The organism is Herbaspirillum sp. SJZ107 (assembly GCF_006715485.1).
Taxonomy (GTDB): domain Bacteria; phylum Pseudomonadota; class Gammaproteobacteria; order Burkholderiales; family Burkholderiaceae_D; genus Telluria.
Map to the genome: position 1 here is coordinate 1593553 of NZ_VFNH01000001.1, position 54925 is coordinate 1648477.

Sequence of the window (54925 nt, forward strand, 5' to 3'; positions counted from 1 at the left end):
GGGCGTCAACCCAGAAGCTTAAATAAAGCAGGTCTGGCGGACTGTGCGCCCCTCAACTTTATTTGGAAAGTATGACGCCATTGGCCGTGACTCGGCCGACGATGTAGAACGTACGTGACGGTAACGTGCCACGCTCGACAAGATAGACGCCGTGTACGCTTTGGAAATAACCACTCTGGCCTAAGCCCTCAAAATTGAAGGCAATGCAGAGATAAGATCTAGGACCTTCGCGTATCAAACCCCAGGTGGCCAAATCCGCATCGAAACTGGCTGGCATCGCCTTTGACAGGCGTCTGACGTTTCGTAATGAAATGTGTTCGGTGTTATAGATAAGGCCAAACACATCGGGTGGGTCACCTTTCCAGGTGCCGAGGATCTCCCCGTTATATTTGAAAGTTTGTTCAGTGCGCTTCTTATTGTCGTCTTTGTTGATGTTGTAGGTGTCGGTCGTTATTTCGGTGTAGTGAGTCTTCGGTGAAGTGCTTTCACTCTTGATGCAGCTCGAAATCGCATCCATGCTTGGCCGTGCATGCGTATCGGCTCCTATGATCCAAAGCGCTATTGCAAACGGCAATGACTTCATTTGTATTCCTTTGCCCGATTAATTTTGACGTACTCCGGGTTCAGCTTCCAGAAGATGGTGCCACCATAAGCTGCGGTGGATACATAGACGTGATCGTATCTCCCGATCTCGTTAACCGTTGTGCTGATGACCTTGCCTTTGCTCTTCTTTGTAATCGTTTCGGTTACGATTGTCAGTTTACTGGATTCGGAAATCGAATAAACGTTGTGATTTTTATTTGCAAAACGGATTCCGTGCCTGACCTTGGCGTGCTTTTTGTAATTCGATTTTATATCTGCGCCGTCCCAGAAATATGCACCATTGGACGCATCTTGTCCGCCTGCAAGCGCATTGTTGGCTGCGGAGATGGCTGCCGACATGCCCGGGTCACTCATTATCTCTTTTACGCTCGCTTTCATCAGCTTCTTGTACCGGACGTTTCCGTCCGCTACTACAAACGAGAAGGAAGGTTCGGAACTTGCAAACCTCATGATGTCGCTGTAACCCCGCGCATCGCGCTGCCGTACGAGGACGCTGGCGAGGGCATTCATCTCTTCTGCGATATCTTGAGTGGAAGCTTCGCCGTATGCCATGGCTGCCAGCGTTCGGGTCTGCTTGTCGATCGTGGCTGTGTCGTTCATGTGCGCGAAACGCTGTCGTTTTCAATCCAGGTAACCAGTCGAACGTGTCTATTGCCGTCGACGACTATGGTTGCGCCGTCCAAATAAGCGCCAGCTTTCGTATGCAGTTGATCGTCAATGTGCAGGTCATAACGATAGCCGTCCACTGGATTGCCGTCGCTGTCCCTAACTGAGTAGTAGCGCTCGCTTTGAATCTCGGCATCCGTGTTGTCATCCCCAGGATCGTTGCTGACGTGCCGGTTTTCTGCATCGGAGTCTTCCGCTCGGTCAACAGTACTTATGTTTGCGGAGGGCGAAGCCATTTTGGTATTGCTGGATCCTGAACCCCATTCGACAGTATCAGTAAACTGGCTGGCGATCAGGATGGCGCCGCAAGCTGTTTTCATCCCTGCAATGGCGACGCCCTTCCCATAGAATGTGGTCGTCAGGACGCCCTCAACGATCGGGAAAGTGCCGCGGCATTTCGGGCATAAGGTTTTGTGGCCGACAAATGCAATCGGCTTACCCATGCAGATATCTGTTTGCGAGCCTTCCAGTACGGTTCCGCCGTGACTGGTTTTGTCTCCCATCCGAATGATTTCGCCAGCCATATATATGCCTCGCTGCGCAAATTGACATACGACAGATGTTTTCGAGAATCTAATAACAGCTTGCCGAGTCGGGAGTGTCGCGGGTTTGCGTTTTCTCAAGCTATCGGCGCTTGCGACAAGGTCCGGATGGTCGCTGTAGCGTGAATGGCATGTCGCCAATCCGCCTTGCGTATGTTCGAGTAACGGCAGGATCTGCTTTCAAGCTCGCGTCGATTTGCCTGCGAGGATGCTTGCGTTGCAATCTGGTCACGATTCGTTTTCTGTATAGTTGATTTTGCTTAATACCCTAAGGATCAGCCGATTCGAGTGCTCTTGATCTGGATACATTGTCCATACAACCACTACCCTGAGGCTCCTGATGAAACGTTTTGCCATGACTATCGCCGCGGCCGTCTCCTGCAACCTTGCCTTGGCCGCGGAACCGGCTGCTTACATCAGCACAAGCGTAGGCTCTGCCGAGCAGAAGCTGGCTCTCGATGGCATCGGCGTCTCCAAAAGCGACACTGCTTTCCAGATCGCCGGCGGCTATCGCATCGCGCCGCATACCGGCCTGGAGATCGGCTATACCAATATGGGTAAAGCCGAAATCTCGTCGGACGCTGCGCGGGCTTCTTCCTCGCCGCAATCGGTCCATTTGGCCGTCACCGGGATGTGGAACGGGAGCCCGGCATTCGCCGTAACCGGCAAACTGGGTGCTGCCCATACCCGCACCAGGGTCGCGGCCAGCGAGGCCGGGTACTCGGTGTCGGAAAGCGAAACGCACACCAGCCTGACCTTCGGCATCGGTGCGAGTTACAAATTCGATACGGACATCGCGGCGATCCTCGAGTACCAGAACTTCGGTAAGATCGTCAAGGCCGATGGTGCCGACCTGAAGGGGCATGTGGTACTGGTGGGCATACGTTACAGTTACTAGACCTGTGACCCGTTGGCGCGACCGGCGTTTGCGCTGCAACAGGCCGCGCCCGACCGTGCCCCGGATGCGGGAACTGTCGCGATTATCGATGAGTCCAAACGATGCACAAGCACACGCGGACGAGAGGTACGGCGATGGGAACGCGACTGGGTGACCTGGTGGAGCGCTTCGGCGGACAGCTTGCGGGCAGCCCTGATGTCGAGGTCACGGCGGTCGCGTCGCTGGAGCGCGCCGGTGCCTCGGACATCAGTTTCCTGAGCAACAGCAAGCGCCGGGCGCAGGCGCTGCATAGCCGGGCCGCCGCCCTGATCCTGTCGCCGTCCGACGATGACGCCGTGGCTGCCGGTTACGCGGGCGCCCGCATCGTCACCGCCAATCCCCACGCGTATTTTGCGCACGCAGCGCAATACCTCGTGAGGGCAAGCGAAGCGCCGGCGGCGGGCGGCATCCATCCCACGGCGGTGGTCCACGGCACGGCACGCGTCGACCCGACGGCTTGCCTCGGCCCGCATGTCACGGTGGAGGCCGGCGCCGTGATCGGTGCGCACGCCGTCATCGATGCCGGCTGCTACATCGGCCGCGACGCCGTCATCGGCGAACACACGCACCTGTTCGCCAACGTCACCTTCCACGCCCGCTGCGTCATCGGCGCACGCGGCATTATCCACTCCGGCGCCGTGATCGGCGGCGACGGCTTCGGCTTCGCCATGGACGACGGCGTCTATATAAAAATCCCGCAAGTCGGCCGCGTGCTCATCGGCGACGAAGTGGACATCGGCTCCAACACCACGGTCGACCGCGGCGCGCTCGACGACACCGTCATCGAGGACGGCGTCAAGCTCGACAACCAGATCCAGATCGGCCACAACTGCCGCATCGGCGCCCATACCGCCATGGCCGGCTGCGTCGGCGTCGCCGGCAGCGCGATCATCGGCAGGCATTGCACCTTCGGCGGCGCGGCCATGGTCAACGGCCACATCGACATCTGCGATCACGTCGACATCACCGCCGGCACTCTGGTCGCGCATTCGATCAGGGAGCCGGGCCGCTACACCGGCTATTACCCGATCACGCGCAATGCCGAGTGGGAGCGCAACGCCGCTCTGCTGCGCAACCTGCCGGCCATGCGCGAAAAAGTCCGTGCGTTGGAACGTGCGCTCAAGGCGCTCGCCAGAGGCGGCGACTGATCAGGCCTCAGAGCGAGACGCCGATCGTCAGCGTGACCACGTAGCCGTTCACCGGGTCGTCGGTGACCGAGGCGATCTGCAGCGAAGTGCCGTCGCTGAACACGTTGTCGGTGGCGTAGCTGATGCTCGACAGGTTGCGTGAACTGCTGGCGTAGGCGGTCGTCGAATATGCTTCGTTGAGCGTCGCCATCGGGAAGGTGAATTGCGAGGTCTTGACGCGGTTGGCGGCGCTGGTGGCCTTGGCCAGGCTGGGGTAGACCTCGAAGTGGATATGCGGCATGCGGCCGGCGTAGCAGCCGGGGAAGATCGTGGTGAAAGTGACGATGCCGCTGCTGTCCGCTTCCTGCACGCCGCGCAGGTAGTTTTCCTTGGTGAGGCCGGTGGCATACATCGAATAATTGCCGTCGCGGTCGCAATGCCAGAGGTAGACGGCGGCGCCGGCGGCGCTGGCGCAGCTGTTGCCGACGTTGACGATCTGCAGCTTCAGTGTGGTCGGGATGCCGGCAGCGGTAGCGCTGCCGGGCGATACGCTGGTGCGTATGTCGCCCCGCACGATGCCGGACAGCGTCAGTGCGTTGGCGATGCCGCTGCCGTTGCTGTTGGTGCCGTCGCCAGGGTAGGGGCCGCCGGTCTCTTCCGGGATGACGCTGCAGGTGCCGTTGCTGCCGGTGCCGGTGGTCGTGCCGGTGCTGCCGGTGCCGGTCGTCGTCGATGCCGTGGCGGCGGTGTCGCTGCCGCCTCCACCGCAGCCGATCAGGGGCAGGGCGGCGGCGCCGGCAAACAGCCAGCGCAGCGACTGGCGGCGGTCGGACTGGGTGGCGAGCATGCGCTCGAGGTCGTCGGCAAGGGTGGTGTGTTCGTGGTCCATGGTTCTGTCTTTCATCGCGCGTGGGGCCGGCCGGGGTTGTCAATACTGCTTGCCGGGTCGACGACATTGTCTGTTGCCCATGCGTAAAGCGCAGTCAACGGCGGTAAATCGATGTAAAGACGAATCCGGAGCGTGCTGCTGCAGCGGCGAAAAAAAAGCGCCCCCGAAGGAGCGCTCTTTTCAGCTTGACCGCGTCAAGACCATGCCAGCTTACTGGATCTTGGCCTTCTTCATCAGGTCGTCGCGGAAGGCGGCAACTTTACGCTGCTGCACGGCTTCTGCCACTTGCTGCTTGACTTCTTCCAGCGGCGGGATCGGGGTCGCGCGGCTTTCTTCCAGGCGGATCACGTGGTAACCGAACTGGCTCTTGACCGGGGTCTGGGTGACTTCGCCTTTTTTCAGCGAGGTCATGGCTTTCGAGAACTCAGGCACGAAGTTCTCCGGGCTGGCCCAGCCGAGGTCGCCGCCATTGGCTGCCGAACCCGGGTCTTTCGATTGCTTGGCCAGGTCTTCGAACTTGGCGCCGCCCTTCAGCTTGGCGATGATCTGGTTGGCTTCGGCTTCGGTCGCGACCAGGATGTGGCGCGCGTGGTATTCCTGGCGGCCGCCCTGTTCAGCCTTGGCCTTGTCGTACTCGGCCTTGATCTGGGCGTCGGTGACCGGGTTCTTCTTGATGTAGTCCGCCAGCATTGCGTTGATGATGATGCTTTGACGGGCGTTGTCGATCTGGTTCTTGACCTCCGGGCGGGTACCGACGCCCTGCTTGTCGGCTTCCTGGATCAGGACTTCGCGGCCGATCAGGTCCTTCTTGATCGCATCGCGCAGTTGCGGCGAGTCGGTCGCTTTGCCTTGGGCGACGACTTGCTTGACCAGCTGGTCGACCTTGGACGCCGGGATCGGTTTGCCATTGACGGTCGCAACGTTTTGCGCGAACGACGGCAGGGCTACCATCGCGGTCATGACTAACAACAGGCGGGCTGGCTTCACAATCATTTATTCGATCCTATTTGTTCCCGGCAGCGCAAGGCCACCGATGTTCAACATAATGTCGCGATGCGACGCAAACCGGCGGTCGGTGCCGCCGGGATACCAACATCTTACTGTACCTTCGCCTTCTTGACCATTTCCTCTTGGAAGGCTGCCAGCTTTTGCTGCGACAGCGAGTCCTGGATCTGCGGTTTGACTTCATCCAGCGTCGGCAGTTTCGCTTGGCGGATGTCGTCCAGCTTGATCACGTGGTAGCCGACCTGGGTCTTGACCGGCTTCTCGGTGACCTGGCCTTTTTGCAGGCCGGTGAGGCCGGCAGCGAATTCCGGCGGGAAGGACGACGGGCTGGCCCAGTCGAGGTCGCCACCGTTGTTGGCGGAGCCGGTGTCTTTCGATTGCTTGGCCAGGTCTTCGAACTTGGCGCCGCCCTTGATCTTGGCGATCACGGCGTTGGCGTCGGCTTCGTTGTCCAGCAGGATGTGGCGCACGTGGTATTCCTTGTCGCCGCTGGTCTTGACGAAGCGGTCGTACTCGGCCTTGACTTCAGCATCGGTCACCGGATGCTTGGTGATGTAGTCGCGGGCCAGGGCGTTGATGACGATGGTCTGGCGCGCGCTTTCCAGGGCTTGCTTGACTTCCGGGTTCTTGTCGTAGCCTTGCTTGACGGCTTCCTGCATCATCACTTCGCGGGCGATCAGCTGCTGCTTGACGGCTTCGCGCAGCTGCGGCGAATCCTGGCCCTGGCCCTGGGCCACGACCTGTTTCACGGCCTGGTCGGCGCGCGAGGACGGGATTGCCTTGCCGTTGACGACGGCGAGGTTCTGGGCGGATGCTGGCAGGTTTGCAAAGGATGCGGCGATAGCGATCAAGGCTAACAGCAGCCGTGCTGGCTTAAAAGTCATGTTGTTTCCTGTGAGGGGGTTGCTTGGACGAGATTGGATTAGTTTTTGTAATACGCAGCAGATTTTCAAACAGATTACTTAAGATTCCCTGAAAGCTCCGGCCGTCAGGACAGCTCGGATGGCGCATGGGCGGTGATCGCCAGCGCGTGAATGTCGGTATGCATCATACCTTGCACGGCATCATATACCAGCCGATGGCGCATGACCAGTCTGAGGCCCTCGAAGCGTTCAGAAACGATCTTGACGCTGAAATGGCCCCCGCCGGACGCCGCGCCGGCATGGCCGGCGTGCAGGTGGGAGTCGTCGCCGACTTCGAGTACGGTCGGGGCCAGCGCATCGGCCAGCAGCATGTGGATACGTTCGACTCGGGTCTGACTCATGCTGCATCCTCCGGTTCCTGCATGTGTTTGGACAGCATCAGGGTCTGGATGACGACGAAGGCGAAGAACAGGCCGGTGGCGCCGAACATCTTGAAGTTGACCCAGGCCGGGGTATTGCCCTTGAAGACCACGAAGGCCATGACCCAGTTCAGCACGCCCATGGCCGCCATGAAGGCGATCCAGGCGTAGCCGAGGCGCTCCCACACGGCGTCGGGCAGTTTGATCTGGCTTTCCATGCCCTTGCGCATCAGGTTCTTGCCGAAGCCCACCTGGGCCACCAGCAGGGCCAGCGCGAAGGCCCAATACAGGATCGTCGGTTTCCACTTCATGAAGTTCTCGTCATGGAAGTAGATGGTGGCGCCGCCCATGACCGCGATCACGGCCAGCGACAGCCACAGCATGCCGTCGACCTTGCGGCCGCGCACGATCAGGTAGCCGATCTGCAGCACGGTGGCGACGATGCCGACTGCGGTGGCCAGCATGATCGGTGCTTGTTCGGCCGTGATGTTGCCGCCGGCGATCAGGCCGCCCATGTACTGGAGGGCGAGCGCGTGCGCCGCCTCCTGGTGGCTGAGGCCGAGCCGGTAGGCAATGAAGAACAGGATGACCGGGAACAGGTCGAACAGGAATTTCATGTTACGCAGGGTCTTTCAGGTCAGGCGGGTTCGAAGCGCATCGCTGCGGAGTTGATGCAATAGCGCAGGCCGGTCGGCGGCGGGCCGTCCTCGAAGACGTGGCCCAGGTGCGCATCGCACACTGCGCAAATGATTTCGGTGCGCACCATGCCGTGCGAACGGTCGACCTTCTCGATCACGTTGGCCGGGTCCAGGGCCTTGAAGTAGCTCGGCCAGCCGCAGCCGGATTCGAACTTGGCATCGGATTCGAACAGCGGGGTATCGCAGCAGACGCAATGGTAGATGCCGTGCTTGTGATGGTCCCAGAACTTGCCGGTGAAGGCGCGCTCGGTGGCCGCGTGGCGGGTCACCTGGTATTCCATCGGATCCAGCTTGGCACGCCATTCGGCGTCGGTTTTCGTTACTTTTTCGGTCATCGAGGTCTCACTCATATAGATATAGAGAGTTCAGGAAGAGCAGCTCACCTCAAGGTGGGCTGCCCAATCCGGCGGCAGCGCCGCATAGGATTCGTTCTCGGGCTGCTCGTCGAACGGACGCTCGAGCACCGCGAGCAGGCGCGCCACTTCGCTGAAGTCGCCATTCTGCGCCTTTTCGATCGCAACCTGGGCTAGATAGTTGCGCAATATGTATTTCGGGTTGACGCGGTTCATGGCCTCGCTTCGATTTGCATCCACGCTCCCTTCCTGGCGCAAGCGTTCGCGGTAGAGCACGGCCCAGGCATCGAAGCCGGGACGGTCGAGGAACAAATCGCGCAGCGGGGCATCGGCTGCTTCGCGCTCCGCATCGGCCACGTCCAGGCGCAGGCCGGCCAGGCGGCGGAAGAACAGCGTGAAGTCGACGTGGTTCTCCTGCATCAGCTTGAACATGTGGTCGAACAGCACGCGGTCCTCGGCCTGGGTCGTCGCCAGGCCCAGCTTGGCGTGCAGCAGTTCGTCGAACTTGTCGCCATAGGCGTCGACGTAGACTTCGAGCGCGGCCTGGGCCGCCTCGGTATCGCCGATCAGCGGCAGCAGGGCGTTGGCCAGCGCATAGCAGTTCCAGTGGCCGACCGGCACCTGGTTGGCGTACGAATAGCGGCCGCCCTGGTCGGTGTGGTTGCAGATGTGGTCGACGTCGAAGGCTTCCATGAAGCCGAACGGGCCGTAATCGAGGGTCACGCCCAGGATCGACATGTTGTCGGTGTTCATGACGCCATGCATGAAGCCGACCGCCTGCCAGTGCGCGATCATGCGCGCGGTGCGTTTGGTGGCTTCGCCCAGCAGGGCCAGGTACGGGTTCTCGGCGGCGGCCAGTTCCGGATAGAAGTCGCGGATCACGTAGTCGGCCAGGATGCGCAGCTCGTCGTGCTTGTTACGGTAGTGCCAGTGCTCAAAGGAACCGAAGCGCACGAAGCTGGATGCCATGCGGGTCACCACGGCGGCGGTCTCGACGGTTTCGCGCATGATGCGCTGGTTGGAGCCGGTCACCATCAGGGCGCGCGTGGTCGGCACGCCCAGGGCAGCCATGGCTTCCGAGCACAGGAATTCGCGGATCGAGGAACGCAGTACGGCGCGGCCGTCGCCCATGCGCGAGTAGGGCGTCATGCCGGCGCCCTTCAACTGCAGTTCCATCGGCCCCGAGGGGGTGGCCAGCTGGCCCAGCAGGATGGCACGGCCGTCGCCCAGCTGGCCGGCCCAGTGGCCGAACTGGTGGCCGGAGTACACGGCGGACAGCGGCTTGGCGCGTGGCGGTACCGCGTTGCCGGTAAATACGGCAACGAAATCGTCGTGCGCCAGGTCGGCGGGGTCGAGCCCGACCAGGGCGGCAGCCTTGGCGCTGGCCGCGACGAAGTACGGCGCGGGCATCGGCGTCGGCATCAGCCGCGTGTAGAACGCGGGTGGCAATTCAGCGAAGGAATTGTCGAGTGGCAGGTCGTCAGCAGTAATGGTCGTTCCAGTCAGTGGCATTGCAGGAATGTCGCGATTCTACCGTAAGCGCGCCGATTCTATGGGTCCGCTTGCAGGTCGGCCAAAGCGCGTTACATTCGGTAACGGCTTAGCGGCAAGCCCTTGCGGCAATGCAGCATCGAAAACCGTTGACGATTTTCGCACGACCGGTCGAAACTGAGCCGTAAACATCATTAGAGGAGATCCGCCGTCATGCACAGCCCGCTTCACACGCCACTCATGGGCCAGATGATGCACCAATCGCTCACCATCTCGAGCATCCTGCAATTTGCCGCGCGCCACTACGGCGCCAGCGAGATCGTGTCGCGCCGCGTCGAAGCCGGCCTGCAGGCGGGGTTGCAGGATGCGCTGCACCGGTACACCTACCGCGATTGCGAATTGCGCGCACGCAAGCTGGCGCAGGCGCTGGCCAGGCTGGGCGTCGAAGGCGGGCAGCGGGTCGGTACGCTGGCCTGGAACGGCTACCGCCATCTCGAGCTCTACTACGGCGCGTCTGGGTCCGGCGCCGTGCTGCACACGATCAATCCGCGCCTGCATCCCGAGCAGATCGCCTACATCGTCAACCACGCGGAAGACCAGGTGCTGTGCTTCGACCTGACCTTCCTGCCGCTGGTCGAGGCGATCGCCGCCGCCTGCCCGACGGTGCGCGCCTTCGTGCTGATGAGCGACCGCGCCCACATGCCGGCCGGCACGCGCATCCCGGACCTGCTGTGCTACGAAGACCTGCTCGATGCGGAGGACGGCGATTACGCCTGGCCGGAGCTCGACGAGAACGCGGCCGCCTCGCTGTGCTACACCTCGGGCACGACCGGCAACCCCAAGGGCGCGCTGTACTCGCACCGGTCGACCGTGCTGCACGCCTACGCATCGGCCCTGCCGAACGTACTGAACGTGGGCGCCATCGATACCGTGCTGCCGGTGGTGCCGATGTTCCACGTGAATGCGTGGGGCTTGCCGTATTCGGTGCTGCTGTCCGGCGCCAAGCTGGTGCTGCCGGGCGCCCAGCTCGACGGCAAGTCGCTGTACGACCTGTTCGAGGGCGAGGGCGTGACCTTCTCGGCCGGCGTGCCGACGGTCTGGCTGGGCCTGATCAATTATGCGATCCAGAACGACCTGACCTTCTCGACCTTCCGGCGCACCGTGATCGGCGGCTCGGCCTGCCCACCGGCGATGATGGACACCCTGATCGACCGCTTCGGCGTGCAGGTCATCCACGGCTGGGGCATGACGGAAATGTCGCCGCTCGGCACCACCGGCGGCCTGCTGGCGAAGCACCGCGCGCTGCCGGTCGAGCGCCAGCGCGCCATCCTGCAGAAGCAGGGCCATGCGATCTACGGCGTGGACATGAAGATCGTCGACGATCTAGGTGCCGAACTGCCCTGGGATGGCCAGGCATCCGGCCACCTGCTGGTCAAGGGACCGTGGATCATTGCCAGCTATTTCAGGGACGAGGGCGGCGATCCGCTGGTGGACGGCTGGTTCCCGACCGGCGACGTGGCGACCATCGACCCCGACGGCTTCATGCAGATCACCGACCGCAGCAAGGACGTGATCAAGTCCGGCGGCGAGTGGATCGGCTCGATCGACATCGAGAACATCGCGATGGCGCACCCGGCGGTGCTGCAGGCGGCCTGCATTGCCATGGCCCACCCGAAATGGGACGAGCGGCCGCTGCTGCTGGTGGTGCGCCGGCCGGGCCAGGAGGTCGGCCGCGAAGAGATGCTGAAGTGGTTCGAGGGCAGGATCGCGAAGTTCTGGATGCCGGACGACGTCGTGTTCGTCGAGGCGCTGCCGATCGGCGGGACCGGCAAGGTCCAGAAGAACAAATTGCGCGAGCAGTTCAAGGACCACCGCGCCGCCCAGGGCGTGGCCGGCCCGGGACAGGCTCGGTTATAGTGCCCGCATTGCCGTATCACTGACACGAGAGACACATGAGCGCAGACTACCAGCTCCGCAACCGCGTTGCCGTCATCACCCTGAACAACCCGCCGGTCAACGGCCTCGGCCTCGAGACCCGCACTGCCGCCGTGGCCGCCCTGCAGCGTGCCCAGGCCGACGACGCGGTGCAAGCCATCGTCATCACCGGCGCCGGTACCGCCTTCTCGGGCGGCGCCGACATCCGCGAGTTCAATTCGCCCAAGGCCCTGACCGAGCCGACGCTGCACACCCTGATCCGCGTGGTCGAGGCATCGAGCAAGCCGGTGGTCGCGGCCATCCACAGCGTGTGCATGGGCGCCGGGCTGGAGCTGGCGCTGGGCGCAAATTACCGGGTGGCGCTGCCCGGTGCGCAGATCGCGCTGCCCGAAGTGAAACTGGGCCTGCTGCCGGGCGCCGGCGGCACCCAGCGCCTGCCGCGCGTGCTGGGTCTGGAGCCGGCCTTGGACATGATCGTCTCCGGTACGCCGGTAGCGTCGGAAAAACTGGCCGGCACGCTGCTGTTCGACGACCTGCTGCCGGCCGGCAGCGACGTGGTGGAAGGGGCAGTCGCCTTTGCCGAACGCGTCGCCGCCGTGCGTCCGCTGCCGCGCGTGCGCGACAACGCGATCGAGCAAGCCGGCCTGGACGCTTTCCTGGAAGCGGCACGCGCCAGGGTACAGGCCGCCGCCGGCCCGTTCCCGGCGCCGCTGGCCTGCCTGGAGGCGGTGGTGGCGTCCGCCACCATGCCCTTCGAGGAAGGGCTGGCCTACGAGCGCGATCGTTTCATGGCGCTCGCGGAGACCGTCGAGTCGAAGGCGCTGCGCCACGCCTTCTTTGCCGAGCGCGCCGCCGCCAAGGTCCCGGACGTGCCGGCCGACACGCCGGTGCGCCCGATCGCATCCGCGGCGGTGGTCGGCGCCGGCACCATGGGCGCCGGCATCGCCATGAATTTCGCCAATGCCGGCATCCCGGTGACCATCCTCGATACCGAGCAGGCCGCGCTCGACAAGGGCCTGGCGACGATCCGCAGGAACTACGAAAGCAGCGTCAAGAAGGGCAAGCTCGGCCAGGACCAGTTCGACCGGCGCATCGGCCTGATCCGCACCACGCTTGCGTATGAGGACATCGCCGCGGCCGACATCGTGGTCGAAGCGGTGTTCGAAGACCTGGCGGTCAAGGAAACCGTGTTCCGCCGGCTCGACGCCGTCATGAAACCGGGCGCGATCCTGGCCACGAACACCTCGACGCTGGACCTGAACCGGATCGCGGCCTTCACGACACGGCCGCAGGACGTGATCGGGCTGCACTTCTTCAGCCCGGCCAACGTGATGAAGCTGCTGGAAATCGTGCGCGGCGCGCACACCGGCAAGGACGTGCTGGCCACCGCGCTGGCGCTGTCGAAAAAGCTCAAGAAGACCGGCGTGGTGGCGGGCGTGTGCGACGGGTTCATCGGCAACCGCATGGTCGAGCAATACATCCGCCAGGCCGGCTTCCTGCTGGACGAGGGCGCGCTGCCGCACCAGGTCGACCGCGCCGCCGAAGCCTTCGGCTTTGCCATGGGCCCGTTCCGCATGAGCGACCTGGCCGGCAACGACATCGGCTGGTACATCCGCAAGCGGCGCCAGGTCGAGATGCCCGACGTCAAGTATTCGAAGACCGCCGACCTGCTGTGCGAGCAGGGCCGCTTCGGCCAGAAGACCGGCGCCGGCTGGTACGACTACGTGGCCGGCGAGCGCGCGCCGCTGCCGTCGCCGCTGGTCGAGGACATGATCACCGGGCACGTGGCCGGCCTGACCATCGAGCGCCGCATCGTCGGCGACGAGGAAATCGTCGAGCGCCTGGTGTACGCGCTGGTGAACGAGGGTGCAAAGATACTGGAAGAGGGCATCGCGCTGCGCGCCTCCGACATCGACATGGTCTACCTGTCCGGCTACGGCTTCCCGCTGCACCGCGGCGGGCCGATGTTCTATGCGGACACGGTCGGCTTGCCGGCGGTGCTGGCGGCGATGGAGGAATTCGCGCGCGGCTACCACGGCGACGCCTGGACGCCGGCGCCGCTGCTGGTGCGGCTGGCGGCCGAGGGCAGGGGTTTCAACACTTAGTGTCGTCGCTTAATCCCGAGATGCGGGTAGGGTGACGCTCGTGCTAGGCTCGTTACACTTTCGTTAACGAGCCGACATGAAGAACGCCCTGCTGATCGCCACCGCCTGCCTGCTGGGACTGCTGTCCACGACCGGCGCTTCGCTGCCTTATCCGATCCTGCCGCCGCTCTTCGTCCATGGGACGGCGGACGGCCTGACCAATTTCCTCGGGCTACCGCCCAAGCTGCTGTTTTCGGTGGCGCTGATGGTGAACCCGATCGGGCTGCTGATCGGCACCGCGGTGCTGGGCTCGCTGTCGGACCGTTTCGGACGCCGGCCGCTGCTGCTGGGAACGGCGGCCGGCGCCGCGCTCGGCCACGTGCTGACTGCCTGGGCCCTGGCCAGCCATTCGTATCCGCTGTTCCTGCTGGCGCGCTTCGGCACCGGCTTGCTCGAAGGGCAGAGTTCGATCGTGCGGGCGATGCTGGCCGACCGCCTGCAGGGGCCGCTGCGCAACCACGCGCTATCCTGGCTGAACGGGGCGCTGCACCTCGGCTGGCTGTTCGGGCCGCTGCTGGCCGGCTTCACCGTGGGCTGGGGCGTCACGGTACCGTTTTATATCGCCGCCGGCGCGCTGCTGCTGGGCGCGTGCCTGGTGACGATCGCGCTGCCGCGCCAGCCGAGCAGCCACGGCCCGTCGTGGTGGCAGGTGGCGCGCGAACGCCACGCCTTCAACCTGCTGCGCCATCCCGGCCTGCGCACGCTGTTCGGCGTGCAGCTGGCCTACACCTGCGGCGTCACGGCCTTCTACGAGTTCTATCCGCTGTGGCTGGTCGAGGTCGGCCATTACGACACCCGGTCGATCGCCCTGGTCAACGTCGGCATGTGCGGCATCATGACCGGCGCCGCGCTGTTCGCCGGCCGCCAGAGCCGCACCGATCCGCTGCAGCGCGCCGGCCTGCTGGCCGTGGTGGTGGCGCTGGCGATCGCCTCGCTCGGCGCCGGCAACCTGTGGATCGGCATGGTCGGCATCATGGCCTTCGGGCTGCCGCACGCGTTCTACAATGCCGTGATCCAGGTATGGGCCGCCGACCGCTTCGGCGGCCATGGCCAGGGTGCGGTCATGGGGCTGCTGTCGACCACCTTCTGCCTGGCGAACATCCTGATGGCGGCGGCCGGTGCCGTGCTGACCCTGTTCGATACGCGCCTGGTGCTGCTGTTCGGCGCCGCCATGACGGCGTGGGCGGCGACCCGCATGCGGGCATGGAGCCGCCAGTCGGCGCCGGCCGAGCGCTGCGCCGAAACCATTACGGACGCTTGAGCACTTACTTGAACTCGTAACGCATCCAAAACTGCGCAATCATGACGGTGAGCGCGCAGGCCGCCAAGACGATCGGGAACACGAGCAGGCTTCGCTGGCGGAAGCGGTACATGGCCAGCGCAGTGCGCGTGCGCTTGAGCGCCGCCACATGGCGGAGCATGAGTTCACTGCCGGGGCCAGGCTTTCGTTCGAAGACGTCTTTGCGTTCTGTCTCGTCGAATTTTCTGATTGCAGCTATTTTGCGCTCGAGTGCGCCTGTTCGCTCGTTGGTGTGCGACGCCCGCGACAACTTCCATTCCGCGTTGATGACTTCGTAGTCGATGATCGCCTGCATCGTCTCTTTCCAGACGTCTTCCCGGATGTATTTGAAAGCGTCGACGTCCCGTAGCGTTGCGTACTCGGAAGCGACGCGAGACTCGAGTTCGGCCGCCACCTGTTGCGGCGGCGTGACGGCTCGCTCTGGATGTTTGAATGCGAAGGTGGAGGGGCTGAGGCGCCCAGGGTCCAGCCACACCTGATGGAAACGCTCCAGTCCCGCTAATGTTGCACTGGCCGTTTTGGCGTGCCGTTCCAGCTCGGCCTGGATGCTGGTAACGGAACGCACGGTGGCAAAACGCCATACTTGCCGCTCGGACCACCATTGCATGTACAGGTGGATGGCCAGGTAAATCAAGGCAACGCCAAGCGGGATGACCATGAGGCGCCAGTCCACCGACTCGAGCTTCGCCCCCGCGAGTTCGACTTCGATCCCATCCTTGGTCAGTAGCGAAACGGCCAGCAAAGCCACGCTCAGCACGGTCAGTGTCATGGACTTGGCGTCGAGATCGGACGATGGCCGTGATGCCTCGACCACGCGCGTTGCCATTTCATCGACGTCGAGGCGGGTTACCGTCGTCATGGGCTCACATTGGATTGTGCTGATCGGGCCTTGGCTCATCAGATACCTCATTCTAGGTTGAATTATTTTCATTATGACATTTTATTAACCAATAGTCACTAAACCGGGAAATCTGCTTGGGACGTATGCGTGCTGTGCGTGCGGGTGGCGTGAGGCAGTAAAAAGGCCACCATTCCTGGCGGCCCGGTCGTTGGCGAAGAAGGTGCAAGTGGTTTAATCCGCCGCGTAGATATTGTTGTCCTTGGTCTCGCGCACGAACAGCGCCCCGATCACGACGCACAGCACCGCGATGATGATCGGATACCAGAGGCCATAATAAATATTGCCGTTGGACGCCACCAGCGCGAACGAGATCGTCGGCAGCAGGCCGCCGAACCAGCCGTTGCCGATGTGGTAGGGCAGCGACATCGAGGTATAGCGGATGCGGGTCGGGAACATCTCGACCAGCATCGCCGCGATCGGACCGTACACCATGGTCACGAACAGCACCAGGATGAACAGCATCAGCACCAGCATCGGCCGGTTGATCTGCTCGGGATCGGCCTTGGGCGGGTAGCCGGCCGCCTTCAGCGAGGCGCCGAGGTCTTTCTTCAGCGCCGCTTCGCGCGCCTTGCTGGCCTTGTCGAAGTCCAGCCCGTCCGCCGTCATGGTGGCGTTGAAGGAGGGGTAGACCTTGTCGCCGATCTTGATGCTGGCGACGGTGCCGGCCGGCGCGTCCTGGTGGGTGTAGCTGACCGAGGCGGCGGTCAATTGCGCGGTGGCGATGTCGCACGACGATGGGAACTTGGCCGTGCCGGTCGGGTTGAACTGGAAGTGGCAGGAGGCCGGATCGGCGACCACCACCACCGGCGAGTTGTTGATTGCGCTTTCCAGGGCCGGGTTGCCGTAGTGGGTGACGGCCTTGAAGATCGGGAAGTAGGTGAGGGCGGCGATGGCGCAGCCGCCGAGGATGATCCACTTGCGCCCGATGCGGTCCGACAGCGTGCCGAAGAAGATGAAGAAAGGTGTGCCCAGCGCCAGCGCGACGGCCAGCATGATGTTGGCTGAGGCCGGCTCGATCTTGAGCGTCTGGGTCAGGAAGAACAGGGCGTAGAACTGGCCGGTGTACCAGACCACGGCCTGCCCCATCACCAGCCCGAGCAGGGCCAGCAGCGCGATCTTGCCGTTGCGCCAGGTCAGGAAGGCTTCGCTGAGCGGGGCCTTGGAGGTCTTGCCTTCGGCTTTCATCTTTGCGAACGCGGGCGACTCCGCCATCGACATCCGGATCCACACCGACACGCCGAGCAGGACTACCGATACCAGGAAGGGGATGCGCCAGCCCCAGGCGTCGAAGGAGGCGGTGTCCATCGAGGTGCGCACGCCCAGGATCACCAGCAGCGACAGGAACAGGCCCAGCGTTGCCGTGGTCTGGATCCAGGACGTGAAGTAGCCGCGCCGGCCTTCGGGTGCGTGTTCGGCGACGTAGGTGGCGGCGCCGCCGTATTCGCCGCCCAGCGCCAGGCCCTGCAGGATGCGCAGGCAGACCAGCAGGATCGGCGCGGCGATGCCGATCGACGCGTAGCCGGGCAGGATGCCGACGATGAAGGTCGAGCCGCCCATGATCAGGATCGTGACCAGGAAGGTGTATTTGCGGCCGATCATGTCGCCCAGCCGGCCGAATACCAGGGCGCCGAAGGGCCGTACCAGGAAGCCGGCGGCGAAGGTCAGCAGCGCGAAGATGAAGGAGGTGGTGGGGTCGCCGAGGAAGAACTGCTTGCCGATGATTGCGGCAAGCGAACCGTACAGGTAGAAGTCGTACCATTCGAAGACGGTACCCAGAGAGGAAGCGAAGATGACTTTCCGTTCTTCCCTGGTAAGCCCGCTGGAAGGCGCTGCCTTCCCGCCGGCGGCCATGCCGGGTGTGATCGCCATTGCAGTCTCCATATTGTAAGTTTGACGTCCTCGCGGCGGCGTATTTACGTCGGCCGCGGAGCGACTGTGCGCCGCGAAGCTTACGCGGTGCTGTCTTCAAACTTACATGAGACTGACGGGTTGACCGGGCTGGACGGGCTTCCATTCCGACCGAGTGCAGACACGGCGAACGGTCCGATCGAGGCCCTCAGCCCCAGTGCCGACAAGGATATATCGGCTGCGGACTCGGCCCTTCACTCCAACAAGTAGGCGTCGTACACGACAGCCGCCCCGAGACGCATTGCCGAGCCCACGCCGATGGCGCGGTTGAGCCAGGTGTAGCGGGGATCGGCGGTTTCAAAGCTCATCGTCAAACGAAAGGTATATCTGGCGGGATCGACCGGGTTGCCCTTGGCGACTTCCGCCATCACCTCGGGCGGTCCATAGCGAAAACCCTTGGTCTGTAAGTAGATCAGGGCGCCGTCGCTGGTCTTGAGCAGATAACGGGTGTCGATGATGGCAAGACCCTGGGCGGTGACGACCTGCCAGTCCGCACCATTGTTGAGGATGGTTCCCTTCAGCCGCTTGCCTTCGAAACTGCCGCTGGTAATCGGAATGATGCGGCGCCGCCCCGCGTCGCTGGTCGCGCCCAGTTCCCAGATCGGCGCTTCCAGATTGACGTTGAAACGCGCGAGGTGCTCGAGCTTCGGTTTGGGCAGCTGGAAGTCCTCCTTGTCGGCAGCGCATACCGCTCCATGGGCCGCGATAAACGATAGCAATGCGAAAACAAGGGCAAGGTATTTTTTCATGTCTCCTCCGGGTTCGATTTCTTTTGAGAGTATCAGGTAAGCTGATACTTAGTTCATACTAGCCCGGTGCATGCGCGTTGACAAGCCAACGCGCATCCCTGTCAAACCACGGCAGCGCCGAACGATTCGGGCCGCCGCGCAAGCAGTTGAGACAGCCGATGCAGGCCCGCCTGCAAGCGTCCACGATCCTGGATGCTGCCCAGGGAAATCCGGATGGCATTCACGGATGCGCTGCCCATTGCGAAGGCGTCCGCCGGCGTGACCGCAATGCCCTCGCGGTCCGCCGCCCGCGCAAGCTGCGATGCCGTCCAGTACGCCGGCAGCTCGAGCCATACATGCAGGCCGTCGCCGGCGCCGCTGTAGCGCCCGGCGAGGATAGTGCGCGCCATCCGGTGGCGCAGGCGGGCCTCGCCCCGTACGCCTGCCAGCAATCCGTCGGCCGAGCCGTCGAGTATCCACTGGGTGGCAAGGGCGGCCGTCAGCGGCGCGGCCATCAGCGCAAACGCGCGCAGCGCGCCCAGGAAGCGTTCGCGCTCGTGCGGATCGCGCAGCAGCACGAAGGCGACCCGCAAGCCCGGCGTCAGGCATTTCGACAGGGTCGAGATGTAGATCGCCTGGTCCGGCGCAAACGCGGCAAGCGGCGGCGGCGGGGCCTCGGCAAGGCGCCAGTAGGGATCGTCCTCGACGATGCGGACATTGCAGCGTTTCGCGACGCCGGCGATTGCCTTGCGCCGGCGTTCGGGCATGGTGATGGCGGTCGGATTCTGCAAGGTCGGATTCAGGTAGACCAGTCCCGGCTTGTGCCGCTCGCACGCTTCCTCGAGCATTTCGGGGACCATCCCGTGTTTGTCCGCTTCCACCGCGATGATGTGGCGGCCGAACTGGGCGGCGGCGGCGCGCAAGCCGGGATAGCTCGTGGGCTCGGCCAGGATGACGTCGCCGGGCGCCGTCAGCGCAAGGATCGCTGCGGCGATCGCGGCTTGCGCGCCGGGACAGACGACGAGCTGGCGCGCATCCAGATGGCCGAACATCGGTTCGAGCCATCTGGCGCCGGCCTTGCGGTCGGCCTCGCTGCCGCCGCCCAGGTGGTAGTTCATCAGCAATTCGTTATCTGTCCGCATCAGTACCTGTGACAAGCCCTGTTTCAGCAGGTCGTCGAAGTCCACGCCCTCCGGCGGTGGCGGGGTATTCATGCTAAGGTCGAGGACCGCGGTCAATTCGACTTTCGGCGCCGCGACATACGTGCCGCGCGCGCCGCGTCCCTCCAGCAGCTGGCGGCGCCTGGCTTCGTCATAGGCGCGCGTGACCGTCGTCAGGTCGACGTCCAGCTGCGCCGCCAGGCGGCGCTGCGGCGGTAGCCGGTCACCCGGCTTCAGCGATCCGTCTGCCACCGCCGCTTGCAGCGCGTCCGCAATCTGCAAGAAACGCGGGCCGCCCTGCACGGCCAGCCGCGGCAACCAGAGCGCGACGTTTTCATCTTGTATGGCTTTTAACTGGGACATTATGTCTCAATGTATGGAAATTGCTTTTAAGTAGAATGCCTCAGAACGTGCAGCGACACCATGCTTGCACGGCAGTCGCCGGCGTTTTCTCTTCTCTTGTCCGCAGTCCGACATCACGCTGCAGTCTCAAGTCTTAGCCTGGAAAACATTCAAAATGATGGATTGGGTCCCTGTAGTCTTCGTTATATTCAAGTTTCTGGTGCTGGGCATCGGCATGTTCTTCGCCATCAAGTGGCATTACGACCAGGGGAAGAAGGGGCGTGAGCGCGAGCGGGGTGAGGTGCTGCGTACGGCCGCCAAGGTGGCCGTGGGCTTTGTGCTGGCGCTGGTGGTCCTGGCCGTCGTCACCTTCGTCCTTGGCCGCAAGCTCGGTCTGGACCTGAATTTCTCCTGAGCGGGAAGCCGTCGCGCAAGCACGTGACGACAACGCATCGTGCCAAATGATGCCAAAATTAAATAGCTACGTGGCAAACCACTCGCTACAATCCTGACGGTGATCCCTTGATGGAGGAGTGTCTATGGCCCGCCGGATGATTGTCGTTCTTCTTGCTGCGCTCAGCTTGTTCGGCGGCCAGGCCTGGGCGGTTGAACGTGGTGCGCTGTTCAAGGTCAGCGGCCACGGCCATACGATGATTTTGTTCGGCACTATCCACATGGGATTGCCTGAATTTTTCCCACTGGATGACAGCGTCACGAAGGCGTTGGCGGCCTCCACGACGCTTGCCCTGGAAATCGATCCGACCGTGCAGACTGCCGAGATGGCCGCGGCGGCGCAGCGCATCGCGCTGACCACGCCCGCCATCGTCGCCGCCATGCCGCCCGCGCTCGGGCCGCGCCTGACACGCCGCCTGGAGGCGCTGGGCGCGCCGGCGGCGCTGTCCACCCAGCTCAAGCCGTGGATGCTGCTCATCACGCTGACGACGGTCGAATACGCCAGACTCGGGTACCGGCCCGACCTGGCCGTCGACACCCACCTGGCCCGACTGGCACACAGCCGCAACACCAAGGTCATCGCCCTGGAGACCGTCGAGAGCCAGCTCGACCTGTTCGACCGGCTGCCGGTAGCCGACCAGTGGACCCTGCTCGATGAAACCCTGGCATCGCTGGATTCGGGCGAGGCACAACAGGAAATGGCATCCGTGACGGAGGGCTGGGCCAAGGCCGATCGCGCTGCGCTCGACGCCCTGGCCCTCAAATACGAGCAGGACACGCGGCTGTCGTCACAGATCCTGCAGCGCCGCTTCCTGAGCGAACGCAACGGCCCGATGGCCGATAAGCTCGACAGCTTGCTGCGGCGTGAAAACCAGACGATGGCGGCGGTGGGACTCATGCATTTGATCGGCAAGGACAGCTTGCCTGCATTGCTGCGCGCCAAAGGCTTGAAAGTCGAGCAGGTGTACTGACCGCGCTAGGCGGCGACGACGCGGTTTTTCCCCGAACGTTTCGCTGCATACAGTGCCTTGTCGGCAGCATCGAGCAGCGACAGCGTATCCGCGTCGGCCCTGTCGAGACAGGCGACGCCGATGCTGACGGTATACAAAGGCAGATCGGCCGTTCCGTCGGCCTCGGCAATGCGGCTGCGAATGCGTTCGGCAGTCGCCAGCGCGGCATCCAGGCCGGTGTGCGGGAGCATTACCACGAATTCCTCGCCGCCGAAGCGTCCGATGACATCCTGGGTCCGCAGCAGCCGCGTGGCCTGTGCGGCAAAGTCCACGATGACCTGATCACCGACGAGGTGGCCGAGCGTGTCGTTGATGGCCTTGAAGTTATCCAGGTCCATCATCAATATCGACAACGGCTTGCGGTGCCTTCGCGATGCAGCAATTTCTCGCTGGATCATCTCGAGCAAGGCGTCGCGCCTGTAGGCGCCCGACATCGGATCGTGCAGCGCCTGCGCTTCAAGACGGCTCTGCAGCTCGCGATTGGCCATCATCAGAAATCCGAGGCTCATCGCCACCAGTGAGAAGGGGAACGACGTGAAATAGATGTCGTGGATGGCAGACGTGTCATTTTGCAGCGTCAACGTGCCGTCGTACAGCAGCACCGATATGCAGCGCGTGGCCATCACGCAGGCAGTGGCGGCGTATATCGCACAGGTGAACCACTCGGGAAAGCGTTTGACGCGGTAACAGTAGATCCGCCTCCCGCATGCTGCGAACAATACGGTCAGCAGGCTGCTGACGACGATCACGCGCCCCCGGTAGTCGTCGACGACGAAGGTCACCCAGGCCAGCGCAAGCGAGGCGACGCAGAGCAGGGCGACGAGCAGCCTGCCACTCGACGCGAGCTTGCCGAACAGGCCCAGGCTGTAATGCATGAAGATCACGCCTGCCGGAATCAGGAGGTTGGGCAGGTAGCTGGAAAACAGCACCGGCAAATGGTCGCGGGTCGTGAAACCGACGGCGCCCACGACCATCAGCAGACATCCCCATCCCCATTGGGCCAGGCCGGTGATGGTTTTCGGAAAGCCTACGCGAATGGAAAAAAACAGGAACGCGCAGAGCAGGCCGAATGCGGCAGAAATGATGATGAACGAGTTGGCGTCAATGCCGAGCATAAGCACGCGGACCTTTTCGGAAAATGCCGTGCCCAGAACGCCTGCGCAGGGTTGCAGTCGAGCATGAAAGTCTCAACGCAGCGTGTACGAAAAATGCAATTTTAACAGGAAAGATTGTTTCTGGTTAGCTACGGTTTATTATTGAAGATATATCCGGATAGCGACGCAAACGCTTCGGCAAGTGTGGTGGAAGGGGACGCAGAAACACTGTGAATCCGAATCCGCTAGCGGCCTGACGCAGTCGTTGATGAATCAGGCTGTGCATTAATTAGACGATAAAGGACAAGCGATGCTGGAATTGAACAGTCCACGGTGGGCCGGGCTGCACGATGCATACGGCAGCGCAGCGAAGATTCCCGGGCTTCTTCGGCAACTGTCGGCTTTACCCAGCGATGACGGCAGTGCCGAGCCGTGGTTCAGCCTGTGGAGCGCCCTCGCGCACCAGGGCGACGTGTACCCGGCTTCGTTTGCAGCGGTTCCACACGTTATCGAGGCGATTGCGGGCGCTCCGGAACGCGTGGCCGATGTGTATTTCCACTTTCCGGCATGGATAGAAATCTGCCGGCACAAGACCGGCGCCGACGTTCCCGCCGAGCTCGCAGCAGCTTACTTCGGCGCCCTGAACCGCGTTCCTGCGCTGGTCGCCGGGGCGGCGAAACAGCAGTGGAACGCCGGTTTCACGTCTTGTGCGTTATCCGCCCTCGCCGCCGCAAAGGGGCAACACGACCTGGCAGAAGCGTTGCTGGAGCTGGACTCGCCGGACACTGTCGGCGAGTTCCTGGAATGGTCCTGCGAGCGCTGAATACCGAGCGCGGTTTTTGTCGAGCGCCAGAAGCCAGGCCCCTCAGCCAGCCGGCTTCGGCGGCAGAACATCGTCCAGCTCGTCGTCCGGATCGCCTGCCTGTTCCACGCCGTCTTCGGGATTGGTGCGCGCATATTTATAGGCCTGGGCCGAGCGTTCCAGCGCCAGGCCGAGCACGGCCGTCATCTCGTCCGGCGTCGCCCCTTGTTGCCATTGGCGCGCAGCGAAGGTGTTGCGCAGGGTGCGGCCGCCGGCGCGCGGCACCGCCACGCCGGCGCGCTCGAAGGTGGCGCGTACCTGGCGGTAGACGGTCGCCTTGTGCAGCGTATCGCCCTCGAGGCTGGCGGGGAAGACCAGGTCGCCCGGAATGCCCAGCTCGGCGCGCTCGCGCAGCCAGGCTTCGAGTTCGGCCACGCCTTCGCGTGGCAGCTTGGCGGTGTGCTCGTAGCTGGTGCGGTGCTTTTGCTCGGGTGTGATGTTGATCTCGATCGCGCCCTCGACGTCGGCCTGGCGTCCGATCTCGTCGACCAGCAGGCCGACCGCTTCGGCCACGCGCAGGCCGGACAGCGCCATCACGATCTGCATGGCACGGTCGCGGCGCCGTTTCCAGCCGGCGCTGCCGGTCTGGTCGGGCGCACGGCCGGCGGGGAGGGCGGCCAGGAAGCGCTCCAGCTCGTCGCCGTTGAGGGCGGCCATCGGCGCATCCTTGGCGATATGGGCGCGGTCGGTGGCGGCGATGGCGTCGCGTGCCGGATTCGGCGAGCGCTCCAGCCAGTCGTAGCAGCGCTCGAGCAGGCGCAGGTAGCGGTAGGCGATCTTGCTGTTGAGGTCGCGCTTTCCATTGGTACGGTTGTCGACGAAGCGCTGCAGGTCGGCGGCGTTCACGGTCGACATCTTGAGGCGCTGCTCCACCATCCAGGCGGCGAATTTGCCGAACATGAATTTGTAGACGGCGGCCGACTCCGCCGAGACCGGCATCGGGACGATGTCGCGCTGGCGGCTCGAGGTCAGCACGAACTCGGGCGTGACGACGAAGGCGGCGAAGGCGACGTTGGCGGCGCGGTCCCAGTCGGCTGCAGTGTGTTTCGGTTGGGTGGTGCTCATGGAGAATCCGGGTAATGCGATCAGCCTCTATCTTGCAACTAACCGACTGGAATATGCAAGGGGCACACGCTTTCCCGGTGTCGTGCCATTATGACTTGGAATATTATGCAACTAACCGATAAGCGCACAAGAACAAACCAAACCCAGCCACCAACACACAGGAGCCGAAGCCGGCCACCATATCGTGACGCATCACGGCAAACGGTCCGCACCCGGTCCCGTAACGGACTCGCCATTCCTGCCTCCACACGGTATGCTCACTGCGCATTGCAGCCCGGCCGGGTCCTGAAGGACACTGCGCTGCCGTAACTCATATAAAGAAGGAATGTCATGCTGAAGCACATCGTCATGTGGAAACTGAAGGACCACGCCGAAGGCGCCGACCGCGCCGCCAACGCCATCGAGATGAAGCGCCGTCTCGACGAATGCGCGACCATCGTGCCCGGCATCCTGAAGTTTGAAGTCACGCTGGCACAGCCGGGCCTGGAAGCCACCTACGACGTCGTGCTGTATTCGGAGTTCGAGGACAAGGCCGCGCTCGACGCCTACGCGCAGCACCCGACCCACCAGGCGCTGGTGCCGTTCATCGGCGCAATCCGGGAAGGGCGCCAGTGCATGGACTATATCGTTTGAGCGCATACTGGCACCGATAGACCTTGACGACAGGTGCGGAGGCGCCCGATGAAGGATTTCGCAGGCCGCGTGGCGGTCATCACCGGCGCCGCCGGCGGTCTCGGACGCGAGTTCGCCAACACGGCGGCCGCGCTCGGCATGAAGCTGGTGCTGGCCGACCTCGACGCCGACGCGCTCGAACGCACCGCCGACGCCTTGCTGGCCGGCGGAGCCGAAGTACTGGCCATGGTATGCGACGTGCGCAAGTGTTCGCACGTGGAAGAGCTGGCGGACGCCGCCATGATCCGCTTCCACGGCGTGCACCTGCTGGTCAACAACGACTGCGCCCGCGTCGACGGCCTGACCTGGGAACTGGGCGAAGCCGACTGGGAGCGCGTGCTCGACACCAACCTGTGGGGCGTGATCCACGGCGTGCGCATCTTCACCCCACTGATGCTCGACTGCGCCCGGCGCGATCCCGGCTACCAGGGCCACATCGTCAACACGGCGTCGATGGCCGGGCAGGGCGCGGTCAAGGTGGCGCGGCAGGCGGTGCTGGCCCTGTCCGAGACCCTGGACCAGGACCTGCGCAAGGTGAACGTGCCGATCGCGGCTTCGGTCCTGTGCCCCGAGGACGTGACGGAGCGCAGCGACCCCGAGGTTGCGCGCCTCACCTTCGATGCGATCCGTGCCGGCACCTTCCACATCCGCTAGGGAACCCATGACGCACCAGGCAATCCTCGAATTCTCCACACGCGGTCGCGGCACCCTCGACATCACCGGGGAGGTGGCGCGCGTGGTCGCCCAGGCCGGCGTCGGGGCCGGCCTGGCCCACGTGTTCGTGCAGCACACCAGCTGCTCGCTGATGATCACGGAAAATGCCGATCCGGACGTACGGCGTGACCTGGAAACGGTCCTGGCGCGCCTGGCCCCGGACGGCGACCCGGCCTACCGCCACGACGCCGAGGGACCGGACGACATGTCGGCGCACGTCCGCAGCATGCTGACGAGTACCGGCCTGAACGTGCCTGTCGGCGGCGGCCGGCTGTTGCTGGGGACCTGGCAAGGAATTTATCTGTGGGAGCACCGCACGGGTGCGCACCGGCGCTCGGTGGTGGTGACGGTGCTCGGGGCCTGACGGCTCAGGCGGCAGTCGCAGGCGCCGCGCGGCGGGCCAGGGCGCGGCTGACCGGATTCAATCCGAACAGCAGCAGGAAGGCGAAATTGGCCGAACCCGGAAACAGCCCGGCCAGCGGTACCGCCAGCGCCGCCACCAGGATCAGGCCGAGGATGCGCACCGTGGTCGCGCGCCAGGCCGCACGGTCGATCGGATGGATGCACAGCTGGGGGTTGCGGTGCAGGTGGGTCGCCACCAGCAGGGCGCCGGCGGCCATCAGGATCATCACGCTCGAATAGACCAGCTGGGCCAGCTGCGAGGCGAACTGGTTGTTGACGGCGGAGGCGAAGGGCATCAGGCTGGCCCCGGCCAGCGACAGCATGGTGTAGGCGAGCAGCTTGCCGTCGCTGTGGCGCACGTAGCTGTACAGGCGGTGGTTGCCGGTCCAGAAGATGGCCAGCACGATGAAGCTGACCACCCACGAAAAAAAGGTCGGCGCCAGCTCGGTCAGTGCCGCGGCCAGTTCGGCCTGGGTCGCATGGTGCAGGTGCTCGGGCAGGCGCAGTTCGATCACCAGCAGGGTCATGGCCACGGCGAAGATGCCGTCGACCAGGGCTTCGATGCGGTGCTTGCTGAGCTGCGGCGTCCCGCCGGCGGTGGTCTCGTCCATGCGCTGTCCCGAACATCGATGTTGGCTTACGGTCAATTCTCCCTGCTCCTACGTAAACATGCAATATGTTGTCGTCAATTTACGTAGTGCCGGTTCATTATTGCTGGTATCGTGATGGGCGTTCCGCCCGATCCATTTTTGCTCATGCCCGCAATGCCACGTCACCGACTCCGCAACGCCTGCACCGCCGCTCCCTTCCTGCTGATCGCACCCGTCGCCGCACTGGCGCAATCGGTCGTGCCGCCCGATGCCGCACCTGCCGACAAGCCGGTCAGCACCGACAGCGCGCCGGCAAAGAAGGAGGCGATCCAGACCGTCAACGTGAAGGGCGCCGCCGCCAGCTACGACGCGCGCCGCGACGACACCGCCAGCAAGACGGTCATGAGCGCCGACGAGATCCGCAAGTTCGGCGACGACAACATCTTCGACGTTCTCAAGCGAGCGCCCGGCGTCACGGTCACCGGCAAGACCTTGCGCATGCGCGGCCTGGGCGCCGGCTATACCCAGATCCTGGTCAACGGCGACCGCCCGCCGCCCGGCTTCTCGCTCGATGCCCTGACGCCTGACCAGATCGAGCGCATCGAGATCGTGCGTGCGGCCAGCGCCGAATTCTCGATGCAGTCGATCGCCGGCACCATCAACGTGGTGCTGCGCAAGGTCGTCAGCAAGCCGCAGCGCGACCTGCGCCTGAGCGTCCTGCGCTCGCAGGAAAGCCGCAACGTGGCCGCGGGCGGCACGCTGGGCGACCGCAAGGGCAACCTGTCCTATTTCCTGAACGGCAGCCTGTACGCCGGCGAGAACGCCTTCACCAATCGCAGCGCCGATTACTTCTATGCGCCGGACGGCACTCTGGTGCAGGCGCGCGAGACGCCGTATGCAGGCGCAGGCAATTACCGCGGCATCGGGCTGTTCCCGCGCCTGTCGTGGAAACTCGAGAACGGCGACGAACTGAACCTGTCGGCGGGGCTGCAGGCGACGCGCTCGACCTGGGGCGGGAATACCTTCAACACCAACCTGGTGGGCAGCTTCCCGGACCCGGACTACGTCGAGTACTACCAGAGTTCGCCCACCAGCAGCCGCATGCAGCGGGTCGAGGGCAACTGGGTGGCCAAGCTGGCCGGCGGCAAGCTGGACCTGACCCTGTCGACCGAGCGCAACCGCAACACCAGCGACGCCTACAACGACCAGTACACGGCCGGGCGCGCGCTGCGCTTCCTGCGCGACTGGGACAGCGAAACCAACGGCCGCCGCAGCAGTTTCCGCGGCAAGTATGCGCGCTCGCTGGGCGAAGGCCATGCGCTGACGACCGGCTTCGACACCAGCGTCCAGACCAGCGACGAAGTGCGCGACCGCAACGAGATGCTGGGAGCCGCCGCGCCGACCCACGTGGTCGAAACCTTCGCGCCGAAGATCACGCGCCTGGCCGGCTACCTGCAGGACGAGTGGAGCATCGACAGGCAGATGTCGCTCTACCTGGGCGGACGCTGGGAAGGTGTCAAGATCGACAGCGAGGCGTCCGGCCTGGCGCCGACGCGTTCCAACAGCCACGTCCTGAGCCCCGTGGCCCAGGCCCTGTACAAGTTTTTCGGCGCCGACGGCAAGGCCAACGGCCGCCAGCTGCGCCTGGCCCTGACCCGCACCTACAAGGCGCCGACCATCGATCAGCTGACCGCGCGCCGCTACGAATCGCCGCTGAATACCCGTTTCAATGCCGATTCCGCCGGCAACCCGGCGCTCCAGCCCGAACTGGCGAAAGGCCTCGACCTGACGTACGAGCACTTCCTGCCGCAGGGGGCGATGTTCTCGGCCAGCGCCTCGCGCCGCGACATCACCGATTACATCCGCACCCGCCTCGACCTCGATCCCGACGGCCGCTGGGTGTATCGCCCGGTCAACGACGGCGACGCGCTGGTGCGCTCGTTCGAGGCCGAGCTCAAGCTGCCGGGCAAGCTCCTGGCGGAGGCGGCGGCCGCCTTCGACCTGCGCGCGGCCGTGACCCGCAACTGGTCGGACGTGGCCTCGGTGCCGGGCCCCGGCAACCGGCTCGACGCCCAGACGCCGATGTCGGCCAACTTCGGCATCGACTGGCGCAAGGGCGACCTGAGCATGGGCGCCAGCCTGGCTTACCAGCAGGGCGGCTGGGTGCGCATCTCGGAAGCGCAGAGCCAGCACCAGCAGACCCGGCGCGACCTCGACGCCTTTGCGCTGTGGAAGCTGAACCCGCAGTACCAGCTGCGGCTGTCGGTGAACAACCTGCTCGGCATGGACAACGCGTCCGACCGCATCTACCAGGACGCGAGCGGCATCTCGCGCGAGATCGGACTCAGCCCGGGTTCGCCGCGGGTGGGCTTGAACCTGGAGATGAAACTCTAATCGGCCAGGCGCGTATCGCTCCCGACCATGCGCTCCAGCCGTTTCTGCGACACCGCCGGGCTGAAATAAAAGCCCTGCATCTCGTCGCAGCCGTGGTCGCGCAAGAAGTCGAGCTGCTCGCGCGTCTCGACGCCCTCGGCGATCACCTTCAGCTTCAGGTTGTGGCCGAGGGCGATGATGGCGCGCGTGATCACGGCGTCGCCGTCGCCGACGTCGTTCAGGAAGGAACGGTCGATCTTGATGTAGTCGACCGGGAAATTCTGCAGGCGGCTCAGGCTCGAATAGCCGGTGCCGAAGTCGTCGATCGACAGGCGCACGCCGAGCGCTTTCAGGCCCGCCAGCGCCTGCAGCGCGTCGTCCGGGTGGTCCATCAGCTGGCTTTCGGTCACCTCCAGCTCCAGGCTGGCCGGGCGTACGCCGTGGCGCTGCAGGGTGGCGCCCAGGCGGTCGACGAACTGGCGCTGGCGCAGCTGGCGCGCCGACAGGTTCACCGAGATCACGAAGCCATCCATGCCGAGCGCGTCCAGCGCGCGCAGCGCGCCGCAGGCTTCGTCGATCACCCATTCGCCCAGCGGGACGATGAGTCCGGTCTCTTCGGCCACCGGAATGAAGCGTTCCGGCGCCATCAGCCCATGCTCGGGATGGTGCCAGCGCACCAGCGCCTCGGCACCCACGACCTTGCCGCTGCGCAGGTCGACCTTGGGCTGGTAGCCCAGCCGCAGCTCGCCGTTGCCGATGGCGCGGCCGAGGCCGGCCTCGAGCTGGAGGTGCTGGTGCACCACGCGGTTCAGTTCTTCCGAATAGAACTGGCAATTGTTCTTGCCGAGGGTCTTGGCGTGGTACATGGCGGCGTCGGCGGCGCGCATGATGCGGTCGACCGTGTCGCCGTCGCGCGGGAACAGGCTGACGCCGATGCTGGCGCCACTCGCGATTTCCTGGCCGGCGGCGTGGATCGGCTGCTCGATGGCGTGCCGGATCCGTTCCATCATGTCGCCGATGTGGGTGACGCTCGGCTGGTCGCGGATCACGACCACGAACTCGTCGCCGCCCATGCGCGCCACGGTATCGTCTTCGCGCACGTTGTCGCGCAGGCGGTCGGCGATCGCATGCAGCACCGCATCGCCGGCATCGTGGCCGAAGCTGTCGTTGATGTACTTGAAATTGTCGAGGTCGAGGAAGGCCAGCGCGCCGAGCGTGGCATCGCGCAGGGCGTCGTCGATGGCATGCCTGAGCTGTTCCTGCAGCAGGGTGCGGTTGGCCAGGCCGGTCAACGGGTCGTGGTGGGCCAGGTGGTGCAGGCGCCGCTCGTAGTGGCGGGCTTCGGTGATGTCGTTCATCACGGCCACGAAGTGCGTGACCCGGTTCTCCTGGCTGGCGACAGGGTCGATCCGCACTTCGTTCCAGAACACCTCGCCGTTCTTGTGGCGGGTGCGGACCACCGCGCGCACGCTCTCGCAGCGCCGCAGGGCGTCGTCGATGCGGCGATGCTCGTCGGTATCGCAGCCTTCAACGCGCATGAAGCGCGGATCGCGGCCCTTGATCTCGGCCAGCGTGTAGCCGGTCAGCTGTTCGAACGCCGGGTTGACGTACTCGATGCGAATTGCGCCACTCTCGCGGCAGGTGATCAGGATCGCGTTGACGCTGGAAAAAATGGCGCGCTCGCGCACCCGCAGGTCGCGTTCGGCCTGCTTGCGCTTTGAAATGTCGAGCCCGGTACCGAAGATGCACGGCAGGTCGCCCAGGCTGGTGCGGGCGCAATGGAACAGGTAGGGGGCGCGCTTGCCGTGCTTGCCGACCAGGTCGGCCTCGTGCATGGTGGGGCCGTCGGCGAAGGTATCCAGGATCTTCTGCACGATCAGCGGACGCTCGGCCTCGTCGAAGAAACACTGGACATCGGTGCGCGTCATTTCCTCGCTGGTGCGTTCCAGCGCCGTTTCGAGCTGGCGGTTCCACAGCAGCAGGTGGCCGCTCTGGTCGATCACGTAGAACGCGCAGGGCAGGCTTTCGATAATCTCTTCGAGCGCCAGGTCCTGGATCAGCGCATAGCGCGGCGGCACGATGCCGGTGCGCGGCACCACGATCACGCTGTAGGCGCGCGGGCCGCCGCTGTCGAAGGATTGCGGGGCGATCGTGATGCGTACCGGCAGGGCCTTGCCGTCGGCGCAGCGCAGGCTGCCGGCGAATTCGGCGTCGGCGCGCGCCGCCATCGGCAAGGATGGATCGCCGGGCCGGTCGAAGGCGAGGATGCGCTCGATCGCCTGGCCTGCGAGGTCGCGCGGCGTGAACCCGGCCAGCTTTTCGCAGGCTTTGTTCCACGTAGTGATGATGCCGTCTTCGCCGACGACGAAGACGGCCAAGGGCAAGGGTGAGGGGTTCATCGCGGGCGCTCCGCTGGACTGTGTCCCTCCGCGCTGGAAGGGCAGGCAGTTATGCGGCCATCATAACGCAGCGAACCTGTTCATGATCGCCGGGCGCGTAGCGTGCGCAGCCATCCCCCGGCAACGATCAGGCGGCCTTTTCCGCGCACGGTTGCAGGATGCGTTCGTGCAATTCGGGTTCCGCATCGGCATACAGCTTGACGACCGTCGAGGTGCGCGTGCCATAGCCCGGGATCTCGATGCAGACGGCCGACAACTGGCGCTCGACCTCGATCGGCACGCCGGTGTCGGGCAGGCGCAGGTCGGGTGCGCGCGTGGTGTCGGCCAGCATCTCGAAATAGGCTTCCTCGGGCGCACCTTGCAGCAGCAGGCTGGCGAAAGCCGCCTTGGTGCGCAGGACTTTCGGCCAGGGCGCATCGAGCAGGCCGTTCGAGATGCCGTAGATGCCGGGTTCGAGCGCCTTGCCGTTGCGCGCATCGGCGTCGCCGCGGTTCGAGAACCAGTACAGGCCGTCGCGGTCGCCCAGCACCAGGTTGAAGCCGTTGTAGGCGCCGGCGCCGGGGGCGATGCGGGCCAGGTAGGCCGGCGCGTCGAGATCGCCCTTCAGGTAATCGGCAACCAGGGCGCCGCGCGTGGGCGCGTCGTCGCGCTGCTCGGCGGGGGCGCGGATATTCGTCAGCGCGGCGAACCTGGGGCCGTGCGGACCGTGGCGCGTCACGCCCATCCAGCTGCCGCCGCCCTGCAAATCGCGCCCGGCGATGATGTCGGGGTTGTCGGGCCAGGGGCCGGCCGGGGTGGCCGGGCGGTCATAGAATTCGTCGCGGTTGGCGCAGGCGATCACCGGCACGCCGGGGATCACACGCCACGCGAAAACAATCAGGCACATGGGTTCAGGTCCATAAAAACTTCGGCGCGGCGCGGACCCGTGATGAGGGCATCGAGTCCTGCATCGCGTGCAGCTTGCTCGAGCGCGGCGCCAAAGGCGTCGTCGGTAGACGGGTAGACTTCCATCCAGGTTTGCAGGCCGTCGCGGATTTCCGGACGGCGCTTCAGTTGCGGCACCACGGCGTGGCGCGCGGCGAGTGCAGCCTGCAGGGCACGCACGCGCGGTTCGAGCGCGGCGCTGTCCTGCTCGCGCACTTTATAGTAGACGTACAGGTCGATCATGGCCGGTGCGCTGGGCATGCGTCAGGCATCGATCGCATCGAGCGCATACGGCAGCGGCAGGAAGGACAGCGCGGTGCCGCCGGCCGAACCGTGGCGCACCTCGCTGTCGATCGCGGCCAGCTTGATTTCCACCAGCACGTCGGCACCGCCGGCGCCGTTCGGCGCGGCATTCACGATCATGCCGCAGGGCTGGTCGGGGTCGTCGCTCGAAAACACCTCGTCGCCGGGGCGCGCGGCGGCATTGTCCAGCGTCGCCAGCGCCATGCGGCGCTTGAGTTTGCCGAGGTACTGGCTGCGGGCGACGATTTCCTGGCCCGGGTAGCATCCCTTGCGGAAATTGACGCCGCCGATCAGCTCGAAGTTGACCATCTGCGGCACGAATTGTTCCTGGGTCGGCTGGCTCACCTGCGGCACGCCGGCGTGGATGGCAGCCAGCTGCCAGGCAGCGTTGCCGCCCAGGGCCAGCTGTTCGCGCAGCGCAAGCAGGGCGGCAGCGGCGGTCTCGGCCGAGGTCAGCCACAGGTAGCGCGGGGCGCCAAAGGCGTCGGCCAGGCGCAGCACGGTACCGGCGGCGCCATCCACCTTGGCATACGGCGCCGCCGGCAGCTCGGGCACGTGGGCGCGCAGCGCGCTTTCCGCCTTGGCGCCGCCGAGGCCGAGCACGGCCACGCGCTGCGCTTCCTCGGTGGCGTCGCGCAGCTTGGCCTTGGCGCGCAGCACGAACATCGACAGGCGCTTCTGCAGCGGCGCCTGGATCGCGCGCGGCAACTGCAGATAGATGCCGTCCGCATCCTTCCACATCAGGAAGGTGGCCATCAGCCGGCCTTTCGGGGTGCAGTAGCCGGCCAGGCGGACTTCGCCCATGCCGAGGTGCTCGACGTCGTTGGTCAGCTGGTTGTGCAGGAAGGAGGCAGCATCGTCGCCGGCCACGCCGATCAGGCCCAGGTCGGTGACCGGGGCCACGAAACCGGCGGCCAGGTCGGCCGCGCTCAGTACGCGGCCGAAGTCTTCGATCTGGGTGGCTTCGTCGGGATGGAAGCGGGCGCCGAGCGGCGACAAATGGTCGATCCAGGGATTCATGCTCATAGGGCTACAATACGCGGGTTATTATTGCTGATTACTTATGGCGAATGACTTACTAATAACGCAGCAGGGCTATATCATTACGGGCTCATTATAGAGATGTCGACAAAATCGCGCCGGGGACGGCGTAAAAACAAACCCTCGAGCATGGCATTCTTAAAAAAACTCATCGTGTCAGGTGTAATCGTATCGGTCGCGGCCGTCGCCGGCTTCCAGTGGTGGGCCGGCCGCCCGCTGACCAGCGCAAGCGCGGGCGCCGCGGTCATCCCCTTTGCGATCGCACCCGGCAGCGGCGTCGGCGGCGCCACCCAGCAGATGGCGGCAGCCGGCGTGCCCCTCAATGCCTTCCTGTTCGGCGTGCTGGCGCGCGTGACCGGCAAGGCCGGCCAGATCAAGGCCGGCAGCTACGAGCTGAAGCCCGATACCTCGCCGCGGCGCCTGCTGACCCAGCTGGTGCGCGGCGAGTTCGCCCAGGAATCGCTGACCATCATCGAAGGCTGGACCTTCCGCCAGATGCGCCAGACGGTCGATGCCGCCCCCAACCTGAAGCACGATACCGCCAGGCTGACCGACCAGGAACTGCTGGCCAAGGTGGCCGGCGCGGATGCGAAGTTCGCCGGTCCCGAGGGCCTGTTCTTCCCGGATACCTACCTGTTCGCCAAGAACGCCAGCGACCTGACCATCTACAAGCAGGCGCACGAGATGATGATGAAGCGCCTGAACGCGGCCTGGGAAAAGCGCGAGCCGGGCTTGCCGTACAAGGACCCGTACCAGGCGCTGGTGATGGCCTCGCTGGTGGAAAAGGAGACCGGCCAGAAGGGCGAACGCGCGATGATCGCCGGGGTCTTCGTGAACCGCCTCAAGACCGGCATGCTGCTGCAGACCGACCCGTCGGTCATCTACGGCATCGGTCCGAAATACGACGGCAAGATCCACAAGAAGGATCTCGAGACCGACACCCCGTACAACACCTATACGCGGGCGGGCCTGCCGCCGACGCCGATCGCGCTGCCGGGCGTGCAGTCGCTGGCGGCGGCGCTGGCGCCGGCCAAGACCGAAGCCCTGTATTTCGTGTCGCGCGGCGACGGCACCAGCCATTTCTCGGCCAACCTGAACGAGCATAACAAGGCGGTCGACCAGTATATCCGCAGTAGCGGCAGTAGCGGCAGTAGCGGCAGCAGCGACAAGCGCTCCAATCAATAAGCGAATAAAAGAAGCAACCATGAATAGTAGTGACCAGGTGAGCAAGGCGCGCGGGCGTTTCATCACCTTCGAAGGCATCGACGGCGCCGGCAAGTCGACCCACATCGGCTTCATCACCGAGTACCTGAAACGCGCCGGCAAGACCGTGGTCTCCTCGCGCGAACCGGGCGGCACGCCGCTCGGCGAAAAACTGCGCGACCTGCTGCTGCACGAAAAGATGCACCTCGAGACCGAGGCTTTGCTGATGTTCGCCAGCCGGCGCGAACACATCGCCCAGGTGATCGAGCCGGCGCTGATGCGCGGTGACTGGGTGCTGTCCGACCGCTTCACCGATGCCAGCTTCGCCTACCAGGGCGGCGGCCGCGGCATGGACCGTGCCAGGATGGAGGGGCTGGAACAGTGGGTGCATCCGCACCTGCAGCCCGACCTGACCCTGCTGTTCGACGTGCCGCTCGAGGTGGCGCGTGCGCGGCTCGACGCCACCCGCACGCTGGACAAGTTCGAGCAGGAAGAAGCCGACTTTTTCGGGCGCGTCCGCAATGAGTACCTGCGCCGCGCAGCGGCATGCCCGGAACGCATCGTGGTGATCGACTCGACGCAGTCGATCGACGACGTTCGTGAAGCGCTCTTGTCAGCGCTGGAGAAACTGGTGTGAGCGGCATGATCTACCCATGGCAGGAAGCGGCCTGGGACCAGCTGCAACAGATGCGCGTGCGCCTGCCGCATGCGATCCTGTTCTACGGCCCGGCCGGCATCGGCAAGGCTGATTTCCTGGAAGCTTTTGCCCAAGCCCTATTGTGCGAAAACGTGCGTCCCGATGGACGCGCCTGCGGTACCTGCGCGTCCTGCGGCTGGTTCGCCCAAGGCAACCATCCGGATTACCGCCGCGTGCGCCCGGAAGCGCTGGAAGACGAGGTGCCCACGGCCGAGGGAGACGACGCCGCGGCTGGCGATGGCGACAAGAAGTCGAAATCGTCGAAAACCGCCTCGAAGGACATCAAGATCGAGCAGGTGCGCGCGCTGGCCGACTTCATGAACATCTCGACCCACCGCCAGGGCTTGCGGGTGGTCGTGCTGTATCCGGCCGAAGCGCTCAACATGCCGGCCAGCAACGCGTTGCTGAAAACGCTGGAAGAGCCGCCGCCCGGCACGGTGTTCCTGCTGGCTTCCAACGGCCTCGACCGGCTGCTGCCGACGATCCTGTCGCGCTGCCGCAAGTTCGCGCTGCCGACACCCGACCACTCCAGCGCCCTGGCCTGGCTGCAGGCCCAGGGCGTGAACGACGCCGACGGCTGGCTGCGCGAACAGGGCGGGGCGCCGCTGGCGGCGCTGGCCCAGGCCGAGAACGGCAGCCGCGAAGAGCTCGACACCCTGCTGCAGATCCTGGCGCAACCCAGCATCGATAGCGCGTTGCGCGCCGCCGATAAGCTGAGCAAGGCGCCGCTGGCAAATCTTGTGGCATGGCAGCAGCGCTGGCTTTATGACGTATTTTCGTACAAGCTCTCCGGCACGATCCGCTATTATCCGCGTTACCAGCGCGAACTCGCGGCGCTGGCCGGCCGGGTGTCGACGCCCGGGCTGATGCGCGCGATCAAGTCTGCCAACGAACGCCGCGCAGTGGCGGATCACCCGTTGTCGCCGAAACTGTTTGTGGAAGACATGTTGCTTGATTACACTGCATGCTGCAGCTGACAACCCGCGCTGCGCCGAACCGATGAAAGGAATCCGATGAGCGGCTTGACCGTGGACCCGAACGCCGCGCAGGCACCGCGCCCGTCCGTGCTGTCGCTGGCCATCAAGGAAAAGGCGGCGCTGTACGCCGCCTACATGCCTTTCCTGAAGAACGGCGGCATGTTCGTGCCGACCACCAAGCCCTACAAGATCGGCGACGAAATCTACCTGATCCTGTCCCTGATGGACGATCCCAACAAATACCCGATCGCCGGCAAGGTCGCCTGGATCACGCCGGCCGGCGCCAACAACAACAAGGCGCAGGGCATCGGCGTGCATTTCCCGGCCGACGAGACCGGCCAGCGCGCCAAGCTGCGCATCGAAGAAATCCTGGGTGCCGCGCTGCGTTCCTCGCGGGCGACCCATACGCTCTAATTTCCCCACGTTCTTTCTTTTTATGCCGTCCTACGTTCACCGCCTCGCCCGCATCGAAGACCTGCCCGTCATCGTCGACATCTACAATTCCACCATTGCCTCGCGCGAAGTCACCGCCGACACCGAACCGATCACGGTGCAGTCGCGCGAAGGCTGGTTCGCCGACCACACCCCGGAACGGCGTCCGCTGTGGGTGATCCACGATGCCGCCGACACGTCCGAGAACCCGGCAGTGATCGGCTGGCTGTCCTACTCGAACTTCTATGGGCGCCCGGCGTATTCGGGCACGGCCGAGCTGTCGATCTATATCGCCGAAGCATGGCGCGGCAAGGGCATCGGAAAATATTGCCTGGAGCAGGCGATGGCGTTCGCGCCGAACGTCAATGTGCATACCTTGCTCGGGTTCATCTTCGGGCATAACGAACCGAGCCTGGCCCTGTTCCGCAAGTATGGTTTCGACACCTGGGCGCATTTCCCGCGGGTAGCGAACCTGGATGGGATCGAGCGCGACCTGATCATCCTGGGCAAGCGGGTCGCATAAGACCCACCGGCGCCCGATTGCGGGCTCGCGTACAATGTCGGCATGTATATCGATTCCCATTGCCACATCAATTTCCCCGAGCTCGCCGCCCGGATGCCCGAGATCCTCGCCAGGATGGCCGAGAACAAGGTCACCCACGCCCTGTGCGTGTCGGTCGACCTGCCGGACTTCCCGGGCGTGCTCGCGCTCGCTGAGCAATATCCTCATATATATGCGTCGGTCGGCGTCCACCCCGACTACGAAGACACGCCGGAACCGACCGTCGAGCAGCTGGTCGAGATGGCGAATCACCCGAAGATCGTCGCCATCGGCGAAACCGGGCTCGACTATTACCGCCTGGAAGGCGACCTCGAGTGGCAGCGCGAGCGTTTCCGCACCCATATCCGCGCCTCGCGCGCGACCCGCAAGCCGCTGATCATCCACACCCGCGCCGCCAGCGCCGACACCATCCGCATCCTGCAGGAAGAGGGTGCCGGCGTGGAGCAGGGCGGCGTCGCCGGCGTGATGCACTGCTTTACCGAAAGCCTGGAAGTGGCGCAGGCGGCGATCGAGATGGGTTTCTACATCTCGTTCTCCGGCATCGTGACCTTCAGGAGCGCGAAAGACCTGCAGGCCGTGGCCAAGGCGCTGCCGCTGGACCGCATCCTGATCGAGACCGACTCGCCCTATCTTGCGCCGGTGCCCTACCGTGGCAAAATGAACGAGCCGGGCTTCGTGCCGCACGTGGCCGAGTTCCTGGCGACCCTGAAGGACGTGCCGCTGCGCGAAGTTGCCGACCGCACGACCGAGAACTTCCACACCCTGTTCAACGTGCCGAAGGACTGATCCATGCTGCTGCGCCGCGCGCTGTATTCGATTCTGCTGTCAGCCACGGTCTCGCTGGCCGTGGCGGCCACCCCGGCCCAGGTCAGCACTTTCTTCCGCGCGGTACAGATGGACGACGCGCGCACGGTCAAGACCATGCTCGGCGCCCAGGTCGACCCCAACGACACCAATCCGATCGGTGGCGAACCGCCGCTCGTGCTGGCCCTGCGCGAAGGGTCGATGGAAGTGTTCAGGACGCTGCTCGAGCATCCCGGCACCCGCGTCGACACGCCGGCCATCAACGGCAACACGGCGCTCATGATGGCCGCCTTCAAGGGCAACCGGCCGGCCGCCGAAGCGCTGATCGCCAAGGGTGCGGCCATCAACCGCCCGGGCTGGACGCCGCTGCACTATGCGGCGGCGGCCGGCGACGATGCCATCGCCGGCCTGCTGCTGGAACACGGCGCGAAGATCGATGCGCTGTCGCCGCGTGCCAGCGGCAGCTACACGCCGCTGATGCTGGCCGCGCGCGAAGGCAAGGAAGAGACCGCGCTGTTCCTGCTGAAGCATGGCGCCGATCCCCGCCTCAAGAATGGCGAAGGCCTCACGGCAGCCCAGATCGCCGCGCGTGCCGAGCACCCTTCACTGGCCAAGGCGCTGACGCGCTGAGGGTTGCGCCAGCCGCCATAAGCGCCGAACTGGACCGGAAAAGTTCGTTTCCTCAACGCATCAATTCTTTCTCTGCATGGCGATAATGGCTACGTGATCAATAACACGGCGCCAGCGACAACGCGGCCTCCACTGAAGGAATTCCATGCTGAACGAACGCGAAATCGAGAGCTGCTACCTGGGTCAATTCATCCCGGTCCACTATCACCACAACATGCTGATGGACCATAACCGGATGCACAGCTTCAAGTCGGCGATCTTCCACGCCGTCAAGCCGGGCGCCAAGGTGCTCGAACTGGGCGGCGGTACCGGCGTGCTCTCGTTCTTCGCGGCCCAGCAGGCCGACAAAGTGTATTGCGTGGAGTTCAACCCGGACATGGTGCGCGAGGCGCGCCGTTTCCTGGCGATGAACGAAAACGGCCACAAGGTCGAGGTCGTGCACGCCGACGCCTTCGACTACCTGCCGCCCGAGCCGGTCGACATCGTGATCTGCGAAATGATCCACGTCGGCATGCTGCGCGAAAAGCAGGTCGAGGTGATCGAAGCGTTCAAGCGCCGCTACCTGGCGCGCTTCGGCGGCCCGCTGCCGGTGTTCCTGCCGGAAGCCGTCATCATGGCGGTCCAGCCGCTGCAGGCGGAGTACGATTTCGAAGGCTTCCACGCGCCGATCATCCAGTTCCAGCCGACCAACGTGGTCTACCCGGGCACGGTCGAACTGGCCCAGCCGGGCGTGTACAGCATCCTCGACTTCAGCCAGCCGGTCGATTCCCTGATCGCCTGGGAGGGACAGTTCCTGGTCGAAAAGGCCGGCAGCCTGAATGCGCTGCGTTTCATCACCAAGAACGTGCTGTCGATCATCGAAGAGCGCGGCACCACGATCGACTGGCTGAACCACTACATGACGCTGCCGCTGGCGCGTGCGATCGAGGTGCAGCCGGGCGACATCGTGCAAGTGAGCTTTGCCTACCGAGCGGGCGGGTCGATTCCGTCGCTGGAAGCGTCGATCCGGACCGAGGTGGTGGCGAAGTATGAGGAACAGGTGGCGCAACGGGCTGCCGAGGCCGTGTTCGCCTGATTGCAGGCCAGGTTCGTCAGCGTGGAAACGTCGCCCCTGCGCAGTCAGGGGCGACGGCTGTTTCTGCACCATTCGCCCCCGCATTTCCCCCACTTATCGTCTACACGGCCCATCCATCGCATCCGCGTTGCCGCTCCCGGACGATACGCTTACAGTAAGCGCATCGTTCAACCCACCCTGATGGAGCCAACAATGCTGGGTTTCCTGGTCTGGCTGTTCCTGCTCTTCCTGTGCTGGCCGCTCGCGCTGCTGGCCCTGGTCCTGTATCCGGTGTTCTGGCTGCTCCTGCTGCCGTTCCGGCTGATCGGCATCGGCGTCGAGGCCGTGTTCGAGCTGCTGCGCGCGATCGTCATGCTGCCGGCGCGGGTGCTGGGCCGCTGAAGGCGTGCAGCCGGATGGGGGCCGCAAATGCGTTGTTGAGAATCCAGTGTGCGTCCATTAACAGACGCTCGGGTAAGCTTGGCTTATCGTCAACCTTACCGATGGCTGTCATCCGTCAGCCATGCTTATAAAGGAAAACGACTATGCGCCTGGACGTCTATCGCAGAGCCGAACACGACGGCAAATTCTCTTACCTGGTGGTTCCGGAAACGAAGAACATTCCCGAAGAAGCCACCAACACCGACTGGGAAGTCGAAGCCCGTGCCGTCGAAGTCGACGACAATGCTTCCGACCTGCCGGATTACCAGATCGAGAACGTGAGTGGCCAGCTGGCCGAAAAAGGGTACGCCGTAACTTCCCTGACGCATTAATCTTCACCGGCTTGTAGCGCAGTCACGACAGACTGTGCCACCGGGCCGCCGCTGCACCGCCAGCCCGCCGATCGGCAGACCGGCGGTGCACGCCTGTTTCTGCCCTATGGTATCCTTGCGCCTCGATGAAATGCGTTCGGAGGCGTAATGAAGTGGGCAGTGGTCGGTTTTCTCATCCTGTCGGTGTTGCATATCCATTTCCGGGGGAAGGTCCGTCTGCCGTTCGGCCGCCAGCTGTTCGACCATTCGTCGTTCATGGCACCGATCAACATCTTCATGCACCTGTTTTCTCGGGTGCCGAGCACGCCCTACATTCCGGTGCGCGAATTCCCGGAACTGGCGGTGCTGCAGCAGAACTGGCAAGTCATCCGTGACGAAGCCGAAAACCTGCTGGCCCTCAAGAAGATCAAGGCGTCCGAAGAGAACAACGATGCCGGCTTCAATTCCTTCTTCAAGACCGGCTGGAAGCGCTTCTACCTGAAGTGGTACGACGCCAGCCACCCGTCGGCCGAGCGCCTGTGCCCGCGCACCTATGCATTGTTGAAAAATATCCCGTCGGTCAAGGCAGCGATGTTCGCCGAACTGCCACCGGGCGCCAAGCTGAACCCGCACCGCGATCCGTTCGCCGGCTCGATGCGCTACCACCTGGGCCTGGCTACGCCGAACGACGACCGCTGCTTCATCGACGTCGACGGTACGCCGTACAGCTGGCGCGACGGCGAAGGCGTGATCTTCGACGAAACCTATATCCACTGGGCCATCAACGGCAGCGACAGCGACCGCGTGATCCTGTTCTGCGACGTCGAGCGCCCGATGCGTTTCCGCTGGGCCCAGGCGGTCAACCGCTGGCTCGGCCGCACCATGATGACGGCGGCGGCGTCGCCCAACGAAACCGGCGACCAGACCGGGCTGGTAAGCAAGCTGTTCCGCATTTCGCACGTGATGGGGCAGTACCGCCGCCGTTACAAGGCGTGGAACAAGACGGCGTACAAGGCGACCAAGGTTGCCTTGATCGTGGGCCTGGCGGCACTTGTGTACTACATCTGATCGCTACGCTGTACCGTAACGAAAAAGGGCCACCGGAGTGGCCCTTTTTTATTGCTGCCGCACCGCTTACAGGTTGAACGGCATCCGCACCATCAAGGTCACGTCCGGCGTATCGCGCGTCATGCCGGCGCCGACCGACAGGTTCAGCGTGCGGTTGTGGCTCAGGCGGTAGGAACCGCCCAGCAGCAGCGTACCCAGCTGGATGCGCACCGAGCCCGGGATGATCTGGCCGTTCTGGCGCATGCGCGACACCGAGCTGTGGTCGTAGCCGATACTGAACGAAGCCTTTTCGTTCAGAGCCAGGCCCATGCCCACGTTGAAGCCGAACACGTTGCCCGGATCGATCTCGCCCAGCAGTTCGCGTTCGCCGTTCAGCACGGTGCGGTAGATATTCCCGCGCTTGAAATTCTTGGTGTAGCTGAAGGTACCGAAGAAGATGGCCGGGTCCGACGGCAGCAGCCAGGTCACGCTCGGCTGCAGCGAATAGAAGCCGGAACCGGTCGGCAGATCGAGCGGCAGGCCGGTGCCGGTGACATTCTGGCCGACGCAGCGGGTCGCGCAGTCGGTGACGACTTCGAACGGATCGCGGCCGGTACGCGACTTGAAGCGCATGCCGGCGATGTAATACGGCTTGTCGGCGCCGCCGTCGTTCAGCTGGTAGCGCCAGCCGAGTTCGATGTCGCCGATGCCCTTGCCACTGGTCTGGAAAGCGCGTTCGGCGGCGGTGCCGGTGAAGATCTCGCGGCTGACGGTCGAATCGCTGCGGTAGACGTAGGGAATCTTGGCTTCGACTTCGAAGCGGTTGCCGACGCCGTAGCGGAAAGTGGCGGCGCCGGTCGTGCTGTTGCGCTTGACCTCGCGCACGTCCAGCAGGCCGATCAGGATCGCCGGAATCACGGTGTAGCCGACCAAAGCGACACGGTTGCTGGACGAATAGCCGTACTGGATCGACGGTTCGAACACCACCTTGCCGTGCGGGGTCAGCACGCCCGGCGTTTCGAAGATCGGTGCCACTTCGGGCTGGCGTTGCTGGGCCTGTTCCGGGGCGCGGCCGACGGCGCCCTGTGGCGACGGCGCGGTGCTGCCGGTGACCGGGGCCGGCAGGCCGGCCTGCGGCGCGTCGGCGCCGCCGGTGCCGCGCAGGATGTCGAGCGGCGCCGCAGCGGCGACACCGTTGGCCGCGCTGTTGCTTGGGGCCGCGCCGGGCGCCGGGCTGTCCGCCCAGTCCTTGCTGACGACCGGGCCGGTGCCGCGCAGGCGGTCGAGCTGGGACGGGCTGGCGGTGCCCACGGGCGGCTTGACGCCGCTGGCGCGCAACTGGCGTTCGAGGTCGTCGACGCGGGCGCGCTGTTCTTCCAGCTGTTGTCGCATGATTTTCAACTGCTCGGCCAGGTCGGGCGCGGTCTGCGCGCCGGCCGGAATGCAGGCCAGGGCCGCGGCGAGCCCAATCACGCTGTACAGCGCTGGAATTTTTTGCATCGTTTCTTACTCCGGTTGTGCCGTCACCTTCCGGTCGCGGCGGTGTTGAGTGCGTTCGAAAGTGTCGACTGGAAGTTCATCGCTTGCAGCATGCCCCGGGTGTCGACACTGGCGTTTATTATAGTTGCATTATTAATAATCTGATTGTTCAGGCTGTTTTGAATCACGGTCCCGCCCATGGCACCGGAGCCGAGCTGGACGTTGAAGGTACCGCTGCCGTTCTGGATCAGGTTCAACTGGTTCGCGGCCTCGGGCGACAGCGTGGTCCTGCCGGCGGCGAGGCTGCCGAGGTCGCCGAAGTTCATGCTGGTGGTGGCCGCCACGTTGCCGTTGACGGTGACGATGCGGTCGATCCCCAGCGAGACGGCGAGGCCGCTCGGGTCGGTGAAGCCGCCGCGGTATTCGTCCAGCGAGGCGGGCGCGACGGCATTCGCATCGCTGAAGCCGGCGGCGCCCGGGGCCGTATCGGCCGGGGCCGCCATGCCGTTCATGGCGAAGGCGAGGGCGGCGCCGGCCAATCCGATCTGGAGGATGGTGCGCATGGATTCTCCTGTCAAAAATCGCCCGGTCCGAACTTCGGCAGCGAGCTGATGTCCAGTACCAGGCGGCTCATCGCCTGATCGAGCGGCGCGCGCGGCGCGGCACGCCAGTCGGCGGTGAGGTTGAATTGCGGCCGGGTCGGCGATTCGTGGATCACGAAAAGCAGCTTGGTCGGCCAGATGGCTTCGAAGTGGTCGCGCGTGATCGCGCGCGTGCCCGCCGACGGATCGCCGATCAGGATGCGGCCGTCGTCGGCGCCCTTGATCACCACGAAGTGGTTGTAACCTTTTTCGGTCACCAGCACGATGGCGGGGAGTTTGGCCTCGAACAGCTTGTCGAGGGGCTGGCGGAAGCCGTCGGACTTGAAGCCGATGGTCGCCAGGTAGCGTTGCATGTCGAGCAGCGAAAAGCCTTCGCGGCGGATCTTGGCCTGGTCGCCATGTTCCCACATGGCCTGGAAGGCGGTCGTTTCGCTGATCGGATAACCGTAATGGTGGGTCAGCAGGGTGGCCAGCGCGGCGGAGCCGCAGCTGAAGTCGTACTGCTGGCGGGTGGTGGAAAGAAAGCGGAGTTCTTTCAGGCTGTGCATCGGCACGCGGTAGGTGGGACCGCTGGCAAGCGACATGTCGGCCGCTTGGGCGCCGGCGGATCCCAGGAGCGCGCACGTGACGAGAGTTGCGAGTGACAGTGCGCTGCGTTTCATTTCATCTGCAGGTTGATGATGGTGGCGTTCTGGATCAGGACGTTGGCGCCGCTGTTCTGGATCACCACCGGGATACCGGACATGTTGGCAAAGGAACCGGAATCGATGATGTTGTTACCGGTCATGACGTTGACGGCACTGTTGCCGTTGACGCCGCCTTCAAGGTTCGCGGTGTTGTTCGTGGTATGGGTATCGGTGCCGCCACGTTGCCGCTCGAGCTTGGCGCTGCCCTCGTCCTGGGTGGCCTGCACCGCCTCGTGGCCGCTGCTGATCCCGAACTCGGCCCGGAACAGCGAACGCGCGTCGGCCGTACGGGCGTCTGCGGGCTGGTCCGTGGCGGCCGAGGCCGCGGAGGCAAGCGTCACGAGCGCTGCAAAGGCCTGAAGCTTGGCCCAGGCGTGGAGCGCCTTGCGTTGAGAGACTGGATGCTGCATGTTCTACCCCCTTGCGACAAAAAAAACTGCCGCACCTCGCGAGAGGTACGGCAGTCAAGCTCGGATTACAGGTTCATGTTGGCCTGGACGTTCACGCTCTGCTGGACCATCGAGGAGATGCCGGTGTTCTGGCTGATCACCGAGATGCCTGCAGCCGATTGCGCGGTGCCGTTCATCGTGTTCGACATGTTGAAGGTGCCGCCGCTCACGGTGTTGGTGCCGCCCATGCCGCCGGTAGCTGCGCCACCCATGCCGCCCTGGCCGTAGCCGGTGGTGATGGCAGCCAGGTCGCCGCCGCGGCCGCCGGTGGTGGTGCCGCCCGAACCGCCGGTGCCGCCGTTACCGGCAGTCGAGGCGCCCGAGGTTGCCGAGCCGGTGGTTGCCGAACCGGTGGTAGCCGAGCCGCCTGCTGCACCCGAACCCGAGGTGTTCGAGGCCATGCCGGTGTCGCCTGCCGCGCCGCCTGCTGCGCCCGAACCACCCATGCCTGCGGTGGCGGTGCCCGAAGCACCTGCACCGCCTGCGCCGCCGAGACCGCCGGTGGTCGAACCGCCGGCACCTGCGGTCGCCGAGTGCGAACCGCCTGCGCCGCCTGCACCGCTGGTGGCAGCGCCGCCGGCTGCACCCGAACCTGCGCCGTTCGAAGCCATTGCACCGGCGCCGCCTGCGCCGGCCGCTGCACCCGCACCGCCTGCGCCGCCGGCACCGCCGGCTGCACCTGCTGCACCTGCGCCGCCTGCGCCGCCGGTGGTGGTACCTGCGGTTGCCGTGCCGGCGCCGCTGGTGACTGCGCCGCCGGTGGCGCTCAGGCCGCCCGTGGTTGCGGTGCCGCTGGCGCCGCCGGTGCCGGTGCCGTTGGTGCCTTCAGTGCCGGTGCCCGGCATGCCGCCGGCGCCCGAGCTGGCGTAGGAACCGCCGGCGCTGGCCGGGGCACCCGAAGCGCCGTTCGACGCGGTGGCGCCGGCATTGCCGGCGGTACCGCCTGCTGCGCCCGAGCCGCCTGCACCGCCCATGCCGCCGGCGGCGCCGGCTGCGCCTGCACCACCCGCGCCGCCTGCTGCGCCGCGGCCGCCCATTGCGTCGCCGCTGGCGCCGCCTGCACCGCCGGTGCCGGCCCACGAACCGCCGGTCGAGCCACCGTTACCGCCGGCGAGCGCGCCGGTCGAGCCGCCTGCAGCGCCGGTCGACGAACCGCCGGCCGCGCCTGCGCCGCCTGCGCCGCCGGTCGAGCCGGCTGCGCCGCCAGCTGCACCCGAACCGCCTGCGCCGCCCATGGCGCCGGCACCCGAGGTGGCGCCCGAAGACATGCCGCCTGCGCCGCCTGCGCCTGCCATGGCCGAACCGACCGTGGCACCGCCTGCGGTCGCGCCGGCGCTGGTGGCGTTGCCGCCTGCCGCACCGGTTGCCGCATCGGCGCTGCCGCCTGCTGCGCCGGCGCCACCGGTGGCAGCGACGCTGCCGCTGGTGCCCATTGCGCCGTTGCCGGCGGTTGCTGCGCCGCCGTTGGCGCCGCCGTTGTTCACGACCTGGTTACCGATGTTCGACACGGTGTTGCCCGAGACCGAACCGCTCAGGTTGCTGGTGGCGTTGGCGGTCGAGGTGTTGAACGAGTTGGCCAGCGACGAGCTTGCATCGCCGCCGTTGTTGGCAGCTGCTGCGCCCAGGCCCGACGCCATGGCGTCGCCGCTGCTGCGGTTCTGGCCCGAGCTGTTCTTGTTGGTCGTGGTGTTGGTGGTGGTGTTGGCCGTACGCTGGCTGTTGTCGTTGCCCTGGTTCGAGTTGTCGGTGTTGGTGGTGGTGGTGCGCTGGCTGTTGTCGCTGCGGTTGCTGCTGTCGGTGCTGGTCACCGAGCGGTTGCTGCTGTCGGTCTGCGAATTCGAAGCGGTGTTGCCGCTGTTGTTGGTGCGTGCGCTGCTGTCGTTGCCCTGGTTCGAATTGTTGGTCGACGTGGTGCGGGTGCTGTTGTCGTTGCCCTGGTTCGAGTTGTTGGTCGACGTGGTGCGCGAGCTGTTGTCGCTGCTGTCGGTGTTGGTCGTGGTGGTGGTGGTGCGGGCGCTGTTGTCGTTGCCCTGGTTCGACGCGTTGGTGCTGGTGGTGTTGCTGGTGGTGCGGGTGCTGTTGTCGTTGCCCTGGTTCGAGTTGTTGCGGCTGCTGTTGTCGCTGCTGTCGGTGTTGGTCTGGGTCCAGGTGCTGCGGTTGCTGTTGTCGGTCTGGGTGTTGGAGCGGTTGCTGCTGTCCGTCTGGGTCGTCGAACGATTGCTGTTGTCAGTCGTGACCGTGCTGGTGTTGGTGCTGCGGTTGCTGCCGTCGGTGTTGGTGGCGGTGTTGCCGCTGTTGCTGGTGGCGGTGTTGCCGGTGTTGCTGTTGTCGGTAGCGGTGTTGGTCGCCGTGTTGCCGGTGTTGCTCATGTCGGTAGCGGTCGACGTGTTGTTGCTGTCCGTGGCACGGGTCGTGTTCTGCGTGACCGTGCTGCCGCCGCGGCCAACGACGGAATCATCAGCTTGGGCGCTCAGCGAGAAAGCGAGCGAAATAGCGGTCACGAGCAAAGTCTTGTTCATTCGAGTTTCCCCTCTGGGTGTTGGTTGGTAGTAGGCCGGCTGTAGCGCCGACCTCTTTCACTTTGCACAACACGTGCCAGCGATACTGTCGAGTTCGCTAAGTATCTGTTTTTGAAGGCTTTGCCAGATTCATCCGACACGAATGTCAGACTCAGTCTGATACGATTTGATGAAAATACCGATTAAGTGTTACACAAGTGGCACAGATGTGTAACGGAGGGTGTGGCAACACACAGAGTTCACTGCACACGTGTAACACCCTGTTACGACTGTAAAAAAAGGTTATTCAGCATATAAATCAAGGACTTATGATGTGCCTGAATGTTGTGCCACGAACGCCCCGACACACTTGTAGGACAGCCTGTAAAGGATGCTTGGAGGATATATTTCGATAAGGCCGCGCGTCAGGCAGTGCGGCCTGGTAGTGGGGAAGAGGGAGAAGGGCTGCCGCCGCGTCGGGGTCGCGGCGGGCGCATCCGGCGCGGCACAAGGTGCCAGCGCCGTCGACAAGATGGATCTGGACGGCAGGCGTCAGGAACGCATGCCGTGCTTGCTCAGGAGGCGGTACATCGTGGTGCGCGACACACCCAGGTCGCGCGCCGCACGGCTGACGTTCTGGCCGCTGCGGTCGAGGCATTCGCGCAGGGCAGAGCGCTCGGTGCGCAGGCGCGCATCATCGAGGGCCGCCGGCGCCATCAGCGAGCTCGAATGGCCGAGTCCGAGGTCTTCCGGCATGATGAAGCGCCCGTCGGACATCACCAGCGCACGTCGGACGCGGTTGATGAGCTCGCGGACGTTGCCGGGCCAGGTGTGTTCCAGGATGGCGGCGATGGCACGGTTGGAAAAACCCTTGAGGCGCGGCGACTTTTCGTCGGCATACAGGTGGAAGAAGTGTTCGGCCAGCACCACCAGGTCGTCACGCCGTTCGCGCAGCGGCGGGACGGTCACCGGCAGCACGGCAAGACGGTAATACAAGTCCTCGCGGAAATTGCCCTTTGCCACAGCTTCCTGCAGCTGTACGTGCGATGCCGCCACCACGCGCACATCCACCGCGATGGTCCGCGTACTGCCCAGGCGGCAGATCGTCTTTTCCTGCAAGAAGCGCAGCAGGTTGGCTTGCTGGTCCTTCGGCAAGTCGCCGATCTCGTCCAGGAACAGGGTGCCGCCGTGGGCCGATTCGATCAGGCCGGCCTTGCCCTTGGTGGCGCCGGTAAAGGCGCCACGCTCGTAGCCGAACAGTTCCGAGTGGATCAGGGTCGGCGAAATCGCGCCGCAGTTGATCGGCACGAAGGGGCCGCCGGCACGGTCGGAATGGGTGTGGACGGCCTGCGCCGTGAGCTCCTTGCCGCTGCCGCTTTCACCCCAGATCAGCACCGGCGCCGCCACCTTGGCGACGCGCTCGACCTGGGCCCGCAGGCGCACGATGGCGTCGCAATTGCCGATCAGCGGCGAGCGCGACGCACCGTCCGCCGCGGCTGGTTCGGTACGGCGGCGCAGCATGGCCCAGCCGTGCGCATGCCCGAGGGTGTGCGCCAGACGCACCGGGTCGACCGGCGCTGTGTGGTAGTCGCACAGGTGTTCCACCACCAGGTCGCGGCAGGGGGCGCTTTCCAGGTCGCGCGGGCGGAATACGCCGACCCACTGCATGTGGCCGTGGCGGCGCAGGAAGGTATCGAGCTCGGCCGGCCGCTGGGTGTCGCGGTCGTGCACCAGGAGCCCGACCAGGTAGCGCTGGCTGCGCAGTTCGCGGGCGGCATCGGCCAGGGTTGGCACACTGCGAATCTCCCAGTCGCCCATTGCTGCGTCGAGCAGTTCGTCGGCATCGGATTCATTGGGAGTAATGCACAGCAGGCGTTTTCGGATCATCCATCCTCCAGAGACGTCAAACGGCGCCGCCGCTGCAGGGAGCAGCGATGGCGCCATCGAATGTTTATTTTACAAGTGTAACCAAATGTTAGAAATGCCATTCTTGTATGTATCAGTGGCAATTTCTACACATCAGTTAAAGTTTCACCAACATTATGCCGATCGATTGCGGAAAGTGGCGGACGATTCGCATGCGTCGCCAGAGCGAAGATGTGCAAAGATACGGAACGCGGCATCCGGAAACACTGATTGCCACTTTTGGTATCAACAAAAAGTTCCTGTTGACAATGTGTAACGCAGGGTTGACAGCGTGGCGCTACAGGTGCAACGTGAAAGTTACAGGCTTGTGACTATTGGTAGGTGGAAAATTGGCCGGGGAGGGCTGCATGGACGAGGCACAACGGGAATTCATCAGGCAGGTGCTGGACCACGGTACCGACCTGACGCTGGCAACGATCCGGCCGGACGGCTATCCGCAGGCGACCACCGTCAGCTTCGCCTGCCGCGACATGACGCTGTACGCCGGGATCGGGCGCGGCAGCCAGAAGGCGAACAACATCCGCCACAACGACAAGGTATCCCTGACGATCAACCTGCCGTACCACGATTGGCGCGACATCCGCGGCCTGTCGATGAGCGCGCATGCCGAGATCCTCGACGATCCGCAGGATGCCGATACGGCGCGCGCCTGTCTCGAGGCACGCTTTCCGGATGTGTCGGAGTGGGTGGGGCCGGACATGGCGGCGGAAGTGGTGTTCCTGCGCATCCGGCCGATGCTGGTGTCGGTGATCGACTATTCGAAGGGATTCGGCCACACTGAACTGATTAACGCGGGAAGCGACTGACGGAACGTCCGGTCAGGCGCTTCCCGGGTACAGGTCTCAGGCGCGCGGGCGCTGGCGGTGGAACACCAGCGGGCTGTACGGAATCGCCGACGGCGGCGGCGATTGCAGGATGTGCGGCTTCATCGCGCCGATGATGTGCATCTCGCACGGCTTGCAGTCGAACTTCAGCGTGTACTTTTCCTCGCCGCTGACCAGCGTCATCGGCTCGGCCCGCACCTGGCCCTGCACACCCTGCACGCCCTTGGCCTGCTTCGGGCACAGGTTGAACGAGAAGCGCAGGCAGTGCTTGGTGATCATCAGGGGGACTTCGCCGGCTTCCTCGTGCGCCTCGTAGGCGGCGTCGATCAGCTGCACGCCGTACTTGTGATAGAAGGCGCGGGCCTTGTCGTTGTAGACGTTGGCCAGGTAGCTGAGCTGGGTCTCCGGATACACCGGTGGCGGGTTCGCGACCTGCGCGCGTTCCGGACGCTCCCAGCTGCCCAGGCGTGCCGCTTCGTGGGCGGTGACGGCGTCGCGGCGCAGCGCGTTGATGGCACTGGCGGCCACGAACCACGGCTGCGACAGCTGCAGGGTGACCGACCCGGCTTCGAACATCGTGTTGCCCAGCTTGCCCAGGCTGGTGCGCAGCGCGCTGTCGGCCTGCGCCGCTTCGCGCGCGGGCTGCAGAGCGATCAGCGCATCGGCGTGGCTCTCGATGCCGTCCTCGTCGCGCAGCTTCAGGCGCAGGCCACCTTCGATCTCGGACAGGACCAGGTCGACGCCGACACGGCGCTCGGACGATTTCTTGGTCAGCTGCGCTTCCCAGGTATGGTCGCGGTTGCGGTGGATCACGCTGCCGACCTTGAGGCCGGGCAGGTTGGCCAGGGTCTCGTTCGGGAACACGCGCCAGCGCTGGCCGTCCTCGTCTTCACCCAGCTTTTGCACGGTATTGGCCTGGATGCCGATCGTCTCGCGCTTGTGCATGTAGTTCAGGCCATCGCCGTTGGCCATGGCGCTGTGGGCAACGATGTCGAAATTGTCGCCGCCGATGCGCACCACGGTGCCCAGTTCCACGCCCACGTACTTGGGCGAATCGAAGGCGCCGATGGTCTGCTGGCGGCCCTGGGCAAAGTAATCGGTATGGCCGCGGTGGAAATTCTTGTCCACGTCCGGCGTGAACAGCACGCGCGTGCGGCCGCTGGAAGCCCGCGCCAGTTCCGGGCGGCGCTCCAGGATCTCGTCCAGCAGCAGGCGGTAGTGGGCGGTGATGTTCTTCACGTAGCCCATGTCCTTGTAGCGGCCCTCGATCTTGAACGAGCGCACGCCGGCGTCGATCAGCGCTTCCAGGTTGCGGCTCTGGTCGTTGTCCTTCATCGACAGCAGGTGCTTTTCGTAAGCCACCACGCGGCCCTGGCCGTCCGACAAGGTATACGGCAGGCGGCACGCCTGCGAGCAGTCGCCGCGGTTGGCGCTGCGGCCGTTGTCCGCATGCGAGATGTAGCACTGGCCCGAGAAGGCCACGCACAGGGCGCCGTGGATGAAGTATTCGAGCGGGGTGTCGACCTCGGCACGGATCTTGCGGATCTGCTCGATCGTCAGTTCGCGCGCCAGCACCAGCTGGCTGAAGCCGACCTGGGACAGGAATTTCGCCTTTTCCAGCGTGCGGATGTCGCACTGGGTGCTGGCATGCATCTGGATCGGCGGCAGGTCGAGCTCGAGCAGGCCCATGTCCTGGATGATCAGGGCATCGACGCCGGCCTCGTACAGCTGCCAGATCTGCTTGCGCGCCGTTTCCAGCTCGGCGTCGTGCATGATCGTGTTCATGGTCACGAAGATGCGCGACCGGTAGCAGTGCGCGAATTCGACCAGCGCCGCGATGTCTTCCAGCGGGTTGCTGGCGTTGTGGCGCGCGCCGAAGGCGGGGCCGCCGATATAGACCGCGTCCGCCCCGTGCAGGATCGCCTCCCGGCCGATCTCGGCGGTCTTGGCGGGGGACAGCAGTTCGAGCTGGTGGGCGAGCAGTGACATGGCGGGATCCTGGAAGGTGCGGCAGACGCGGAAGGCGGAAATTATAGCCAGATCAAGGGTTTATGTCACCGGGCAGCGCTTGTTCCTATAATGATCCTTTTGAGAAAGGTGCCTATGCCGCGCAAGCTCATCGGATGGATTGCCATCCTGTTCGTCATCCTGCTGCCGGTGTCGGCCTGGGTCAGTCCGTACTGGGACCTGTACCGCCTGCGCACCGCGGTCACCGAGCGCGATGCCGCCACGGTATCGGCGCACGTCGACTTCGCGGCGCTGCGCGACAACCTGAAGGGCCAGGTCACGACGCGCATGCAGCGCACGGTCGGCCCAGAGGACGCCAACCCGTTCGCTCGCCTGGGCGCGGCGATGGCGGCGCTGGCGGTCAACCCGATCATCGACGCGATGGTGTCGCCGGCCGGCGTGATGGCAATGCTGGACACCGGCAGGGTCGGGCTCGCCAAGCCTGAGCCGTCGGCCCAGGGCAACAACGATGCCGATGCGGCCGCGCGCGAGCGGCGCGACTGGTCGCTGCATTACCGCGAATGGGGCGAGGTCGTGGTCGGCACCGATGCCCCCGGCGCCGGCCGTTTCGTGTTCCGCCGTGCCGGCTTGTGGCACTGGGACCTGGTGGCCATCGAACTCCCGCAATAATTTGTGTGACGCGTCACGCGAAATCCGTCACGCGCCCGGCAGGCGCAGGATGTTGGCGCCGATCGAGGGCTCCTCGCGCCGTTCCAGCCGGGTGTCGTGTACTGCAATCGTCACCTCGAGCGAGCCGCGCCCGACGGTCAGCGCCAGCAGGTGTCCTCCCGTGACCTTGAAATCCGGCCCGCCGCCGACGCCGTGCGCGTGGATCGACGGCTTGCCGTCCTTCCAGGCCAGCGTGCCGTTGATCCCGGTCATTTCACGGTTCTCGAAGGTGGCCGGATCGTAATCGCGCTTGGCGAAATCGAAAAAGCCGAAGGTGACCTTGCCGGCGAAGCCGAAGCCGGTGAAGCTGGCACTCGGGATGTCTTCGCGCAGCGCCAGCGCTTCCAGTTCGGCGAACAGGTCGTCGCCCTCGGTCAGCACCATCAGGTAGCCGGCCGGCGTGCGCATCGATTTCGCGCCGCCCCTCATGCCGCGGCTTGCCCGCTGCGGGTCAGCCGCACGGCGATCGATTTCGCCGCCGGCACCTTGCTGTCCTTGGCGTAGTGCCACAGCGGCAGCAGCGGGTTGCATTCCGGGTAGTAGCCGGCGGTACAGCCCGGCGGCACCGGGTACTCCACCACCCGCAAGCCGTCGACGCGGCGCTCGACGCCGTCCTTGGCCACGGTGCTGGCCTGCACGATGTCGCCGTCGCTGAGGCCCTGGGCGTCCATGTCCTCGCGCGCCATGAACAGCACCATCCGGTCTTTGACCCCGCGGAAGCGGTCTTCGTGGCTGTAGATCGTGGTGTTGAACTGGCCGTCGCTGCGCACCGTGAACAGGCGCAGCACGTCCGGGCTCTCTTCCTTCAGGTCGGGATCCGCGGCCAGGCCGTCGGGCACCGTGAAGTTCGCCTTCTTGGTCGGTGTGTTCCATTGACGCTGGGCTGCCGCCACCGGCTTGCGGAAGCCGCCCGGCGTCCACATGCGTTCGTTGAAGTGGTTGAAGATCTCCGGGTAGGTCTCGGCAATGGCGTCGCGCACCTTGCTGTAGTCGGCCACCCAGCCGTCCCAGTCGACTTTCGGATTCGGCGCCAGCGTGGCCTTGGCCAGGCGCGCGACGATCGCCGGCTCCGACAGCAGCGTATCGGCGGCCGGCTCGGCGCGGCCGCGCGAGCCGTGCATGCAGCCGGTCGAGTCTTCCATCGACACCGCCTGCTCGACGCCGTTCTGGCGGTCGATCTCGATGCGGCCCAGGCAGGGCAGGATGTAGGCCGCCTTGCCGTGCACCAGGTGGCTGCGATTCAGCTTGGTCGAGATCTGTACCGTCAGCGGCAGCGCGCGCCAGCCGGCGTCCATCGCGCCGTGGTCGGGAACGGCCCGCACCAGGTTGCCTCCCAGGCTGATCAGCGCCTGCACCTTGCCGGCCTGGATCCCTTCGCAAGCCTCGATCGTGTTCATGCCCTTGTCGCGCGGCGGTTCGAAACCGTATTGTTCCTTCAGCTTGTCGAGCGGCGCCAGTTCCGGTTTCTCGGTGATGCCGACGGTGCGCTGGCCCTGCACGTTGGAGTGGCCGCGCACCGGACAGATGCCGGCGCCCGGCTTGCCGATGTTCCCGCGCAGGAGCAGGAAATTCACCAGCATCTGGATATTCTGGACGCCGTTGCGGTGCTGGGTCAGGCCCATGCCGAAGATGCCGATCACGGCGTGCGAGCGCATGTACACCTGGGCCGCGCCTTCGATGGCGGCGCGCGTCAGGCCGGATTCGCGCTCGATCT

Annotated in this window: 55 protein-coding genes (1 of these 55 cut by a window edge); 25 read left to right on the top strand and 30 right to left on the bottom strand. The window is 64.8% G+C overall.

Annotation, left to right across the window (positions count from 1 at the left end; translation table 11 throughout):
* Positions 1-58: 58 nt before the first annotated feature.
* Genes FBX97_RS07140 through FBX97_RS07150 form a run of 3 tightly spaced genes read right to left on the bottom strand, consistent with a single transcriptional unit; the run spans position 59 to position 1793 of the window.
* On the bottom strand, positions 59-583 hold the full coding sequence (locus tag FBX97_RS07140) for a hypothetical protein (protein ID WP_141829872.1): 525 nt from the start codon (positions 581-583) through the stop codon (positions 59-61).
* On the bottom strand, positions 580-1203 hold the full coding sequence (locus FBX97_RS07145; protein ID WP_141829874.1) for a hypothetical protein: 624 nt from the start codon (positions 1201-1203) through the stop codon (positions 580-582). The genes FBX97_RS07140 and FBX97_RS07145 overlap by 4 nt, the downstream gene beginning before the upstream one ends.
* Positions 1200-1793: a PAAR domain-containing protein gene (locus FBX97_RS07150; RefSeq protein ID WP_141829875.1), complete on the bottom strand. Its 594-nt coding sequence runs from the start codon at positions 1791-1793 to the stop codon at positions 1200-1202. The genes FBX97_RS07145 and FBX97_RS07150 overlap by 4 nt, the downstream gene beginning before the upstream one ends.
* A 358-nt stretch (positions 1794-2151) precedes the next feature.
* Between FBX97_RS07150 and FBX97_RS07155 the strand changes: the two genes are divergently transcribed.
* Together FBX97_RS07155 and lpxD are read left to right on the top strand one after the other, a co-directional pair.
* Positions 2152-2709 carry an outer membrane beta-barrel protein gene (locus FBX97_RS07155; RefSeq protein ID WP_141829877.1) on the top strand — a complete coding sequence of 186 codons (558 nt, stop codon included), beginning with the start codon at positions 2152-2154 and terminating at the stop codon, positions 2707-2709.
* Between the two features lie 134 nt (positions 2710-2843).
* Positions 2844-3896, top strand: a complete 1053-nt coding sequence (lpxD, locus tag FBX97_RS07160) for a UDP-3-O-(3-hydroxymyristoyl)glucosamine N-acyltransferase (RefSeq protein ID WP_141829879.1) — start codon at positions 2844-2846, stop codon at positions 3894-3896.
* 7 nt (positions 3897-3903) lie between these two features.
* Here lpxD and FBX97_RS07165 read toward each other — a convergent pair whose 3' ends face one another.
* The 7 genes from FBX97_RS07165 to FBX97_RS07195 form a co-directional block, all read right to left on the bottom strand.
* Positions 3904-4764 (bottom strand): intradiol ring-cleavage dioxygenase, encoded by an 861-nt coding sequence (locus FBX97_RS07165; protein ID WP_141829881.1) that lies wholly within the window; start codon positions 4762-4764, stop codon positions 3904-3906.
* 210 nt (positions 4765-4974) lie between these two features.
* Positions 4975-5757: a peptidylprolyl isomerase gene (locus tag FBX97_RS07170; protein ID WP_141829882.1), complete on the bottom strand. Its 783-nt coding sequence runs from the start codon at positions 5755-5757 to the stop codon at positions 4975-4977.
* A gap of 104 nt (positions 5758-5861) precedes the next feature.
* A complete protein-coding gene (locus FBX97_RS07175; protein ID WP_141829884.1) occupies positions 5862-6653 on the bottom strand; it encodes a peptidyl-prolyl cis-trans isomerase in 792 nt (263 codons plus the stop codon).
* A gap of 104 nt (positions 6654-6757) precedes the next feature.
* A complete protein-coding gene (locus tag FBX97_RS07180) occupies positions 6758-7033 on the bottom strand; it encodes a BolA family transcriptional regulator (protein WP_141829885.1) in 276 nt (91 codons plus the stop codon).
* Positions 7030-7668 (bottom strand): septation protein A, encoded by a 639-nt coding sequence (locus FBX97_RS07185; RefSeq protein ID WP_141829887.1) that lies wholly within the window; start codon positions 7666-7668, stop codon positions 7030-7032. The genes FBX97_RS07180 and FBX97_RS07185 overlap by 4 nt, the downstream gene beginning before the upstream one ends.
* 20 nt (positions 7669-7688) lie before the next feature.
* On the bottom strand, positions 7689-8084 hold the full coding sequence (gene msrB / locus FBX97_RS07190) for a peptide-methionine (R)-S-oxide reductase MsrB (protein WP_141829889.1): 396 nt from the start codon (positions 8082-8084) through the stop codon (positions 7689-7691).
* 30 nt (positions 8085-8114) lie between these two features.
* On the bottom strand, positions 8115-9614 hold the full coding sequence (locus tag FBX97_RS07195) for a YdiU family protein (protein WP_141829890.1): 1500 nt from the start codon (positions 9612-9614) through the stop codon (positions 8115-8117).
* A 192-nt stretch (positions 9615-9806) separates the two neighbouring features.
* Here FBX97_RS07195 and FBX97_RS07200 point away from each other — a divergent pair, with 192 nt between their 5' ends.
* The 3 genes from FBX97_RS07200 (at position 9807) to FBX97_RS07210 (ending at position 14933) form a co-directional block, all read left to right on the top strand.
* Entirely contained in the window at positions 9807-11510 is a 1704-nt protein-coding gene (locus FBX97_RS07200; RefSeq protein WP_141829892.1) for a 3-(methylthio)propionyl-CoA ligase, read from the top strand.
* 35 nt (positions 11511-11545) lie between these two features.
* A complete protein-coding gene (locus FBX97_RS07205) occupies positions 11546-13633 on the top strand; it encodes a 3-hydroxyacyl-CoA dehydrogenase NAD-binding domain-containing protein (RefSeq protein ID WP_141829894.1) in 2088 nt (695 codons plus the stop codon).
* Positions 13634-13709: 76 nt separating this feature from the next.
* Entirely contained in the window at positions 13710-14933 is a 1224-nt protein-coding gene (locus FBX97_RS07210) for an MFS transporter (protein WP_141829895.1), read from the top strand.
* A 4-nt stretch (positions 14934-14937) separates the two neighbouring features.
* Here FBX97_RS07210 and FBX97_RS07215 read toward each other — a convergent pair whose 3' ends face one another.
* From FBX97_RS07215 to FBX97_RS07230, 4 genes are all read right to left on the bottom strand, one after another.
* The gene (locus tag FBX97_RS07215; RefSeq protein ID WP_141829897.1) at positions 14938-15831 is read right to left on the bottom strand and encodes a hypothetical protein; all 894 of its coding nucleotides are present in this window, start codon (positions 15829-15831) and stop codon (positions 14938-14940) included.
* Positions 15832-16044: 213 nt separating this feature from the next.
* On the bottom strand, positions 16045-17742 hold the full coding sequence (locus FBX97_RS07220; protein WP_141829899.1) for an MFS transporter: 1698 nt from the start codon (positions 17740-17742) through the stop codon (positions 16045-16047).
* Positions 17743-17975: 233 nt separating this feature from the next.
* Positions 17976-18530 carry a DUF3237 domain-containing protein gene (locus FBX97_RS07225; RefSeq protein WP_141829901.1) on the bottom strand — a complete coding sequence of 185 codons (555 nt, stop codon included), beginning with the start codon at positions 18528-18530 and terminating at the stop codon, positions 17976-17978.
* Positions 18531-18631: 101 nt separating this feature from the next.
* On the bottom strand, positions 18632-20032 hold the full coding sequence (locus FBX97_RS07230) for a PLP-dependent aminotransferase family protein (RefSeq protein WP_185748498.1): 1401 nt from the start codon (positions 20030-20032) through the stop codon (positions 18632-18634).
* A 154-nt stretch (positions 20033-20186) separates the two neighbouring features.
* Here FBX97_RS07230 and FBX97_RS07235 point away from each other — a divergent pair, with 154 nt between their 5' ends.
* Together FBX97_RS07235 and FBX97_RS07240 are read left to right on the top strand one after the other, a co-directional pair.
* Positions 20187-20426, top strand: a complete 240-nt coding sequence (locus tag FBX97_RS07235) for a hypothetical protein (RefSeq protein WP_141829903.1) — start codon at positions 20187-20189, stop codon at positions 20424-20426.
* A 124-nt stretch (positions 20427-20550) separates the two neighbouring features.
* Positions 20551-21435, top strand: coding sequence for a TraB/GumN family protein (locus tag FBX97_RS07240; RefSeq protein WP_141829905.1), 885 nt, complete (start codon positions 20551-20553; stop codon positions 21433-21435).
* A gap of 5 nt (positions 21436-21440) precedes the next feature.
* On the opposite strand, the gene FBX97_RS07245 is transcribed toward FBX97_RS07240, so the two are convergent.
* Entirely contained in the window at positions 21441-22589 is a 1149-nt protein-coding gene (locus FBX97_RS07245) for a GGDEF domain-containing protein (protein ID WP_141829906.1), read from the bottom strand.
* 289 nt (positions 22590-22878) lie between these two features.
* On the opposite strand from FBX97_RS07245, the gene FBX97_RS07250 reads away from it, so the two are divergent.
* The gene (locus FBX97_RS07250) at positions 22879-23391 is read left to right on the top strand and encodes a hypothetical protein (RefSeq protein WP_141829908.1); all 513 of its coding nucleotides are present in this window, start codon (positions 22879-22881) and stop codon (positions 23389-23391) included.
* Between the two features lie 42 nt (positions 23392-23433).
* On the opposite strand, the gene xerC is transcribed toward FBX97_RS07250, so the two are convergent.
* Positions 23434-24495: a tyrosine recombinase XerC gene (gene xerC, locus FBX97_RS07255; protein ID WP_141829910.1), complete on the bottom strand. Its 1062-nt coding sequence runs from the start codon at positions 24493-24495 to the stop codon at positions 23434-23436.
* A 330-nt stretch (positions 24496-24825) separates the two neighbouring features.
* Between xerC and FBX97_RS07260 the strand changes: the two genes are divergently transcribed.
* Genes FBX97_RS07260 through FBX97_RS07270 form a run of 3 tightly spaced genes read left to right on the top strand, consistent with a single transcriptional unit; the run spans position 24826 to position 26245 of the window.
* Positions 24826-25128, top strand: coding sequence for a Dabb family protein (locus tag FBX97_RS07260; RefSeq protein ID WP_141829912.1), 303 nt, complete (start codon positions 24826-24828; stop codon positions 25126-25128).
* Between the two features lie 48 nt (positions 25129-25176).
* The gene (locus tag FBX97_RS07265) at positions 25177-25821 is read left to right on the top strand and encodes an SDR family NAD(P)-dependent oxidoreductase (protein ID WP_141829913.1); all 645 of its coding nucleotides are present in this window, start codon (positions 25177-25179) and stop codon (positions 25819-25821) included.
* A gap of 7 nt (positions 25822-25828) precedes the next feature.
* On the top strand, positions 25829-26245 hold the full coding sequence (locus tag FBX97_RS07270) for a secondary thiamine-phosphate synthase enzyme YjbQ (RefSeq protein ID WP_141829915.1): 417 nt from the start codon (positions 25829-25831) through the stop codon (positions 26243-26245).
* A 4-nt stretch (positions 26246-26249) separates the two neighbouring features.
* Here the strand turns inward: FBX97_RS07270 and FBX97_RS07275 are convergent, their stop codons facing one another.
* The gene (locus FBX97_RS07275; RefSeq protein WP_141829917.1) at positions 26250-26894 is read right to left on the bottom strand and encodes a TMEM175 family protein; all 645 of its coding nucleotides are present in this window, start codon (positions 26892-26894) and stop codon (positions 26250-26252) included.
* Positions 26895-27047: 153 nt separating this feature from the next.
* On the opposite strand from FBX97_RS07275, the gene FBX97_RS07280 reads away from it, so the two are divergent.
* Positions 27048-29267, top strand: a complete 2220-nt coding sequence (locus FBX97_RS07280) for a TonB-dependent siderophore receptor (RefSeq protein WP_185748499.1) — start codon at positions 27048-27050, stop codon at positions 29265-29267.
* Here FBX97_RS07280 and FBX97_RS07285 read toward each other — a convergent pair.
* The 4 genes from FBX97_RS07285 to FBX97_RS07300 form a co-directional block, all read right to left on the bottom strand.
* Complete coding sequence (locus FBX97_RS07285) at positions 29264-31645, bottom strand: EAL domain-containing protein (protein ID WP_141829920.1); 2382 nt, start codon at positions 31643-31645, stop codon at positions 29264-29266. The two genes, FBX97_RS07280 and FBX97_RS07285, sit on opposite strands and share 4 nt — an antisense overlap.
* A gap of 127 nt (positions 31646-31772) precedes the next feature.
* Complete coding sequence (locus FBX97_RS07290; RefSeq protein WP_141829922.1) at positions 31773-32531, bottom strand: NRDE family protein; 759 nt, start codon at positions 32529-32531, stop codon at positions 31773-31775.
* The gene (locus tag FBX97_RS07295) at positions 32522-32830 is read right to left on the bottom strand and encodes a DUF4936 family protein (protein ID WP_255517333.1); all 309 of its coding nucleotides are present in this window, start codon (positions 32828-32830) and stop codon (positions 32522-32524) included. Before FBX97_RS07295 ends, FBX97_RS07290 begins: the two co-directional genes overlap by 10 nt.
* Before the next feature lie 3 nt (positions 32831-32833).
* Complete coding sequence (locus FBX97_RS07300) at positions 32834-33892, bottom strand: folate-binding protein YgfZ (protein WP_141831000.1); 1059 nt, start codon at positions 33890-33892, stop codon at positions 32834-32836.
* A gap of 150 nt (positions 33893-34042) precedes the next feature.
* Here FBX97_RS07300 and mltG point away from each other — a divergent pair, with 150 nt between their 5' ends.
* From mltG to lpxO, 11 genes are all read left to right on the top strand, one after another.
* Positions 34043-35098, top strand: coding sequence for an endolytic transglycosylase MltG (mltG, locus tag FBX97_RS07305; protein WP_141829924.1), 1056 nt, complete (start codon positions 34043-34045; stop codon positions 35096-35098).
* Between the two features lie 19 nt (positions 35099-35117).
* Positions 35118-35753 (top strand): dTMP kinase, encoded by a 636-nt coding sequence (tmk, locus tag FBX97_RS07310; RefSeq protein WP_141829926.1) that lies wholly within the window; start codon positions 35118-35120, stop codon positions 35751-35753.
* Positions 35754-35758: 5 nt separating this feature from the next.
* A complete protein-coding gene (locus FBX97_RS07315) occupies positions 35759-36790 on the top strand; it encodes a DNA polymerase III subunit delta' (RefSeq protein ID WP_370457202.1) in 1032 nt (343 codons plus the stop codon).
* Between the two features lie 36 nt (positions 36791-36826).
* Positions 36827-37204 carry a PilZ domain-containing protein gene (locus tag FBX97_RS07320; RefSeq protein WP_141829929.1) on the top strand — a complete coding sequence of 126 codons (378 nt, stop codon included), beginning with the start codon at positions 36827-36829 and terminating at the stop codon, positions 37202-37204.
* A gap of 22 nt (positions 37205-37226) precedes the next feature.
* A complete protein-coding gene (locus FBX97_RS07325) occupies positions 37227-37745 on the top strand; it encodes a GNAT family N-acetyltransferase (protein ID WP_141829931.1) in 519 nt (172 codons plus the stop codon).
* A gap of 42 nt (positions 37746-37787) precedes the next feature.
* The gene (locus FBX97_RS07330) at positions 37788-38570 is read left to right on the top strand and encodes a TatD family hydrolase (RefSeq protein ID WP_141829933.1); all 783 of its coding nucleotides are present in this window, start codon (positions 37788-37790) and stop codon (positions 38568-38570) included.
* A gap of 3 nt (positions 38571-38573) precedes the next feature.
* Positions 38574-39218, top strand: a complete 645-nt coding sequence (locus FBX97_RS07335; protein ID WP_141829935.1) for an ankyrin repeat domain-containing protein — start codon at positions 38574-38576, stop codon at positions 39216-39218.
* 145 nt (positions 39219-39363) lie between these two features.
* Positions 39364-40293 (top strand): methyltransferase domain-containing protein, encoded by a 930-nt coding sequence (locus tag FBX97_RS07340; RefSeq protein ID WP_141829936.1) that lies wholly within the window; start codon positions 39364-39366, stop codon positions 40291-40293.
* A 192-nt stretch (positions 40294-40485) separates the two neighbouring features.
* Entirely contained in the window at positions 40486-40674 is a 189-nt protein-coding gene (locus tag FBX97_RS07345; protein WP_141829938.1) for a hypothetical protein, read from the top strand.
* Between the two features lie 143 nt (positions 40675-40817).
* Positions 40818-41045 (top strand): DUF6139 family protein, encoded by a 228-nt coding sequence (locus FBX97_RS07350; protein WP_141829939.1) that lies wholly within the window; start codon positions 40818-40820, stop codon positions 41043-41045.
* A 147-nt stretch (positions 41046-41192) separates the two neighbouring features.
* The gene (gene lpxO / locus FBX97_RS07355) at positions 41193-42092 is read left to right on the top strand and encodes a lipid A hydroxylase LpxO (protein WP_141829941.1); all 900 of its coding nucleotides are present in this window, start codon (positions 41193-41195) and stop codon (positions 42090-42092) included.
* A gap of 66 nt (positions 42093-42158) precedes the next feature.
* Here the strand turns inward: lpxO and FBX97_RS07360 are convergent, their stop codons facing one another.
* The 6 genes from FBX97_RS07360 to FBX97_RS07385 all read right to left on the bottom strand — a co-directional run bounded on the left by FBX97_RS07360 (position 42159) and on the right by FBX97_RS07385 (position 49672).
* On the bottom strand, positions 42159-43571 hold the full coding sequence (locus FBX97_RS07360) for an acetate kinase (protein WP_255517334.1): 1413 nt from the start codon (positions 43569-43571) through the stop codon (positions 42159-42161).
* Between the two features lie 23 nt (positions 43572-43594).
* Entirely contained in the window at positions 43595-44113 is a 519-nt protein-coding gene (locus tag FBX97_RS07365) for a hypothetical protein (RefSeq protein ID WP_141829942.1), read from the bottom strand.
* A gap of 11 nt (positions 44114-44124) precedes the next feature.
* The gene (locus FBX97_RS07370; RefSeq protein ID WP_141829944.1) at positions 44125-44814 is read right to left on the bottom strand and encodes a C39 family peptidase; all 690 of its coding nucleotides are present in this window, start codon (positions 44812-44814) and stop codon (positions 44125-44127) included.
* Positions 44811-45248: a hypothetical protein gene (locus FBX97_RS07375; protein WP_141829946.1), complete on the bottom strand. Its 438-nt coding sequence runs from the start codon at positions 45246-45248 to the stop codon at positions 44811-44813. The genes FBX97_RS07370 and FBX97_RS07375 overlap by 4 nt, the downstream gene beginning before the upstream one ends.
* A 65-nt stretch (positions 45249-45313) precedes the next feature.
* On the bottom strand, positions 45314-47806 hold the full coding sequence (locus FBX97_RS30365; protein ID WP_185748500.1) for a hypothetical protein: 2493 nt from the start codon (positions 47804-47806) through the stop codon (positions 45314-45316).
* 531 nt (positions 47807-48337) lie between these two features.
* Entirely contained in the window at positions 48338-49672 is a 1335-nt protein-coding gene (locus FBX97_RS07385) for a sigma-54 dependent transcriptional regulator (protein WP_141829947.1), read from the bottom strand.
* Positions 49673-50058: 386 nt separating this feature from the next.
* On the opposite strand from FBX97_RS07385, the gene FBX97_RS07390 reads away from it, so the two are divergent.
* Positions 50059-50517: a pyridoxamine 5'-phosphate oxidase family protein gene (locus tag FBX97_RS07390; RefSeq protein WP_141829949.1), complete on the top strand. Its 459-nt coding sequence runs from the start codon at positions 50059-50061 to the stop codon at positions 50515-50517.
* Positions 50518-50553: 36 nt separating this feature from the next.
* Here the strand turns inward: FBX97_RS07390 and FBX97_RS07395 are convergent, their stop codons facing one another.
* The gene (locus tag FBX97_RS07395; protein ID WP_141829950.1) at positions 50554-52524 is read right to left on the bottom strand and encodes a U32 family peptidase; all 1971 of its coding nucleotides are present in this window, start codon (positions 52522-52524) and stop codon (positions 50554-50556) included.
* A gap of 114 nt (positions 52525-52638) precedes the next feature.
* On the opposite strand from FBX97_RS07395, the gene FBX97_RS07400 reads away from it, so the two are divergent.
* Positions 52639-53172: a DUF2939 domain-containing protein gene (locus FBX97_RS07400; RefSeq protein ID WP_185748501.1), complete on the top strand. Its 534-nt coding sequence runs from the start codon at positions 52639-52641 to the stop codon at positions 53170-53172.
* Between the two features lie 27 nt (positions 53173-53199).
* On the opposite strand, the gene FBX97_RS07405 is transcribed toward FBX97_RS07400, so the two are convergent.
* The gene (locus tag FBX97_RS07405) at positions 53200-53640 is read right to left on the bottom strand and encodes a PPC domain-containing DNA-binding protein (protein WP_221631758.1); all 441 of its coding nucleotides are present in this window, start codon (positions 53638-53640) and stop codon (positions 53200-53202) included.
* Positions 53637-54925, bottom strand: the 3' portion of a protein-coding gene (locus FBX97_RS07410; RefSeq protein WP_141829954.1) for an FdhF/YdeP family oxidoreductase. It continues 1009 nt past the right edge of the window; 1289 of the gene's 2298 nt are visible here — the last part of the coding sequence; its start codon lies beyond the right edge, outside the window; its stop codon occupies positions 53637-53639. The genes FBX97_RS07405 and FBX97_RS07410 overlap by 4 nt, the downstream gene beginning before the upstream one ends.

Bases quoted from the DNA above. Each gene is read 5' to 3' on its own strand.
- FBX97_RS07140 (WP_141829872.1), bottom strand. From the start codon at position 583: ATGAAGTCATTGCCGTTTGCAATAGCGCTTTGGATCATAGGAGCCGAT.
- FBX97_RS07145 (WP_141829874.1), bottom strand. From the start codon at position 1,203: ATGAACGACACAGCCACGATCGACAAGCAGACCCGAACGCTGGCAGCC.
- FBX97_RS07150 (WP_141829875.1), bottom strand. From the start codon at position 1,793: ATGGCTGGCGAAATCATTCGGATGGGAGACAAAACCAGTCACGGCGGA.
- FBX97_RS07155 (WP_141829877.1), top strand. From the start codon at position 2,152: ATGAAACGTTTTGCCATGACTATCGCCGCGGCCGTCTCCTGCAACCTT.
- lpxD (WP_141829879.1), top strand. From the start codon at position 2,844: ATGGGAACGCGACTGGGTGACCTGGTGGAGCGCTTCGGCGGACAGCTT.
- FBX97_RS07165 (WP_141829881.1), bottom strand. From the start codon at position 4,764: ATGGACCACGAACACACCACCCTTGCCGACGACCTCGAGCGCATGCTC.
- FBX97_RS07170 (WP_141829882.1), bottom strand. From the start codon at position 5,757: ATGATTGTGAAGCCAGCCCGCCTGTTGTTAGTCATGACCGCGATGGTA.
- FBX97_RS07175 (WP_141829884.1), bottom strand. From the start codon at position 6,653: ATGACTTTTAAGCCAGCACGGCTGCTGTTAGCCTTGATCGCTATCGCC.
- FBX97_RS07180 (WP_141829885.1), bottom strand. From the start codon at position 7,033: ATGAGTCAGACCCGAGTCGAACGTATCCACATGCTGCTGGCCGATGCG.
- FBX97_RS07185 (WP_141829887.1), bottom strand. From the start codon at position 7,668: ATGAAATTCCTGTTCGACCTGTTCCCGGTCATCCTGTTCTTCATTGCC.
- msrB (WP_141829889.1), bottom strand. From the start codon at position 8,084: ATGACCGAAAAAGTAACGAAAACCGACGCCGAATGGCGTGCCAAGCTG.
- FBX97_RS07195 (WP_141829890.1), bottom strand. From the start codon at position 9,614: ATGCCACTGACTGGAACGACCATTACTGCTGACGACCTGCCACTCGAC.
- FBX97_RS07200 (WP_141829892.1), top strand. From the start codon at position 9,807: ATGCACAGCCCGCTTCACACGCCACTCATGGGCCAGATGATGCACCAA.
- FBX97_RS07205 (WP_141829894.1), top strand. From the start codon at position 11,546: ATGAGCGCAGACTACCAGCTCCGCAACCGCGTTGCCGTCATCACCCTG.
- FBX97_RS07210 (WP_141829895.1), top strand. From the start codon at position 13,710: ATGAAGAACGCCCTGCTGATCGCCACCGCCTGCCTGCTGGGACTGCTG.
- FBX97_RS07215 (WP_141829897.1), bottom strand. From the start codon at position 15,831: ATGACGACGGTAACCCGCCTCGACGTCGATGAAATGGCAACGCGCGTG.
- FBX97_RS07220 (WP_141829899.1), bottom strand. From the start codon at position 17,742: ATGGCGATCACACCCGGCATGGCCGCCGGCGGGAAGGCAGCGCCTTCC.
- FBX97_RS07225 (WP_141829901.1), bottom strand. From the start codon at position 18,530: ATGAAAAAATACCTTGCCCTTGTTTTCGCATTGCTATCGTTTATCGCG.
- FBX97_RS07230 (WP_185748498.1), bottom strand. From the start codon at position 20,032: ATGTCCCAGTTAAAAGCCATACAAGATGAAAACGTCGCGCTCTGGTTG.
- FBX97_RS07235 (WP_141829903.1), top strand. From the start codon at position 20,187: ATGATGGATTGGGTCCCTGTAGTCTTCGTTATATTCAAGTTTCTGGTG.
- FBX97_RS07240 (WP_141829905.1), top strand. From the start codon at position 20,551: ATGGCCCGCCGGATGATTGTCGTTCTTCTTGCTGCGCTCAGCTTGTTC.
- FBX97_RS07245 (WP_141829906.1), bottom strand. From the start codon at position 22,589: ATGCTCGGCATTGACGCCAACTCGTTCATCATCATTTCTGCCGCATTC.
- FBX97_RS07250 (WP_141829908.1), top strand. From the start codon at position 22,879: ATGCTGGAATTGAACAGTCCACGGTGGGCCGGGCTGCACGATGCATAC.
- xerC (WP_141829910.1), bottom strand. From the start codon at position 24,495: ATGAGCACCACCCAACCGAAACACACTGCAGCCGACTGGGACCGCGCC.
- FBX97_RS07260 (WP_141829912.1), top strand. From the start codon at position 24,826: ATGCTGAAGCACATCGTCATGTGGAAACTGAAGGACCACGCCGAAGGC.
- FBX97_RS07265 (WP_141829913.1), top strand. From the start codon at position 25,177: ATGAAGGATTTCGCAGGCCGCGTGGCGGTCATCACCGGCGCCGCCGGC.
- FBX97_RS07270 (WP_141829915.1), top strand. From the start codon at position 25,829: ATGACGCACCAGGCAATCCTCGAATTCTCCACACGCGGTCGCGGCACC.
- FBX97_RS07275 (WP_141829917.1), bottom strand. From the start codon at position 26,894: ATGGACGAGACCACCGCCGGCGGGACGCCGCAGCTCAGCAAGCACCGC.
- FBX97_RS07280 (WP_185748499.1), top strand. From the start codon at position 27,048: ATGCCACGTCACCGACTCCGCAACGCCTGCACCGCCGCTCCCTTCCTG.
- FBX97_RS07285 (WP_141829920.1), bottom strand. From the start codon at position 31,645: ATGAACCCCTCACCCTTGCCCTTGGCCGTCTTCGTCGTCGGCGAAGAC.
- FBX97_RS07290 (WP_141829922.1), bottom strand. From the start codon at position 32,531: ATGTGCCTGATTGTTTTCGCGTGGCGTGTGATCCCCGGCGTGCCGGTG.
- FBX97_RS07295 (WP_255517333.1), bottom strand. From the start codon at position 32,830: ATGCCCAGCGCACCGGCCATGATCGACCTGTACGTCTACTATAAAGTG.
- FBX97_RS07300 (WP_141831000.1), bottom strand. From the start codon at position 33,892: ATGAATCCCTGGATCGACCATTTGTCGCCGCTCGGCGCCCGCTTCCAT.
- mltG (WP_141829924.1), top strand. From the start codon at position 34,043: ATGGCATTCTTAAAAAAACTCATCGTGTCAGGTGTAATCGTATCGGTC.
- tmk (WP_141829926.1), top strand. From the start codon at position 35,118: ATGAATAGTAGTGACCAGGTGAGCAAGGCGCGCGGGCGTTTCATCACC.
- FBX97_RS07315 (WP_370457202.1), top strand. From the start codon at position 35,759: ATGATCTACCCATGGCAGGAAGCGGCCTGGGACCAGCTGCAACAGATG.
- FBX97_RS07320 (WP_141829929.1), top strand. From the start codon at position 36,827: ATGAGCGGCTTGACCGTGGACCCGAACGCCGCGCAGGCACCGCGCCCG.
- FBX97_RS07325 (WP_141829931.1), top strand. From the start codon at position 37,227: ATGCCGTCCTACGTTCACCGCCTCGCCCGCATCGAAGACCTGCCCGTC.
- FBX97_RS07330 (WP_141829933.1), top strand. From the start codon at position 37,788: ATGTATATCGATTCCCATTGCCACATCAATTTCCCCGAGCTCGCCGCC.
- FBX97_RS07335 (WP_141829935.1), top strand. From the start codon at position 38,574: ATGCTGCTGCGCCGCGCGCTGTATTCGATTCTGCTGTCAGCCACGGTC.
- FBX97_RS07340 (WP_141829936.1), top strand. From the start codon at position 39,364: ATGCTGAACGAACGCGAAATCGAGAGCTGCTACCTGGGTCAATTCATC.
- FBX97_RS07345 (WP_141829938.1), top strand. From the start codon at position 40,486: ATGCTGGGTTTCCTGGTCTGGCTGTTCCTGCTCTTCCTGTGCTGGCCG.
- FBX97_RS07350 (WP_141829939.1), top strand. From the start codon at position 40,818: ATGCGCCTGGACGTCTATCGCAGAGCCGAACACGACGGCAAATTCTCT.
- lpxO (WP_141829941.1), top strand. From the start codon at position 41,193: ATGAAGTGGGCAGTGGTCGGTTTTCTCATCCTGTCGGTGTTGCATATC.
- FBX97_RS07360 (WP_255517334.1), bottom strand. From the start codon at position 43,571: ATGCAAAAAATTCCAGCGCTGTACAGCGTGATTGGGCTCGCCGCGGCC.
- FBX97_RS07365 (WP_141829942.1), bottom strand. From the start codon at position 44,113: ATGCGCACCATCCTCCAGATCGGATTGGCCGGCGCCGCCCTCGCCTTC.
- FBX97_RS07370 (WP_141829944.1), bottom strand. From the start codon at position 44,814: ATGAAACGCAGCGCACTGTCACTCGCAACTCTCGTCACGTGCGCGCTC.
- FBX97_RS07375 (WP_141829946.1), bottom strand. From the start codon at position 45,248: ATGCAGCATCCAGTCTCTCAACGCAAGGCGCTCCACGCCTGGGCCAAG.
- FBX97_RS30365 (WP_185748500.1), bottom strand. From the start codon at position 47,806: ATGAACAAGACTTTGCTCGTGACCGCTATTTCGCTCGCTTTCTCGCTG.
- FBX97_RS07385 (WP_141829947.1), bottom strand. From the start codon at position 49,672: ATGATCCGAAAACGCCTGCTGTGCATTACTCCCAATGAATCCGATGCC.
- FBX97_RS07390 (WP_141829949.1), top strand. From the start codon at position 50,059: ATGGACGAGGCACAACGGGAATTCATCAGGCAGGTGCTGGACCACGGT.
- FBX97_RS07395 (WP_141829950.1), bottom strand. From the start codon at position 52,524: ATGTCACTGCTCGCCCACCAGCTCGAACTGCTGTCCCCCGCCAAGACC.
- FBX97_RS07400 (WP_185748501.1), top strand. From the start codon at position 52,639: ATGCCGCGCAAGCTCATCGGATGGATTGCCATCCTGTTCGTCATCCTG.
- FBX97_RS07405 (WP_221631758.1), bottom strand. From the start codon at position 53,640: ATGAGGGGCGGCGCGAAATCGATGCGCACGCCGGCCGGCTACCTGATG.